The organism is Streptomyces sp. NPDC058632, assembly GCF_042717095.1.
Lineage (GTDB): Bacteria > Actinomycetota > Actinomycetes > Streptomycetales > Streptomycetaceae > Streptomyces.
Window position 1 is genome coordinate 1 of record NZ_JBHXQZ010000005.1, and the last position, 56694, is coordinate 56694.

The window sequence follows — 56694 nt, forward strand, 5'->3', positions numbered from 1 at the left end:
GGTCTGTCCCCGGGTCGGGGGGGGTAGGGGCTCAGGCCCTTCCCCGCCCGGACCGGCACCGGCACCGTCAGATGACGCCCTGCGCCAGAATCGCGTCCGCGACCCGCTCGAAGCCGGCGATGTTCGCACCCGTGACGTAGTCGCCGGGGGCGCCGTAGCGCTCGGCGGTCTCGGCGCAGGTGCGGTGGATGTCGGTCATGATGCGGGCCAGCTCGTTCTCGACCTGGTCGGCCTTCCACGTCGTACGCGACGCGTTCTGCGTCATCTCCAGCGCGCTGACCGCGACCCCGCCCGCGTTCGCCGCCTTGCCGGGCCCGAAGGCGACTCCGGCCCGCTGGAGGAGCTGGACCGCCTCCGGTGTCGTGGGCATGTTCGCGCCCTCCGAGACGGCCTTCACGCCGTTGCGGACGAGCACGGCGGCCGAGTCCTCGTTCAGCTCGTTCTGCGTGGCCGACGGCAGGGCGATGTCGGCCGGGACCTCCCAGACCCGCCCGCCGGGCACGAACCGCGCGGAGGAGCCGCGCCGCTCGGCGTACGTGCTCACCCGGCCGCGCTCGACCTCCTTGATCTGGCAGAGCAGCTCCAGGTCGATGCCCTTCTCGTCGACGACGTAGCCGCTGGAGTCGGAGCAGGTCACCGGGTTGGCGCCGAGGGCGATCAGCTTCTGGATGGTGTAGATCGCGACGTTTCCGGAGCCGGAGACGACCGCGGTCTGGCCCTCGAGGTCCTCGCCGCGCTCGCGCAGCATCGCCTCGGCGAACAGCACGTTGCCGTACCCGGTCGCCTCCGGCCGGATCAGCGAGCCGCCCCAGCCGGCGCGCTTGCCGGTCAGGACGCCGCCCTCCCAGCGGTTGGTGATCCGCCGGTACTGGCCGAACAGGTAGCCGATCTCGCGCGCGCCGACGCCGATGTCGCCCGCCGGTACGTCGGTGTACTCGCCGATGTGCCGGTACAGCTCCGTCATGAAGGACTGGCAGAAGCGCATGACCTCCGTGTCGCTGCGGCCCTGCGGGTCGAAGTCGCTGCCGCCCTTGCCGCCGCCGATACCGAGCCCGGTCAGCGCGTTCTTGAAGACCTGCTCGAAGCCGAGGAACTTGATGATTCCCAGGTTCACGGAGGGGTGGAAGCGCAGGCCGCCCTTGTACGGACCGAGGGCGCTGTTGTATTCGATCCGGAAGCCCCGGTTGACATGCACCCGGCCCTGGTCGTCCTGCCACGGCACCCGGAAGATGATCTGCCGCTCCGGCTCGATCAGCCGCTCGACGAGCCCCGGGTCCCGGTACTCGGAACGCGCCGCGAGCGCCGGCCCGAGGCTGTCCAGCACCTCGCGTGCGGCCTGGTGGAACTCGGGTTCGGCCGGATTCCGGCGCACGAGTTCGGCGCGGAGGTGGTCGAGCGAGGTGTTGGCGGGTCGCGTCGTCACGGGAGCCCTTTCTGGCACGGCTGCCACCGGAGACCCGGCAGCCGGTACGTCCGGTCTGATCCGGTTCGGTGAGGAGTGGCGCTCGGCGCCGTTGCCGCGCGCGGGACACTTCAGTGTGACGCTTACGTAAACACGGTGACCAGCGGCCCACGGTCCTTACGCCACCATGTGAGACCGGGACGCAAAGAATAACCCCAATGCCCCGATATGCGTCGGCGCTCCGTTCGGGCTCCCCCGGGGTTCACCTCCGGTCCCCGGCCGTAGACGACTCCCCGCCCGGAAGCGTGTCCTGCGTCACACGTTTCGGAGAACCCGTGTGACGACTGCGGCGTCTGGCAGACGTGAGATCACGCAGGAGAGCACTGCACGAGCTGGACGAGGAACGGCTCCTCCGGCTGGTGGCCAGAGGCGACCGCGGGGCGTTCGAGGAGTTGTACCGGCGCACGTCGCCGTGGCTGGCGGTGCGGCTGCGCCGGCGATGCGCGGACGAGCAGGTCGTCGCCGAGGTCCTGCAGGAGACGTATCTGGCGGTGTGGCGCGCGGCCGGCGCGTTCGCCGGCAGCGCGGCCGGAGGCACGGCCGTCGGATGGCTGTGGACGATCGCGGCGCGCCGCCTCATCGACGCCTTCCGGCGCCGGGCGCACCACGCCGAACCGCCGGTCGCCGCCGCCGGGCCGGCGGCGGTGCCCGCCGCGGAGGAGGAGGCGCTCGCCGCGAGCGTCGGCGGTGACGTCGGTGACGCGTTACGGCGTCTGGCACCGGAACTCCAAGAGGTGCTGCGGGCGATGGTTCTCGACGGACTGTCCGTCCGCGAGACCGCCGTCCTGCTCAACCTGCCCGAAGGCACGGTCAAGACCCGGGCCCGCCGGGCCCGGATCGCGATGCGGGAGGCACTGACATGAGTGTGGAACACGCCTCGGCGCGGCTCATCCGCCATTACGCACGCGGCGACGCCGGCATCGCCGCCGACGAGGTGTGGGCCCTGGAGGCACACCTGGAAGTGTGCGGACACTGCCGCGAGCGGCTGGGGGCCGCCGTCTCCACCGAGGCGCCCGCGATCACCTCCCTCCTCGAGACCGTACGGTCCGCTCTGGAACCCCGGCTGGACACCGTCGCCGCGATGCCACCGCGCCGGTGGCGCCGGGTGCGGTGGTCGTCCTGGATGACACCGGCCATGGCCCCGTGGCTGGCCATGACCGTCGGCCTCACGCTGATGGCGCTGTTGCTGGACGTCGCCGCCCCGGACTTCGGGGAAGTGTCGTTGCTGCTGCTGGCGCCCGTACTGCCACTGGCCGGCGTCGCCGCGTCCTGGTCGCGCGCTCTGGATCCGGCACACGAACTGACGGTCTCCACCCCGAGGGCAGGGCTGTACCTGCTGCTGCGCCGCACGGTGTCGGTACTCGTCGTGGTCCTGCCCGTGCTGCTGGCGGCGGGACGGCTGACGGGAGCGATGACAGCCGCGCAGTGGTTGCTGCCTTCCCTGGCCTTCACCTCCACGGCCCTCGCGCTCGGCAGTGTCATCGACGTGACCCGCGCCGCCGCCGCGCTGATGGCCGTCTGGGGCGTCGTCGTCGCACCCGCGTGGGCCACCGGCCGCGTTCCCGTCCTCCTGCAGCCGGACCGGCTGCCCACGTGGGGGCTGCTCCTGGTACTCGGCCTCGGCGTCGTGATCGCCCGCAGAAGCGCGTACTCCGTTTCGCGGAACCCTCGTTGACCACAGGAAAGGAGCATCACATGACGCCCGCAACGAGCGCGGCCGACATCACCCCGAAGACCTACGCCTGGGAGATCCGGGCCACCGGCCTGAAGGTCCGGGCCGGACGGAGGACGATGGCCGTCGACGGGCTCGATCTCTCGCTGGGCATCGGCACCCACGGCCTCCTCGGACCCAACGGGGCGGGAAAGACCACCCTGATCCGGGCCCTGGCCACCGTGCTGCGCCCCGCCTCGGGTGAACTGGAACTGCTCGGCACCCCCGTGAGCGGGGTGGGCGCCCACCGCGCCCTGCGCCGCCGGATCGGCTATCTGCCGCAGGAGTTCGGCTACTACAAGCGTTTCACGGTGCGCGAGTTCGTCGAGTACATGGCCTGGCTGAAAGAGGTACCGAAGACGGACATCCCCGCGGCCGTCCAGCGGGCCGTGGAACGGGTGGGCCTGGCCGACCGCGCCGACCAGCGGATGAAAGCCCTGTCCGGAGGCATGGTGCGGCGGGCCGGCATCGCCCAGGCCGTCGTCAACGACCCCACGGTGCTGCTGCTGGACGAGCCGACGGCCGGCCTGGACCCGACGCAGCGGATGCGCTTTCGCGAACTGCTGCAGGAACTGGGCCGCGACACCTGCGTGGTCGTCTCCACCCACCTCGTCGAGGACGTCGCGGCCGCCTGCTCCGACGTGGTGCTCTTCGCCCACGGCCGTCTCGTCTTCCAGGGCACCCCGGACGACCTGGCCGCGGCGGGCGGCCCCGAGCACCCCGGCGACAGCCCTCTGGAACGCGGCTACTCGGCGCTGCTGCGCACCCCCGAGCACGAAAGGCGGACCTGGTGAACAGGCGCGTGCTGCGCATCGAACTGAAGCGCTCCCTCGCCCCGTGGGCCGGCGTCGTCGTCCTGGGAGGCGCACTGGCGTTCGTCCACCTGATCGACGGTCTCTGGTGGCGGGGCACCGGGCGGTGGACGTCGCAGTGGACGTCGATGGCACTGCTGACCCGCATGCTGCTGGCCTATCTGTGGCCCCTCGCCGTGGGGCTCGGCGCGGTGCAGGGGCTGCGCGACTCCCGTTCGCGGATGACCGAACTGCTGACGACCGTGCCGCGGCCGGCCTGGCGCCGTGCGGCGCTGCCGGCGGGCGCGACAGCGATCGCGCTGGTGTCGGGCTTCGGCCTCCTCGTTCTGTGGGGCGCGGTCCAGGTGGCCCTCGGCCCCACCACCTACACCCACCTCGGATGGCTGCCGATCTCACTGGTTGCGGCGTTGGCCCTGGTCGCGGGAGCCCTGTTCGGCATGGGCGTCGCGCGGGCCCTGCCCTCCGTACTCACCCCGCCGGCACTGGTGGTGCTCTTCCTGCTGGCGACCGTCCTCCTGCAACAGCACGCGGACGGAGAACGGCCGACGGGACTCGCACCGAACCGGCTCTCCCTGCTGTCCCCCGCGGTCGCGGAGCCGCGGGAGATGCTGCTCACTCTCTCCGGCTCCGTCCACCTCGGCCAGACACTCTGGCTGCTCGGCCTGCTCGCCACCGGCTTCGCACTCCTGACGACCACCACCGCGCGGGCCCGCCTGCTCGCCCTGGCGCCCGTCCTGGCGGGCGCGGTCCTGGCCCTGCTCGTCCTCCCGGCCGATCCCCGCACCACCTATGTCGTCGACCGGACCGCCGCGGCCCTGGTCTGCGACGGCCCGGTGTGCGTCACGGAGGCACACCGGTCGCGCCTGCCCGCACTCGCCCCGCACGGCAAGGAGGCGCTGCGCCTGCTGCACGACGCCCTGGGCGACCGGGCGCCGGACTCGGTGCGGGAGGAGACCGCGCTGCGTGCGCTCATCGAGTACCGCGAACTCTCCGACGACGCGGTACTCGTCGACTTCGACGATCCGCTGATCGCCCGCGCGGAGGGCGAGGGACTCACCCGCTTCCTGCTCGCCCAGGGGCTGGCACCGAACTGCAACGCGCGCAGCGACCGGGAGAGCGGGGATCTGCACGGAGTGCTCACGCAGAGCATCGCCGCAAGCTGGGCCCTCGGTGACCGCGCCCTCAAGCCGCTGGAGAAACCGGCCCACGAAGAGTATTCGCGAAAGGGCTGGGAGGAAGCCGAAGTCACCTGGCAGAAGTTGATGTCGGCGCCGTCGGCCGAGCAGCGCTCGCGCATCGCCGAGGCGCACGCCGCTTCCCTCTCCTGCGCGTACGACCAGCTCGAGGTACTGGGAGGGCAGACGTCCCGATGAGATGGCTGCTGCTGTACGCGCGCTCGCGTCGGGTACCCGCGTCGGCCACCGCGATCGCGCTCACCGCGTCGGCGGCGTGGACCTTCATCGACGAGGGCGGGAAGGGGCCGGTGGACCCGCGGATCCCGGCCCTGCTCCTCTGCATGGGGGTGGCGGCCGCCTCGGTCGGGCTCGGTGGGCAGGATGCCGCGCTGGAGCGGACGGCCGCAATCCGGTGGGCGCCCCGCCGGGCCGTGCACGTACTGCTGATCGGCACCGTCGTCGGTGTGCTGCTGTCGGCGGTCCACACGTGGGGTCCGGAGCTCGCCCCCGTCGGCTTCCTCGTCCGGGACGGCGCGGGCCTGACCGGCCTGGCCGCGCTCGGGGCGACGGTGTGCGGGGCACAGTACGCGTGGACCCTGCCGACCGGCTGGCTCGCGTTCACCCTCTTCGCCCCTCCCCAGGCCGGCATCGCGGGGCAGGTGAGCGGGTGGCTGATCTTCCCCGCCGGTACGACGGCGGCCACCTGGACCGCTTCGGTCCTTCTCACGACGGGCACCCTGCTGTACGCCACGGTGGGCCCGAGGCGGTGACGGACGCCTTCCGGATCCGCCGGCCCGACGCGGTCATTCCTGCCGCACCGTGAACGCGGTGGCCGCCCGCGTCCGCAGGCCGTTGCCGCACGCTTCCAGCTCCCCCTGCACCACGGCCTCCAGGCACTCACCGGCGCCGCCCGCCCGCCGATCCCCGGTACCGGGTTCTCAGGGGACCGGCACATCGCCCTCGACCTCTCGGGGGTGAAGGGCATCTCCATGGCTTCCCGGACGAAGGCGTACAGGAACCCGGTGAAGGTCCCGCCGAAGTACGCGAGGCCCGAGCCGCGGCCTGGGCGTCCGGCGATGGTCCAGTGGTCGGGATCACCGTCGGACGTGACCCGGTGCAGCCCGTCACCGCCCGTGGCGAAACCCCGGCGCAGCCACCCACCCGGCTCGGGAAACAACGGCATGCGCGGTCTCGCCCCAGGGCGATCCGGGCCAGAAGACGCGCCCCGTGGTGCTCGTGGGCGAGGCGGGCCACCGACTCCGTGTTGCTGTTCTCGACGCCGGGCACGCACATGATGAGGTACTCGTCGAAATCACCGGAACCGGACCAGCGGACGTACTCCTCCGAAACCGGCCCCGGCTTCGCGGCGGGCAGCGACGGCGACGCCTTCGGGGCATGGCACCGCCCCACTGAGCCGGTTCAGTCCACCCCGCCCGCGAAGACCTCCGCCGCCGACGCGGCCGTGATCGCCCGGGTGAACCAGACATCCAGGGTGTCCAGGTCGCGGCAGCCGATGACACGCTCCCGGTCCTCCTGCGACACCTCGACGCCCCGGCCCTGAAGCAGCCGCAGGATGTCCTCCACCCGGCCCTCGATCCGGCCCTCGTCGCGGCCCTCCGCCCGGAGCTTCTGAGCAGTCTCCGACTGGAAGAAGGAGAGGTCGACAGCCATCAGGTGCCTCCAGAGATCCGCGGCCGGCGTCTTGCCGAGGCCTTGTTCGGTGAGTTCGATGAAGGTGCCCGCGGTGTCCTCGTCGTCGGCCGACAAGCCCTTCAGTGCCTTCGCCAGCGCGTTCAGTATGGCATCGGCATCCGGATCCCGGCGGTGCAGAGCCGCCGACAGGACCGTGAGCGGAATGTCGCGGGCGGCCTCGTCGGGGCTGGCGATCACCGGCAGGCTGTCCGGCCCCAGCACCAGGGGGCGCAGGGTGAGCGAGGGCCACTGCGGCGGGCCGATGTCGACCTGCCGGGCCGCCCAGGCCGCGGTGGACCGGTCCGCGCAGACGACGAGGAGGACCGGGGGAATGCCGTACTTGGCGTACAGGTGGGAGAGGTAGTACGCCCAGCTCGCGGGCTTGCCGGGGTCCCGTTTGCCCTGGGACTCGACCGCCAGGACGAACTCGCCGTCCTCGGTGTCCATCCTCAGCAGTGTGTCCACCCGCCGCTCCACCGGACGGTTCTCCGTGAGGTCGGTGGGAAGCGGGGAGGCGGAAACAGGCGGCGGAAAGGAAACGCCGAGCCCTCTGACGGCACGGGCGAAGAGACCCGGGTCTTCCTGGAAGATCCGGTGCAGGGCCTCATGGGACGAGCTGACCATGGTCCGAAACTAGGACCGCATCCCGCTCCATGGCGCGCATATGCCAACCTTTCCTGCGATCGAGTGACAGGCAGGACGTCGAGGTTGACACCACCGGCCACCGACAACACGAAAGGGCCCGCACGACCGAAGTCGTGCGGGCCCTCTCAGGTGCTCGCGGTGGAGCTACCAGGTCGGATCGGCAAGCAGCCGGAGCTTACTTGTTGATCTTGGTGACCTGGCCGGCGCCCACGGTCCGGCCACCCTCACGGATGGCGAACTTCAGGCCCTCTTCCATGGCGATGGGCTGGATGAGCTCCACCTTCATCTCGGTGTTGTCACCCGGCATGACCATCTCGGTACCCTCGGGGAGGGTCACGACGCCGGTCACGTCCGTCGTACGGAAGTAGAACTGCGGGCGGTAGTTGTTGAAGAAGGGGGTGTGACGGCCACCCTCGTCCTTCGACAGGATGTAGGCCTGGGCCTCGAACTCGGTGTGCGGGGTGACCGAACCGGGCTTGATGATGACCTGGCCGCGCTCGACGTCCTCGCGCTTGATGCCGCGGAGCAGCAGACCGACGTTCTCACCGGCCTGACCCTCGTCGAGCAGCTTGCGGAACATCTCGATGCCGGTGACCGTGGTGGTGGTCTTGTCCTGCTTGATGCCCACGATGTCAACGGTCTCGTTGACCTTGAGGATGCCGCGCTCGATACGACCGGTGACGACGGTGCCACGACCGGTGATCGTGAAGACGTCCTCGATCGGCATCAGGAACGGCTTGTCGACGTCGCGCTCGGGCTGCGGGATGTTCTCGTCGACGGCCTTCATCAGGTCGAGGACGGTCTGACCCCACTCCTTGTCGCCCTCAAGGGCCTTGAGCGCCGAGACCTTGACGACCGGCAGGTCGTCGCCCGGGAACTCGTACTCGGAGAGCAGCTCGCGGACCTCGAGCTCGACGAGCTCCAGGATCTCCTCGTCGTCCACCATGTCGGCCTTGTTCAGCGCGACGACGATGTACGGCACGCCGACCTGGCGGGCCAGGAGCACGTGCTCCTTGGTCTGCGGCATCGGGCCGTCGGTGGCGGCGACCACGAGGATGGCGCCGTCCATCTGCGCCGCACCCGTGATCATGTTCTTGATGTAGTCCGCGTGACCGGGGCAGTCGACGTGGGCGTAGTGCCGCGTCTCGGTCTGGTACTCGACGTGCGCGATGGAGATGGTGATACCGCGCTGGCGCTCCTCGGGAGCCTTGTCGATCTGGTCGAAGGCCGAGGCCTCGTTCAGGTCCGGGTACGCGTCATGCAGCACCTTGGTAATGGCGGCCGTGAGGGTCGTCTTACCGTGGTCGATGTGACCGATGGTGCCGATGTTGACGTGCGGCTTAGTCCGCTCGAACTTCGCCTTCGCCACTGGGGTCCTCCTGTGGAGTGGTTCTGTACGCCTTACTCATCGGCGCCAGGTGATCTTTGCTGGAAAGCCCGGGGCCGGGGGCATTCCGCCGGGTTCCGGCGGAATGCCCCAAGCAGGCTCCGGGGTCAAGCCTAAAGCGTGCGAACGGTGTCCGTTACTCGCCCTTGGCCTTCGCGATGATCTCCTCGGCGACGTTCCGGGGAACCTCGGCGTAGGAGTCGAACTGCATCGAGTAGCTCGCGCGACCCGACGTCTTGCTGCGGAGGTCCCCGACGTAGCCGAACATCTCCGAAAGGGGCACGAGGCCCTTCACGACGCGCGCACCGGCCCGCTCCTCCATGGCCTGGATCTGGCCACGGCGGGAGTTGATGTCGCCGATGACCTCACCCATGTAGTCCTCGGGCGTGGTGACCTCGACGGCCATCATCGGTTCGAGGAGCACGGGCGAAGCCTTGCGCGCGGCCTCCTTGAACGCCTGCGAACCGGCGATCTTGAAGGCGAGCTCGGAGGAGTCCACCTCGTGGTAGCCACCGTCGATGAGCGTGACGCGAACGCCCGTCATCTCGTAGCCGGCGAGGATACCGAACTGCATGGCCTCCTGCGCACCGGCGTCCACCGAAGGGATGTACTCCTTCGGGATGCGGCCACCGGTCACCTTGTTCACGAACTCGTACGAGGCGTCGCCGCCCTCGATGGGCTCGATCGCGATCTGCACCTTGGCGAACTGACCGGTACCACCGGTCTGCTTCTTGTGGGTGTAGTCCACGCGCTCGACGGCCTTGCGGATCGTCTCACGGTAGGCGACCTGCGGCTTACCGACGTTGGCCTCGACCTTGAACTCACGGCGCATACGGTCGACCAGCACCTCGAGGTGCAGCTCGCCCATACCACCGATGATGGTCTGGCCCGTCTCCTCGTCCGAGTGGACCTGGAAGGACGGGTCCTCCTCGGCCAGGCGCTGGATCGCGACGCCCAGCTTCTCCTGGTCGCCCTTCGACTTGGGCTCGATGGCGACCTGGATGACCGGCGCCGGGAAGTCCATGGACTCCAGGATCACCGGGCTCTTGTCGTCGGACAGCGTCTCACCGGTGGTGGTCTGCTTCAGGCCCATGACGGCGACGATGTCACCGGCGCCCACCGACGCGATCTCCTCACGCTTGTTCGCGTGCATGCGGTAGATCTTGCCGATGCGCTCCTTCTTGCCCTTGACGGAGTTCAGCACGGCGGTGCCGGACTCCAGGCGGCCCGAGTAGACCCGGACGAAGGTGAGCTTGCCGAGGTGCGGGTCGCTCATGATCTTGAACGCGAGGGCCGCGAGCGGCTCGTCCTCGGAGGGCTTGCGCCTGACCACGACCTCGGGGTCCTTGACGTCGTGGCCTTCGATGGCCTCGACGTCGAGCGGGGTCGGGAGGTAGCGCACGACCGCGTCGAGCAGGGGCTGAACGCCCTTGTTCTTGAACGCGGTGCCGCAGAACACCGGGGTGACCGTGGTGTCGTTGGACTTGCCGGACGCGATGGTGATGCGACGGATCGCGGCGTACAGCTGCTCCTCGGTGGGCTCCTGGCCCTCCAGGTACAGCTCCATGATCTCTTCGTCGTTCTCCGCGACGGCCTCGACCAGCTTGCCGCGCCACTCCTCGGCGGCCTCGGTGTGCGTGGCCGGGATGTCGAGGGTCTCGTACATCTCGCCCTTGGCCGCGTCGGCGGACCACACGAGCGCCTTCATGCGGACCAGGTCCACGACGCCCTTGAAGTCGGCCTCGGCACCGATCGGCAGCTGCATGACCAGCGGCTGCGCGCCCAGGCGGTCCTTGATCATGTCGACGCAGCGGTGGAACTCCGCGCCGGTACGGTCGAGCTTGTTGACGAAGCAGATACGCGGCACACCGTAACGGTCGGCCTGACGCCACACCGTCTCGGACTGCGGCTCGACACCGGCGACACCGTCGAACACGGTCACGGCACCGTCGAGCACACGCAGGGAACGCTCCACCTCGACGGTGAAGTCGACGTGCCCCGGGGTGTCGATGATGTTGATCGTGTAGTCGTCGTCCTCGAGCGGCCAGTGACAGGTGGTCGCAGCAGACGTGATCGTGATGCCACGCTCCTGCTCCTGCTCCATCCAGTCCATCGTGGCGGCGCCGTCGTGGACCTCACCGATCTTGTACGAGACGCCGGTGTAGAACAGGATCCGCTCGGTGGTGGTCGTCTTGCCCGCGTCGATGTGGGCCATGATCCCGATGTTGCGGACCCTGGCCAGGTCAAGTGAAGTGGTAGCCATAAGGCTTCAGTCTTCTCTCGGTCTCGATGTGGGTAGCGACTACCAGCGGTAGTGCGCGAAGGCCTTGTTGGACTCGGCCATCTTGTGCGTGTCCTCGCGCTTCTTCACCGCGGCACCGAGGCCGTTGCTGGCGTCGAGGAGCTCGTTGAGCAGACGCTCGGTCATGGTCTTCTCGCGACGGGCGCGGGAGTAACCCACCAGCCAGCGCAGCGCCAGGGTGTTGGCACGGCCGGGCTTGACCTCGATCGGCACCTGGTAGGTGGCGCCACCGACGCGGCGGGACTTGACCTCGAGGGTCGGCTTGATGTTCTCGAGAGCGCGCTTCAGCGTGATGACCGGGTCGTTGCCCGTCTTCTCGCGAAGGCCCTCCATGGCGCCGTAGACGATGCGCTCGGCGGTGGAGCGCTTGCCGTTCAGCAGCACCTTGTTGATGAGCGACGTGACAAGAGGAGAACCGTAGACCGGGTCGATGATGACCGGGCGCTTCGGGGCGGGGCCCTTACGAGGCATTCTTACTTCTCCTTCTTGGCGCCGTAGCGGCTGCGGGCCTGCTTGCGGTTCTTGACACCCTGGGTGTCGAGCGAACCACGGATGATCTTGTAGCGAACACCCGGCAGGTCCTTCACACGGCCGCCGCGCACGAGCACGATGGAGTGCTCCTGCAGGTTGTGTCCCTCACCCGGAATGTAAGCGGTGACTTCGATCCCACTGGTCAGACGCACACGCGCGACCTTACGCAGGGCCGAGTTCGGCTTCTTCGGGGTGGTCGTGAACACACGCGTGCAGACGCCGCGACGCTGGGGCGAACCCTCGAGCGCGGGCGTCTTGTTCTTCTCGACCTTGTCCTGCCGGCCCTTCCGGACCAGCTGCTGGATCGTAGGCACTACTTCTCCGGTTTCTGTGTGCCGAATGGTGAAGCTAACCTGGAACATCACCGACCCACGCGGTCGGGTGTGTCGAATCTCGCGGACTCCCGCCGCCTGGCAGGAGGAAACGCATGATCACGGTGGCCGTTCACAGCCTCCGAGGCGGGTGATGGCACGCACGAAGGCCAGGGCACACCCCAGGCACAAGGTCTGAGCGTACCTATAGCATTGGCTGCGGTCAAAACACATGGGCCCTCACCCCGCCGCCGCGCGGAGCGAGTGAAGCCGGGGCACCGTTAATGATCTTCGAATGGGCGCTCTCCGGTCCTTCCGGACACCGGCCGGCCGGACGTCGACCGGACGCAGCCTGACGTCAGCCGGACGCGCTGAACAGAACCATCAGCATGATCAGCAGGGCCCAGCCGGCCGTGGACAGCCAGCCGAGCACCAGCCCGGTCATCGCGTACCCGTCGCCGCTTTCCCCCGTCCGCCGGATCTCCGTACGGGCCACGTGCCCGAGGATCACGGCCGGGATGCCGGTCAGGCCACCCGTCGCCAGGCACAGCACCCCGCACACCATGGCCCCGACCGCCTTCTCGTTGGTCTTCGGCGGCCGGGCGAGGAACGTCGCCGGCGGCATGGCCGCAGCGGCGTGCTGCATCACGGCGGTCTGCGGTGCGGGGCCCTGCGGCAGGTCGGCCACCAGCAACGTCAGATCCGCCACCGTACGCGCCTGGTAGGCCCGCGCCACCCGCCGCTCGAGCTCCGGCTGGTCCAGCCGCCCCTCGGCGTACCCGGCCCGCAGCACGTCCACGGTGCGCTCCCGGTCGGCGTGCGAGGCCAGCATCGGCGGCCCGCCCTGCGGCGGTCCGACCGGCCCACCCGGCCCGCCCCACGGCTGCGGAACACCTCGCCCCTGCCAGGGCTGCCACGACGGATACGGCGACTGCGACACCAGGTACCTCCCCCAACTGCACGTGTCATCCATGATGCGCCCCCGCGATGCCATCCGGCACCACCGCGCGTCACGAAACCGGTACAGGTCACGAGAACGCCGCAGGGCGGTCACCCCGTACGAAACGGAGGTGACCGCCCTGCGGTACGTCGAGCGACCCGCTTACTGGTTGTACGGACCGTAGTCGTAGTCCTCCAGCGGCACGGCCTGCCCGGAGCCCGTGCCGAACGGCGAGTAGTCGATGTCGTCGTAGCCGACGGCCGAGTACATCGCGGCCTTGGCCTCCTCGGTCGGCTCGACCCGGATGTTGCGGTAGCGGGACAGGCCCGTACCGGCCGGGATGAGCTTACCGATGATGACGTTCTCCTTGAGGCCGATCAGGGAGTCGGACTTGGCGTTGATCGCCGCGTCCGTGAGGACCCTGGTCGTCTCCTGGAAGGACGCCGCCGACAGCCACGACTCGGTCGCCAGCGAGGCCTTGGTGATACCCATCAGCTGCGGACGGCCGGAAGCGGGGTGACCGCCCTCCTGCACCACACGACGGTTCTCGGTCTCGAACTTCGACCGCTCGACCAGCTCGCCGGGCAGCAGCTCGGCGTCGCCGGACTCGATGATCGTCACACGGCGGAGCATCTGCCGGATGATGATCTCGATGTGCTTGTCGTGGATCGACACACCCTGCGAGTTGTAGACCTTCTGGACCTCGCCGACCAGGTGGACCTGGACGGCCCGCTGACCCAGGATGCGCAGCACGTCGTGCGGGTTGGTGGCACCCACGGTGAGCTTCTGGCCCACCTCGACGTGATCGCCCTCGCCGACCATCAGACGGGCACGCTTCGAGATCGGGAACGCCGTCTCGTCGCTGCCGTCGTCCGGGGTGACGACGATCTTCTTCGTCTTCTCGGTCTCCTCGATCCGGATGCGGCCGGCGGCCTCGGAGATCGGGGCGACACCCTTCGGGGTACGGGCCTCGAAGAGCTCGACGACACGCGGCAGACCCTGCGTGATGTCGTCACCGGCCACACCACCGGTGTGGAAGGTACGCATCGTCAGCTGGGTGCCGGGCTCACCGATGGACTGGGCGGCGATGATGCCGACCGCCTCACCGATGTCGACCAGCTTGCCGGTGGCCAGCGAACGGCCGTAGCACATGGCGCAGGTGCCGACGGCGGACTCGCAGGTCAGGATCGAACGGGTCTTGACCTCCTCGACGCCGTGGTGCACCAGCTGGTCGATGAGCACGTCACCGAGGTCCACGTTGGCCGGCGCGATCACCTTGCCGTCGATGACGACGTCCTCGGCGAGCATGCGGGCGTAGACGCTGGTCTCGACGTCGTCCGTCTTCTGCAGGGTGCCGTCGGCCTCGCGCTTGGCGATCCGCAGCTTCAGACCGCGCTCGGTACCGCAGTCCTCCTCGCGGATGATGACGTCCTGGGAGACGTCGACCAGACGACGGGTGAGGTAACCCGAGTCGGCGGTCCGCAGAGCGGTGTCCGCCAGACCCTTACGGGCACCGTGCGTGGAGATGAAGTACTCCAGCACGGACAGACCCTCACGGAACGAGGCCTTGATGGGCCGCGGGATCGTCTCGTTCTTCGCGTTCGACACCAGACCACGCATACCGGCGATCTGACGCATCTGCATCATGTTGCCTCGTGCACCCGAGTTCACCATCATGAAGATCGGGTTGGTCTTCGGGAAGTTGTCGTTCATCGCCTCGGCGACCTCGTTGGTCGCCTTGGTCCAGATCGCGATGAGCTCCTGCGTGCGCTCGTCCTTGGTGATCAGACCGCGCTCGTACTGCTTCTGGACCTTCTCGTCCTGCGCCTCGTAGCCCTTGACGATCTCCTTCTTCGCCTCGGGAACGACGACGTCGGAGATGGCCACGGTCACACCGGAACGGGTCGCCCAGTGGAAGCCTGCCGCCTTCAGGTTGTCGAGCGTCGCCGCCACGATGACCTTCGGGTAGCGCTCGGCGAGGTCGTTGACGATCTCGGAGAGCTGCTTCTTGCCGACCTCGTAGTCGACGAACGGGTAGTCCTCGGGCAGCAGCTCGTTGAAGAGCGCACGGCCCAGCGTGGTGTTCAGCCGGAAGCTGTCACCCTGCTGCCACGCCCTCTCCCCGGCGTCGTCGTCGCCCTCCTCGCGCGCCGGCGGCATCCAGCCACGCGGCGGGATGGTGCCGACCGGGAAGCGGACGTCGATCCGCGACTGGAGCGACAGCTCACCCGCGTCGAAGGCCATGATCGCCTCGGCGACCGAGGCGAAGGAACGCTCCTCGCCCTTGAGCTCGCGCATCTCGCCGTCGGTGGTGAGGAAGAACAGACCGAGGACCATGTCCTGGGTCGGCATCGTCACCGGACGGCCGTCGGCGGGCTTGAGGATGTTGTTCGAGGACAGCATCAGGATGCGGGCCTCGGCCTGCGCCTCCGCGGACAGCGGCAGGTGGACGGCCATCTGGTCACCGTCGAAGTCCGCGTTGAACGCGGTGCACACGAGCGGGTGGATCTGGATGGCCTTGCCCTCGACCAGCTGCGGCTCGAAGGCCTGGATGCCGAGGCGGTGCAGCGTGGGCGCACGGTTCAGCAGAACCGGGTGCTCCGCGATGACCTCTTCCAGGACGTCGTACACGACCGTGCGGCCGCGCTCGACCATGCGCTTGGCGCTCTTGATGTTCTGCGCGTGGTTCAGGTCGACCAGGCGCTTCATCACGAACGGCTTGAACAGCTCCAGCGCCATCGCCTTCGGCAGACCGCACTGGTGCAGCTTCAGCTGCGGACCGACGACGATCACGGAACGCGCCGAGTAGTCCACGCGCTTGCCGAGGAGGTTCTGACGGAAGCGGCCCTGCTTGCCCTTGAGCATGTCGGACAGCGACTTCAGCGGACGGTTGCCGGGGCCCGTCACCGGGCGGCCGCGGCGGCCGTTGTCGAAGAGCGCGTCGACGGCCTCCTGGAGCATGCGCTTCTCGTTGTTCACGATGATCTCGGGCGCGCCGAGGTCGAGAAGCCGCTTCAGGCGGTTGTTGCGGTTGATGACACGGCGGTACAGGTCGTTCAGGTCGGAGGTCGCGAAGCGGCCACCGTCCAGCTGCACCATCGGACGCAGGTCCGGCGGGATGACCGGCACGCAGTCCAGCACCATGCCCTTGGGGCTGTTGCTGGTCTGCAGGAACGCGGAGACGACCTTGAGGCGCTTGAGCGCACGGGTCTTCTTCTGGCCCTTGCCGGTACGGATGATCTCGCGGAGACGCTCGGCCTCCTCCTCGAGGTCGAAGGACTCCAGGCGCTTCTGCAGCGCCGCGGCACCCATCGAACCGTCGAAGTACGTGCCGAAGCGGTCACGCAGCTCGCGGTAGAGCAGTTCGTCGCCCTCCAGGTCCTGGACCTTGAGGTTCTTGAACCGGTTCCACACCTCGTCGAGGCGGTCGATCTCGCGCTGCGCACGGTCGCGCAGCTGCTTCATCTCACGCTCGGCACCCTCGCGCACCTTGCGGCGCACATCGGCCTTGGCACCCTCGGCCTCGAGCTCGGCCAGGTCGGTCTCGAGCTTCTTGGCCCGGGCCTCCAGGTCGGCGTCGCGACGGTTCTCCACCTGCTGACGCTCGACGGAGACGTGCGCCTCCAGCGAGGGCAGGTCGCGGGTGCGGCGCTCCTCGTCGACGAACGTGATCATGTACGCCGCGAAGTAGATGACCTTCTCCAGGTCCTTCGGGGCGAGGTCGAGCAGGTATCCGAGGCGCGACGGAACGCCCTTGAAGTACCAGATGTGCGTGACGGGGGCGGCGAGTTCGATGTGGCCCATCCGCTCACGGCGCACCTTGGCGCGCGTGACCTCGACGCCACAGCGCTCACAGATGATGCCCTTGAAGCGGACACGCTTGTACTTGCCGCAGTAGCACTCCCAGTCCCGGGTCGGACCGAAGATCTTCTCGCAGAAGAGTCCGTCCTTCTCGGGCTTGAGGGTGCGGTAGTTGATGGTCTCGGGCTTCTTGACCTCACCGTGGCTCCACTGACGGATGTCGTCAGCGGTGGCCAGGCCGATCCGGAGCTCATCGAAGAAGTTGACGTCGAGCACTATGCGTCAATCCCTCTCAGGGTTGTAAGTCATGGGGTCTGATACGGGGGTCCTGGGGCCGGCCGGAGGCTCAGGGATCTTCATCACCGAACCTCCTGGCCAAAACTCCCGTCAGACCTCTTCGACGCTGCTCGGCTCGCGCCGGGACAGGTCGATGCCAAGCTCCTCCGCAGCGCGGAAGACGTCCTCGTCGGTGTCGCGCATCTCGATGGACATGCCGTCCGAGGACAGCACCTCCACGTTGAGGCACAGGGACTGCATCTCCTTGATGAGCACCTTGAAGGACTCGGGGATGCCGGGCTCGGGAATGTTCTCGCCCTTGACGATGGCCTCGTAGACCTTCACGCGGCCGGTGACGTCGTCGGACTTGATGGTCAGCAGTTCCTGGAGGGCGTATGCGGCGCCGTACGCCTCCAGCGCCCACACCTCCATCTCACCGAAGCGCTGGCCACCGAACTGGGCCTTACCACCCAGCGGCTGCTGGGTGATCATCGAGTACGGGCCGGTCGAGCGGGCGTGCAGCTTGTCGTCGACCAGGTGGTGCAGCTTGAGGATGTACATGTAGCCGACCGAGATCGGCTCCGGGAACGGCTCGCCGGAGCGGCCGTCGAACAGCCTCGCCTTGCCGGTCGGGAGCACCATGCGCTCGCCGTCCCGGTTCGGGATGGTGTGCTGCAGCAGGCCGGCCAGCTCGTCCTCGCGCGCACCGTCGAAGACGGGGGTGGCGACGTTGGTGCCGGGCTCGACCTTGTCGGCACCGATGACCTGCAGGCGCTGCGCCCATTCCTCGGCGAGGCCGGAGACGTCCCAGCCGCGGCTGGCGAGCCAGCCGAGGTGGATCTCCAGGACCTGTCCCGGGTTCATCCGGGACGGGACACCGAGGGGGTTGAGGATGATGTCGACCGGGGTGCCGTCCTCCAGGAACGGCATGTCCTCGATCGGCAGGATCTTCGAGATGACGCCCTTGTTGCCGTGCCGGCCGGCGAGCTTGTCACCGTCGGTGATCTTGCGCTTCTGCGCGACGTAGACGCGCACCAGCTGGTTCACACCGGGGGGAAGCTCGTCGCCCTCCTCGCGGTCGAAGACGCGCACGCCGATGATCTTGCCGATCTCGCCGTGCGGCACCTTCAGCGAGGTGTCACGGACCTCACGGGCCTTCTCACCGAAGATCGCGCGCAGCAGGCGCTCCTCCGGGGTCAGCTCGGTCTCGCCCTTGGGCGTGACCTTGCCGACGAGGATGTCACCGGCGACGACCTCGGCACCGATGCGGATGATGCCGCGCTCGTCGAGGTCGGCGAGGACCTCCTCGGAGACGTTCGGGATGTCCCGGGTGATCTCCTCGGGGCCGAGCTTGGTGTCACGGGCGTCGACCTCGTGCTCCTCGATGTGGATCGAGGAGAGGACGTCGTCCTGGACGAGGCGCTGCGACAGGATGATCGCGTCCTCGTAGTTGTGACCCTCCCACGGCATGAACGCGACCAGCAGGTTCTTGCCGAGCGCCATCTCGCCGTTCTCGGTGGCCGGACCGTCGGCGAGGATCTGGCCCTCGATGACACGGTCGCCCTCGTTGACGATGACCTTCTGGTTGACCGAGGTGCCCTGGTTGGAGCGGGCGAACTTGGCCAGGCGGTACGTGATGTACGTGCCGTCGTCGTTGGTCGTGGTGATGTAGTCCGCGGAGACCTCCTGGACCACACCCGCCTTCTCGGCCTTGACCACGTCACCGGCGTCGGCGGCGGAGCGGTACTCCATGCCGGTGCCGACGAGCGGGGACTCGGAGCGGATCAGCGGCACGGCCTGACGCATCATGTTCGCGCCCATGAGGGCACGGTTGGCGTCGTCGTGCTCGAGGAAGGGGATCATGGCGGTCGCGACCGACACCATCTGGCGCGGCGAGACGTCCATGTAGTCGACCTCGTCGGGGCTGACGTAGTCGACCTCGCCGCCCTTGCGGCGGACCAGCACGCGGGCCTCGGCGAACCGCAGGTCGTCGTTCAGCGGCGCGTTGGCCTGGGCGATGACGAAGCGGTCCTCCTCGTCGGCGGTCAGGTAGTCGACGTCGTCGGTGACCTGGCCGTCGATCACCTTGCGGTACGGGGTCTCGACGAAGCCGAACGCGTTGACCCGGCCGTAGGAGGCGAGCGAGCCGATCAGACCGATGTTCGGGCCTTCAGGGGTCTCGATCGGGCACATGCGGCCGTAGTGCGAGGGGTGCACGTCACGGACCTCGAAGCCGGCCCGCTCACGGGAGAGACCACCCGGGCCGAGCGCGGACAGACGACGCTTGTGCGTCAGCCCGGACAGCGGGTTGTTCTGGTCCATGAACTGGGACAGCTGGCTGGTGCCGAAGAACTCCTTGATGGAGGCGACGACCGGCCGGATGTTGATCAGGGTCTGCGGCGTGATCGCCTCGACGTCCTGCGTCGTCATGCGCTCGCGCACGACGCGCTCCATCCGGGCCAGACCCGTACGGACCTGGTTCTGGATGAGCTCGCCGACGCTGCGCAGGCGGCGGTTGCCGAAGTGGTCGATGTCGTCCGTCTCGACGACGATGTTCTGACCGCTGTCACCGACGGTCTCCACCTCGCCGGCGTGCAGCTTCACCAGGTACTTGATCGTCGAGATGACGTCCTCGACGGTCAGCACGCCGGCGTCGAGCGGCGCGTCGGCACCCAGCTTCTTGTTGACCTTGTAACGGCCGACCTTGGCGAGGTCGTAGCGCTTCGGGTTGAAGTAGAGGTTCTCGAGCAGCGTCTGCGCGGCCTCACGGGTGGGGGGCTCGCCCGGACGCAGCTTGCGGTAGATGTCGAGCAGCGCGTCGTCCTGGCCCTGGGTGTGGTCCTTCTCCAGGGTGGCGCGCATGGACTCGTACTCGCCGAACTCCTCGAGGATCTGCTCGGTGGTCCAGCCGAGCGCCTTGAGCAGGACGGTGACGGACTGCTTGCGCTTGCGGTCGACGCGGACGCCGACCATGTCGCGCTTGTCGATCTCCATCTCCAGCCAGGCACCCCGGGAGGGGATGATCTTGGCGGAGAAGATGTCCTTGTCGGACGTCTTGTCGATGCTGGAGTCGAAGTAGACACCCGGCGAACGGACCAGCTGCGACACCACGACACGCTCGGTGCCGTTGATGACGAAGGTGCCCTTGTTCGTCATGAGCGGGAAGTCGCCCATGAAGACCGTCTGGGACTTGATCTCGCCGGTCTCGTTATTGGTGAACTCGGCGGTGACGAAGAGCGGCGCCGCGTACGTGAAGTCGCGGTCCTTGCACTCGTCGATGCTGTTCTTCGGGGGCTCGAAGCGGTGGTCGCGGAAGGTCAGCGACATCGACCCGGAGAAGTCCTCGATCGGGGAGATCTCCTCGAAGATCTCCTCCAGGCCGGACTTGGTGGGGACGTCCTGACCGTTCTCCAGAGCGGCCTCGACGCGAGCCTTCCAGGCCTCGTTGCCGAGCAGCCAGTCGAAGCTCTCGGTTTGCAGCGCGAGAAGGTTCGGAACCTCGAGGGGCTCCCTGATCTTTGCAAAGGAGATGCGCAGCGGGGCGGTGCTGGCAGCGTTGTTCGTATTCGAGGTCGAGGCATTGCGCGAGGCGGCCAAGAGGGGGTCCTTCCGAGGGCTCGGACTCACTACGCGCGTACCGGCCCCTCACGGGACACAACGGCAGATACTTCACTTCCCGGCGGAAAAGGCCAGGTCGGAGAGATCTGATCGTCAATGCTCAAGTGAGGGCACGCCCCTGGTGACGGGCAGGGGACAGCTAACAGGCAGCGCAAAGGGACAGTGTAGCCACTTGGCACACTGATGTCCAGTGCGGGTTCTCGAGACCCTCGAAGGCCCTCGTTGCTCTCAACTCCTGCGACCGACTGTTGTGACTGTGCGACACGGTCCTGCCCTCAACGCACCGTGATACTGCCCTCTTCGGCGCCGATCCATGCCTCGGATTCGGATCCTTGTGACGACGCGTCCTGAGAATTGCGCGCCACGTGCGGTTCGTCAAGGCCCCCTTGCCCGAACCGCCTTCCGACGGGCGACCCCTCGCGGCCCGCGCGGGGCCGCAACGAAGATCACCCTACCCCCCGCCGTCCCGGGTTCGAGGAAGCCGCCGCCGGGCCCGGAGACACCGAAGAGCGACCACCCGGATGGATGATCGCTCCTCGGCGCTTACGCGTTACACGCCCTGCTGGACGCGGTGCGGATCCGGCGCTGCCGGACCGCGGAGGTCCTGTCGGACCCGGAAGGTCCTACTTGACCTCGACGGAGGCACCGGCGCCCTCGAGGGCCTCCTTGGCCTTCTCCGCGGCTTCCTTGGCGACCTTCTCGACGACGGCCTTCGGCGCGCCGTCGACCAGGTCCTTGGCCTCCTTCAGGCCGAGGGAGGTCAGCTCGCGCACGACCTTGATGACCTGGATCTTCTTGTCGCCGGCGCCGGTGAGGATGACGTCGAACTCGTCCTGCTCGGCCTCGGCCTCGACGGCGGCGGCCGGGCCGGCCGGACCGGCCACGGCGACCGCGGCGGCGGCGGTGACGTCGAACTTCTCCTCGAAGGCCTTCACGAACTCGGAGAGCTCGATGAGCGTCATGCCCTCGAACTGGGCCAGCAGCTCGTCCTGGGTGAGCTTCGCCATGATGGCGGTCCTTCCACTAAATCGGCAGGTGCCGGGTGTACTGGGTGAGGCGGGCGTACGTCGGGCCCGCTATGACCCTTGCCTCATGTCGGCGAGGGCCGGAAAGCGAGCCGAATTACTCGGCACCGCCCTGCTCGTCCTGCTTGGCGCGAAGCGCGTCCACGGTGCGGACGAGCTTCGACGGAAGCGCCTGGAAGAGCTGAGCAGTCTGGGACTGCTTGCCCTTGAAGGCACCCGCCAGCTTGGAGAGCAGAACCTCGCGGGACTCGAGGTCCGCGAGCTTCTTGATCTCGTCGGCGGACAGCGCCTTACCGTCAAGGACACCGCCCTTGATGACGAGATTCGGGTTGTCCTTGGCGAAGTCACGAAGACCCTTCGCCGACTCCACCGGGTCACCGGTGACGAAGGCGACTGCCGTCGGACCGTTGAACAGGTCGTCCAGCGTCGTGATCCCGGCCTCGTTGGCCGCAATCTTGGTCAGCGTGTTCTTCACCACGGCGTACTGGGCGTTCTCACCGAGCGAACGGCGCAGCTGCTTGAGCTGCGCCACGGTGAGACCGCGGTACTCGGTCAGCACGGCGGCGCTCGAGTTGCGGAACTGGTCCGTCAGCTCGGCAACCGCGGCAGCCTTGTCGGGCCTCGCCATAGAGCCTCGGCCTCCTTCCGGGTGATTCGGACCGCGCGGACCCGAAGGAGGACTGGGGAAAACGAAACGCCCCGGGCGCAGGCGCACGGGGCTGGGTTCAACCGGTTGTTTCGCATCCTCGCGGCCGCGAATTCCGGGAACTCTTCCACTGTCACCTGCGCGGGTCGTCCGCAGTTCAGCGGATCCTTCGGCCACCGCACCCTCTTGCAAGTGCACGGCAACGACCAGCGGTCTTTGGCTTCTTCTGGAGAGTACGGGAACGGATCGCCGCGAGGCAAATCCGCTCCGCCGGGACGTCCGGGACGGACCGTCAGGACGGTCGGGCCGTCAGGACGGTCGCGGCGCTCAGGCGTCGGCCCCGGCGTCCGCGAGCCCTTCCCCGAGGCTCTCCAGCATCTCGAAGAGATCGACCGTGTCCTTGGCCGGCGGCGCCTCGACCTCGGCCTGGGCCCCGTAGTCGGAGTAGTGCGTCGTGATCTCGACCGTGCCCTCGTCCGACTCCATGCCGAGGACCATCTTGACCGGGTAGTCGTCCTCGTTGACCCAGACCTCGGTGTCGTAGCCCTTCACGCCCGACTTCTCAGCGTTGGCGATGAGCTCCTTGCGTTCCTCCCCGGAGAGGAAGTCGAAGGACTCGTTGCCCTCGATGATCTCCTCGAAGGTCAGGGTGCCCTTGTAGTGCTGCGCCTGGACGCCGTCGGCCTTCTGCGGGCCGACGTGCTTCAGGTTGGGCGACTCGAGCAGCAGGGCCAGCTGCTGGGCCGGGTCCTGGTTCATGCTCTCCAGGCTGCCGGTCATCTGCTTCTGCAGTTCCTCGCTTCCGGCCTTCTCGGCAATGGCCCGGAAGTCCAGCTTCATCCAGCGCTTGCCGTCCATCTCGGCGGCCTGCTCCGCGCCCATGTCCGCGTACATGACGTTGTCCAGCATGATCATGCGGATCTCGGAGGGCGCGTCGGGATCGGTCCCCTCGAGGTCGGATCCCTTGATGGTCATATCCATGACCGCCGGGTCCCAGCCCTGGACCCCGGTCATCTCCATGGTGCCGTTGCCCGCCACGCCCACCATGTCCCCCATGCCCTGCATGCCGGCGGGCATCGACATGGTCATCCGGACCTTGGCGGACTTCGCCTCGGCCGTCTTCTTGAAGGCGGCCTGGAGGACCTCGGCCGCCTCGCCCCGGGACTGGACCTCGGGCTCCGCCGCCTTCCCCTTCGCGCCCCCGTCTCCGGGCTGACAGCCCGAGACACCCGCGACGACCGTCACGGCCGCCACGCAGACCCCCGCGCGCTTCCATGCGGACATGCCCATGAATCCCCACCCCTGGTTTGTTTTGTCTTGCCTGTGAAGTCTGTTGAACCGTAACCCACCCGACTGACACGGGTGTACGAGAAAACCCGCCCCCGCGCCTCGGAAGGCGCGGGGGCGGGTTCACGGTGTGCTCGGTGAGCGCGGGCCGGCCGGGCCGGCCCGACGGGCTCAGACCGCCGCCGGGTCCTCTTCGACGAGGAGGTTGCGGGTGCGGTTCGGGTCGAGCGGAACGCCGGGGCCGATCGTGGTGCTGATCGCGGCCTTCTTGATGTACCGGCCCTTCGCGGCGGACGGCTTCAGACGGAGGATCTCCTCCAGCGCGGCGCCGTAGTTCTCCACCAGCTTGGTGTCGTCGAAGGACGCCTTGCCGATGATGAAGTGCAGGTTCGAGTGCTTGTCGACGCGGAACTCGATCTTGCCACCCTTGATGTCGTTGACAGCCTTGGTGACGTCCGGGGTGACGGTGCCGGTCTTGGGGTTCGGCATGAGACCACGGGGACCGAGCACGCGGCCGAGGCGGCCGACCTTGCCCATGAGGTCCGGGGTGGCGACGACGGCGTCGAAGTCCAGACGGCCCTTCGACACCTCGTCGATCAGTTCGTCGGCGCCGACGATGTCGGCGCCCGCGGCACGCGCGGCCTCGGCACGGTCGCCGGTCGCGAAGACCAGGACCCGGGCGGTCTTGCCGGTGCCGTGCGGGAGGTTCACGGTGCCACGGACCATCTGGTCGGCCTTGCGCGGGTCAACGCCCAGGCGGAAGGCGACCTCGACGGTGCCGTCGAACTTCGAGGTGGAGGTCTCCTTGGCGAGACGGACGGCCTCGAGCGGGGCGTACAGCTTCTCCCGGTCGATCTTGGCGTCCGCAGCGCGGAGAGACTTGCTGCGCTTGCTCACGTATAGCTCCTGTGGGTTCTTAGGAGTCGTGGTCCGGGCCGAGCGGGCCCTTCCACACTTCTGCTTGGCTTACGGGGGTGGAGGTCAGCCCTCGACCGTGATGCCCATGGAACGGGCGGTGCCGGCGATGATCTTCGACGCGGCGTCCAGGTCGTTGGCGTTGAGGTCGGGCATCTTGGTCGTGGCGATCTCACGGACCTGGTCGGCGGTGATTTTCGCGACCTTGGTCTTGTGCGGCTCACCGGAGCCCTTCTCCACGCCCGCGGCCTTGAGGATCATCTTCGCGGCCGGCGGGGTCTTGGTGATGAAGGTGAAGGAACGGTCCTCGTAGACCGTGATCTCCACCGGGATGACCCAGCCGCGCTGCGACTCGGTCGCGGCGTTGTAGGCCTTGCAGAACTCCATGATGTTGACGCCGTGCTGACCCAGCGCGGGGCCGACCGGCGGAGCCGGGTTGGCGGCACCGGCCTGGATCTGGAGCTTGATGAGCCCCGTGACCTTCTTCTTCTTGGGAGGCATGGCTCTCCGGGTCCTTTCGATTCGGGTCCTGCCCGCGTACCGGGAATCAACCCGGACACAGGCATACCGCACAACGATAGCGGGTATGGATGTGCGGCCAAAAACCGAGCAGGTCAGGCGGACGCCTGAGCGTTCGCCTGACCTGCTCGGAAGCTGCTGTCCAGAATGTTCGGACTGCCCGGAACCGGGTCAGTTCTTCTGGATCTGGTCGAAGGAGAGCTCGACCGGCGTCTCACGGCCGAAGATCTCCACCAGGCCCTTGACCTTCTTGGAGTCGGGGTTGATCTCGTTGATGGTCGCCTGGAGGGTGGCGAACGGGCCGTCGGTGACGGTGACCGAGTCGCCGACCTCGAAGTCCAGCACCTGGACCTCGACCCTGCGCTGCGGAGCCGGCTTGCCCTCGGCCTCGGCGGCCTCGCGGGCGGCCTTCTCCTCGGCCTCCGGGGCGAGCATCTTGACGATCTCGTCCAGGGTCAGCGGGTAGGGGTCGTAGGCGTTGCCCACGAAGCCGGTGACACCGGGAGTGTTGCGGACGACGCCCCAGGACTCGTTCGTCAGGTCCATGCGGACCAGGACGTAACCCGGGAGCTTGTTCTGCTTGATCGTCTTGCGGTCGCCGTTCTTGATCTGGACGACCTCTTCCTGCGGCACCTCGGCCTGGAAGATGAAGTCCTCGACGTTCAGCGAGACGGCACGCTGCTCCAGGTTGGTCTTCACCCGGTTCTCGTACCCCGCGTACGTGTGGATGACGTACCACTCGCCGGGCAGCCTCCGCAGTTCCTCACGGAGCTTCTCGACCGGGTCGCGGTCGTCCTTGGCCTCTTCGGCCTCGACCTCGGCCTCTTCGGCCTCGACGGTTTCGGTCTCGTCCGCGGTGTCCTCGTCGGAGTCCACGTCGTCGGCCTCTGCGGCCTCGGGGGTCGGATCGGCCGCCGTACCGGACTCGTCCGCGGCGGCATCGACAGCCTCGACCTCGGTGGAGGCCTCGTTGTCCGCGCCCCCGACGATGTCGAGCTCGTCCTCGACGGACTCGACCGGCTCGATGGCGTCGTTCACGTTCGGGTCAGACACGGTGGCTGCTTCTTCCTGGATACATAGGGGTGGAACACGCGAAAGGAGCGCCGGGTACCTCGGCGCTCTTCGCAGGCGGCTCAGCCGAAGACGTACTTGGCGACGTGGCCGAGCCCGTAGTCGATCAGAGTGATCAGGCCGATCATGACGACCACAAAGATGATCACTGCGGTTGTGTACGACGTCAGCTGATTCCGGGTCGGCCAGACAACCTTGCGAAGCTCCGCCACGATCTGGCGGTAGAAGAGCGCGAGGCGCTTCAGGGGGCCCTTCTTGGCCCGCTTCCCGCCCTTGCGGCTCTTCTTGGAGTCCGGCGCCTCGTCCTCGGCATCAGGCATGTCGATGGAGCCCACGGCGTCCGTCACTCGTCCTCACCTGATTCCGGGTCGTGGCCGTGCCGCGCCCGGTATGAGCCGCACGGCGGTGCATTGCTGTACGTACATGCGTACACATCCTGGCTAAGGTTGTGTGTAGCAGGGCCGGAGGGACTTGAACCCCCAACCGCTGGTTTTGGAGACCAGTGCTCTACCAATTGAGCTACGACCCTTTGTGTGTACCCCAACGTACCGCATCCGCCCGGATGCTTGGTGTGCACCCGGTGAGCGCGGCCGCAGAAGGCCAACGAGGTGTGAGTGTACGTGTTTCGGGGCCGGGCGTCGAACAGAAAGCGCCCGTGACCGGTCTCCCTGCCGAAGATCGTCCTGGCCGAGGAGGTCCGGCGGGACGGATCCGGACTGGTGTTCAGAGGGGGGCCAGAACCTGTTCAGTCCGTGAAACCCCCGTGCCGGGCAGGTTTCCGGTCTGGAACGATGGACCCATGAGCGCTGCAACCCCTCCCACCGAGCGCCGGGTCTCCGCCCGGGTCGGTGCGATCTCCGAGTCCGCCACCCTCGCCGTGGACGCCAAGGCCAAGGCCCTCAAGGCCGCCGGGCGACCGGTGATCGGCTTCGGCGCCGGTGAACCCGACTTCCCGACTCCGGACTACATCGTCGACGCCGCGATCGAGGCGTGCCGGAACCCGAAGTACCACCGCTACACGCCGGCCGGCGGGCTGCCCGAACTGAAGGCCGCGATCGCCGCGAAGACGCTGCGCGACTCCGGCTACGAGGTGGACCCCGCCCAGGTCCTCGTCACCAACGGCGGGAAGCAGGCCATCTACGAGGCCTTCGCCGCGATCCTCGACCCGGGCGACGAGGTCATCGTCCCGGCCCCCTACTGGACGACGTACCCGGAGTCGATCCGGCTGGCCGGCGGTGTCCCGGTCGACGTCGTCGCCGACGAGACGACCGGCTACCGCGTCAGCGTGGAGCAGCTGGAGGCCGCGCGGACGGAGAAGACCAAGGTCGTCCTGTTCGTCTCCCCCTCGAACCCGACCGGCGCGGTCTACAGCGCCGAGGACGCCGAGGCGATCGGCCGCTGGGCGGTCGAGCACGGTCTGTGGGTGCTGACCGACGAGATCTACGAGCACCTGGTCTACGGCGACGCCACCTTCACCTCGCTGCCCGCCGTCCTGCCGGAACTGCGGGACAAGTGCATCGTGGTCAACGGTGTCGCGAAGACGTACGCGATGACCGGCTGGCGGGTCGGGTGGATCATCGGCCCGAAGGACGTCGTGAAGGCCGCCACCAACCTGCAGTCGCACGCCACGTCGAACGTGTCGAACGTCGCCCAGGTGGCGGCGCTGGCCGCGGTCTCCGGCTCCCTGGACGCGGTCGCCACGATGCGTGAGGCCTTCGACCGCCGGCGCAGGACCATCGTGCGGATGCTCAACGAGATCGACGGCGTGGTCTGCCCCGAGCCCGAGGGAGCGTTCTACGCCTACCCGTCGGTGCGAGCCCTGATCGGCAAGGAGATCCGGGGCAAGCGGCCGCAGAACTCCGTGGAGCTGGCCGCGCTCATCCTCGAGGAGGTCGAGGTCGCGGTCGTACCGGGCGAGGCCTTCGGTACTCCGGGGTACCTGCGGCTGTCCTACGCGCTGGGCGACGAGGACCTGGTGGAGGGCGTGAGCCGGATCCAGAAGCTGCTGGCGGAGGCACAGGACTGAGTCCGACCACTCGTGCGAGTGAACAGGATCGACTGGAACCCACTCGCTCGAGTGGTGTGCGGGCCGTCTCCCTTTCGAGGGAGGCGGCCCGCTTCCGTTCCCTCGTATTCCCTCGTATTCCCTCGCACCGGTCCCCTCGTACCGACGTGCGAGCAAGGCCACGTTCAGGGAAAACGCTACCGGGGCCGCCGGGAGGTGCGGCAGGATCCTGGAATGGAACGTGTACGTGACCTCTCCCTGCTGCCGAAGGCCCATCTGCACCTGCACTTCACCGGGTCGATGCGCCCCGCCACCGTGCTGGAACTGGCCGACAAGTACGGCGTGCACCTCCCCGAGGCGCTGACCGACGCGCTGACCAGCGGGGAGCCACCGAGTCTGCGGGCCACGGACGAGCGGGGCTGGTTCCGGTTCCAGCGGCTGTACGACGCGGCGCGCTCGTGCCTGAGGGAACCGGAGGACATCCAGCGGCTGGTACGGGAAGCCGCGGAGGAGGACCTGAAGGACGGCTCGGGCTGGCTGGAGATCCAGGTCGATCCGACGTCGTACGCGCCGCGGCTGGGCGGGCTGATCCCGGCGCTGGAGGTCATCCTGGACGCGGTGGACGCGGCGCGGCGGGACACCGGGCTCGGGATCCGGGTACTGGTCGCCGCGAACCGGATGAAGCACCACCTGGACGCGCGCACACTGGCCCGGCTGGCGGTGCGGTACACGGACCGGGGCGTCATCGGGTTCGGACTGTCCAACGACGAGCGGCGTGGCATGGCCCGGGACTTCGACCGGGCGTTCGCCATCGCGCGCGAGGGCGGGCTGCTGTCCGTGCCGCACGGCGGCGAGCTGGCCGGGTCCGCGTCCGTGCGGGACTGTCTGGACGACCTGGAGGCCGACCGGATCGGGCACGGGGTGCGGGCGGCGGAGGACCCGCGGCTGGTGCAGCGGCTCGCGGACCGGCAGGTGACGTGCGAGGTGTGTCCGGCGTCGAACGTGGCGCTGGGCGTCTACGAGAAGCCGGGGGACGTGCCCTTGCGGAAGCTGTTCGAGGCGGGTGTGCCGTTGGCGCTGGGGGCGGACGATCCGCTGCTGTTCGGCTCGCGGCTGGCGGCCCAGTACGAGATCGCGCGTGAGCACCACGGGTTCACGGACGCCGAGCTGGCGGAGCTGGCGCGGCAGTCGGTGCGCGGGTCGGCGGCGCCGGAGGCGGTCAAGGCGGAGCTGCTGGCGGGGGTCGACACGTGGCTCACTGCGCCGATGGGATGACGGGCGGACCGCGGCCCGGTGGGGCCGGGCGCGGCCTGACGGGGTGAAGCGCGGCGGGGTGAAGCGCGGCCCGGTGAAGGGCCGGAGCCGGTCAGAGGCCGACCCCGACCGTCACCGGCTCGTTGACCAGCGTGATGCCGAAGGCTTCGCGCACGCCGGCGACCACCTCACGGGCGAGTGCCAGCAGGTCCTCGGTGGTCGCCTCGCCGCGGTTGGTGAGAGCGAGAGTGTGCTTGGTGGAGATGCGGGCGGGGCCGGCGCCGTAGCCCTTGGTGAAGCCTGCCTTGTCGATCAGCCAGGCGGCGGAGGTCTTGGTGCGTCCCTCGCCGGCGGGGTAGGCGGGAGGCTCGGTGCCGGGGCCGAGGTGCTGCCGTGCCCGGGTCCGGAAGGCCACGAACTCCTCGTCCGTGAGAACCGGGTTGGTGAAGAAGGAGCCGGCCGACCAGGTGTCGTGGTCCTCGGGATCCAGGACCATGCCCTTCCCGGCACGGAGCTTGAGGACCGTCTCGCGGGCCGTGGGCAGGGGAACGCGCTCGCCCGGTGCGACGCCGAGGACGCGGGCCGTCTCGGCGTACCGGACGGGTCCGGAGAGGCCGCCGGCGTCCTCCAGCGCGAAGCGGACGCGCAGGACGACGTACCGCTCGGGGTCGGCCTTGAAGCGGCTGTGGCGGTAGGAGAAGGCGCACTCCTCGTCGGTGAGGGTGACCGTCTCGCGTGCCCGGCGGTCGTAGGCGACGACCTCGGTGATGGTGGAGGAGACCTCCTGACCGTACGCACCGACGTTCTGGATGGGGGTGGCGCCCGCCGAGCCGGGGATGCCGGCCAGGCACTCGACGCCGGCCAGGCCCGCTTCCACGGTGCGGGCGACGGCGTCGGTCCACACCTCTCCGGCCGCGAGCTCCAGGCGCGTGCCGTCCAGGGTGAAACCCTTGGTCGCGACGACGACTGCCGTGCCGTCGAAGCCCTTGTCGCCGATGACCAGGTTGGAGCCGCCGCCGATGATCAGCAGGGGCGTACCGGCGGAGTCGGCCTCGCGGACGACGGCGATCACTTCGTCGTCGGTCGTCGCGGTGACCAGCCGGGTCGCGGGTCCGCCCAGGCGGAACGTGGTCAGCGGGGCGAGGGGGGCGTCGTGGAGTTCCTGCACGGGCTCAAGACTAAGGCCCCCGCCGGACGGGCCGGCGGGGCCGTGCATGCGGTCGGGCGCACGCGGGGGTGTTCATCAGGTGAGGTGGCGCTGCACTTCGGTCCAGTCGACGGGGAGGTCCTCGCTCTTCGCGGTCCAGCCGGCGAACTTGGCGTCGCGCATCTGCGAGGCGAGCCCGCGGGCGGCCGGCCCGTGCGGGCCGGTACGGGCGAAGGCGCCGAGGGCCTTCGGGGACTCCCAGGCGGACACGGTCCAGAACGTACGTCGCAGCGGCTGCGCCTTCAGGGAGGCTCCGTACGCGCCGGGAGCCCTGCTCACCTGTCGCCACACGCCGGGGGTCCTGAGGAAGAACAGCAGGGCTCCCCGGAGGGTGCGGGTCTCGAAGCGGGAGGCGAAGACGTGCACTTCGGTGTGGGGCGGCGGGGTGTTCGGGACGGTCCAGGGAAGTGTGGGCACGACCGGGTCCTTCCGTGACGGGTGGGTGCGGGCCGGAGCCCTGCGAGGGCTGCGGGAGCTGCGAAAGCTGCGGGGCACGAGGGCTCAGGAGGTCGTTTCCAGTACCGGTTCGGGCGTCGGACCGGCCGGAGGGGCAGTGGGGTCGGTGGGAGCGGCGGGCCGCCTGCGGGCCGGTATGAACAGGGTCGCGACGCCCGCGAGGGCGACCGCCGCGGCGCCGGTCACCAGCGCCGGACGCATACCGTCGACGAAGGCCTGACCGGATTCGTAGCCGCCCCGGGACGCGAAGATCGACGCCATGACCGCGATGCCGAGGGCGCCGCCCACCTCGCGCAGGGCGTTGTTGGCCCCGGAGGCGATGCCCTGTTCCTTCGGGCGGACGCTGGACATCACCAGGTTGGAGGCGGGGGCGAAGTACAGCGCCATGCCGATGCCGCTGATGATCAGGGCGGGCAGCTGGGCCGCGTAGGAGGCGTCGGCGGTCGCCACCACGGCCAGGTGGCCGAGGCCGAGGGCCTGCAGGAAGAGGCCGGTGGCGACGACCGGACGGCCGCCGATGCGGTCGGAGAGGATGCCGGCGATCGGGGCGACGAGCATCGGCATGCCGGTCCAGGGCAGCATCCGCAGGCCCGCTTCGGTGGGCGAGTAGCCGAGCACGCCCTGCATGTACTGGCTGAGCAGGAAGATCGAACCGAACATGCCGAGGAACATCAGCAGGCTCGCCGCGTTGATACCGGCGAAGGCGCGGGAGCGGAAGAGCCGCATCGGCAGCATGGGGTTCTTGGCGCGGATGCTGTAGAGCACGAAGCCCCCGAGCAGTGCCGTCCCTGCGGACAGGCCGGTCAGGACGACGGTGCCGGTCCAGCCGTCGACGGGCCCGCGGACCATGCCGTAGACGATGCCGAAGAGTCCGCCGCTGGCGAGCAGGGTGCCGGGCAGGTCGAGCGGGGCTCCGGTGCCGTGGGACTCGGCGAGGCGCAGGCGGGCGAGCGGGATGAGGACCAGGCCGAGCGGGACGTTCAGCCAGAAGATCCACTGCCAGGAGATGTGTTCGGTGAGGCTGCCGCCGACCAGCGGCCCGGAGGCGACGGCCAGACCGTTCACGGCGCCCCAGATGCCGTACGCCATGCCGCGCCGGGCCTCGGGCACGGCCGCGGTGAGCAGGGTCAGGGTGAGGGGCATCATGACCGCGGCGCCGGCGCCCTGCACCGCGCGGGCGACGATCAGGGAGTCGATGCCGGGGGCCATGGCCGCGGCGGCGGAGGCCGCGGTGAAGACGGTGATGCCGACGATGAAGAGACGGCGGCGGCCGAAGCGGTCGCCGAGGGCCGCGCCGAACATCAGCAGGACGGCGAAGGTGAGCGTGTAGGCGCTCACGGTCCATTCCAGGTCGTGCAGGGCGCCGCCCAGGTCCTCGCGGATGGAGGGCAGTGCGGTGGTGACGACGAGGTTGTCGAGGGCCGCCATGAAGCCGGCGACGCTGGTGATGACGAGTGCCCAGGCGGCCGAGCCGCCGCGTTCGGTCTGTTGTGTCATCGCTCCCCCAGGAGGTGATGTTGTTAGTTATTGATGACTAACTTTTACGCGCAAAAAAGGGGCAGGGCCCGACTCCTGGCCCGCCGCCTAACCGCTGAGCCGCGCCGACGGGTCCAGCCCTTCCCAGATCCGGTGCCCGGACGGGAACCCCATGGCGGACAGGCAGTTGATGAGCATGCCGTAGGCCATGAAGGTCGTCGTCTCCCCGACGTCGGCCCCCAGGGCGAGGTGGACGGTGTCCCACAGCCGCAGCCAGCCGGCGCGCACGGTCGCACCGAACTCCTGATCGCCCTCCTGCTCGGCGGCCGCCACCGCGAGGTACATCTGCATCTGCATCATGAGCAGCTCGGGCCGCTCCGCGATGGTCCGTGTATAGGCGTTCGCCATGGCGTGCAGGGCCTCCTCCCCCTCCAGCCCTTCGGACGCCTCCGTGAACATGCGGATGGTGTCCTCCACGCAGCGTTCCGCCGCCGCCAGGAAGATGGCCCTCTTGCCCGGGAAGAGCCGGAAGAGATACGGCTGCGAGACGCCGACCCGCTTGGCGATCGCCTCGGTCGACGTGCCGTGATAGCCGCCGCGGGCGAACTCGGCACTCGCCGCGCGGACGATGCTCTCGCGCCTCTCCTCGGCGCTCATCCTGACCATGCCTACAAGTTAGTACTCAATCACTAACCAGGTCAAGAGGGGGAGTGCCCGGTGGGCCCGGCACGACGCAAGGGGCGCTCTCACCGGAGAACGCCCCTTGCGTCGCATGTCATGCCACGCGATCCGGTCCCCGGTCAGGCGAGTCGTACGACCGCCCGCGACATCCCCAGCACCTTCTGCCCGGCGCTGGTCGCCGTGAGGTCGACGCGGACCGTGTGGTCGTCGAGTTTGGCCGCGACCTTGCCGCTGACCTCGATGGTGGCGCCCCGATCGTCGTTGGGGACGACGACCGGCCTGGTGAAGCGGACGCCGTACTCGACGACCGCGCCCGGGTCGCCCACCCAGTCGGTGACCACGCGGATCGCCTCGGCCATGGTGAACATGCCGTGCGCGATGACGTCCGGCAGGCCGACCTCCTTGGCGAACTTCTCGTTCCAGTGAATGGGGTTGAAGTCTCCGGAGGCACCCGCGTACCGGACGAGGGTGGCCCGGGTCACGGGGAACGTCTGCGCGGGCAGTTCCGTGCCGACCTCGACGTCCGCGTAGGAGATCTTCGCCGTCATGATGCCGCTCACGCCCCCTCGTTCTCGCCCGCGCGGGCGACCAGCTTGATCCAGGACGTCACGACGTGCTCGCCGGCCTCGTCGTGCACCTCACCGCGGATGTCCAGGATGTCGTTGCCCGCCATCGACTTGATCGCCTCGATGGTCGAGGTGACGGTGAGCCGGTCACCTGCACGCACCGGACGGCGGTAGGCGAACTTCTGGTCGCCGTGCACCACCCGGCTGTAGTCCAGGCCCAGCCGGGGGTCGGCGATGACGTCCCCGGCGGCCTTGAAGGTGACCGCGAACACAAAGGTCGGCGGGGCGATCACATCGGGATGACCGAGCGCCTCGGCGGCCTCCGCGTCCGTGTACGCCGGGTTGGTGTCCCCCACCGCTTCGGCGAACTCGCGGATCTTCTCCCGGCCCACTTCATAGGGAACGGTGGGCGGGTAGCTCCGCCCCACGAAGGACTGGTCGAGCGCCATGCGCGCGGCACCTCCTGTGTCTCGTGCGGCCCTGGTCGGCCGGCGGGAAGAACGACGCGAGGCCGCCCCCGGCTACGGGGACGGCCTCGCGTACGAGCCTGATTTATCGCGTTTCGCGGTGCGCGGTGTGCGCATTGCAACGCGGGCAGTGCTTCTTCATCTCCATACGATCCGGGTTGTTACGCCGGTTCTTCTTGGTGATGTAGTTCCGCTCCTTGCACTCCACGCAGGCCAGCGTGATCTTCGGGCGGACGTCGGTGGCAGCCACGTGAGTGCTCCTTGGACGAACGGGATAATGAGACTGAATGAACGCAGAAAGAGTAGCCGATCGAAGGACCGACCCCGCAATCGGCTACTGTGTGTAGCGGTGACCGGACTTGAACCGGTGACACAGCGATTATGAGCCGCTTGCTCTACCGACTGAGCTACACCGCTGTGATGCGTTCGGATCCCGCCTCGCGACGGGAACCTCACACACCAGAGCCCCAAAACGGAATCGAACCGTTGACCTTCTCCTTACCATGGAGACGCTCTGCCGACTGAGCTATTGGGGCGAGCGAGGAAGACATTACACGCTCCGCCGCCGTTCACCCAAATCCGTTTCGCGCCCCCTGTCCCACCCTGTCGGCCACTCCCTCCCGAGGGTCCCGGACGGCGCACCCGACCCTCCGCGACAACCCCACCGCATCACAGCCGCACTCCATCCGGCCCGCAGGAGGACCGCCGGGAGACCGCCGGGGAGCCGCCGCCGCACCCAGCCGGCCCTACCGGACCACACCGGTACGACTATTGCTGACTCTTGCGCCCCTTCAAGCGAGGCGCGAGCCGCCGCCCTAGGCTCGACTCACTCTGCGTGATCTTCCCTCTGTGTGATCCTGCGACGACCGTGCGCAGTCCGAGCCTCAGGAGCGCGATGCCCGACAGCCGGCCGCAGCCGCCGCCCCCCTCGTCGCCCTCGTCGTCCCCGGGTCCGGCCGACCCGGCGCCGCTCCTGCTGTGCGGCGCGCGGCTCACCGACGGCCGAACCGTGGACGTACGGCTGGGCGGCGGGCGCATCGAGGCGGTCGGCACGGCCGGCAGCCTGACCGTGGACGGCACCCCCACGGACGGCACCCGGGTCGACCTGGCCGGCCATCTGCTCCTCCCGGCCCCCGCCGAACCGCACGCGCACGCCGACACCGCCCTCTCCGCCGCATCCGACGGCCCCGTCTCGTACGACCCCCACGACGTCCGGCGCCGGGCGACGGAGGCCGCGCTGCTCCAGCTCGGGCACGGGGCGACGGCGGTGCGGGCGCACGTGCGGGTGGACGACATGACCGGACTCGGCGCGCTCACCGCCGTACTGCAGGCGGGGCGCTCGCTGCGCGGGCTGACCGAGCTGGCCACGGTGGCGATGCCGCGCGTGCTGACCGGAGCGGCCGGGGCCGACGGGATCGCGATGCTGCGGGACGCGATGAAGATGGGCGCGTCGGTGGTGGGCGGCTGCCCGGACGTCGACCCCGATCCCACGGGGTACGTGGAAGCGGTCCTGGAGGTCGCCGCCGAGTACGGCTGCCCCGTCGACCTGCACACGGACACCGCCGACCCCGCCCGCGTGGCCCGGCTCGCCGCGATGGCGGGCGGGCTGCGGCCGGGAGTGACGCTCAGCCCGTGCGGCGGCCTCGGCCGGTTGCCCACCGAGGCCGCCGCACGGACCGCGGACCATCTGGCGGCGGCCGGCGTGACCGTGGTGTGCCTGCCCCAGGGCGGCTGTGGGGGCGTCGACCGCCGGGGCACGGGCACGGCTCCGGTACGGCTGCTGCGCACGGCGGGCGTGCGGGTCTCGGCCGGGAGCGGCGCCCTGCGGGACGTGTCGAACCCGGTCGGCCGCGGCGACCCGCTGGAGGCGGCATACCTGCTGGCCTCCCGCCACGGACTGTCACCCGAGGACGCCTACGAGGCGGTGAGCACGTCGGCTCGGGCCGCTCTCGGGCTGCCCGAGGTACGGGTGGAGGCGGGCTTCCCCGCCGAACTGCTCGCGGTCCGCGGCGACCGGCTGCCGGCGGCACTGTCCCTGGCGTACAGCCGGATCGTGGTGCACCGGGGGCGCGTGGTCGCGCGGACGAGCGCGGTACGGGAGTACTGCGGTTCCTCGACGACGACCACGGAACCGGCATCGGCCCTGCCCCGGCAGGGCCGGAAAGGAACCCCGTAACCCCTCTGCTGTCCCCCTCCTCCCCCTCCGGCCTCTCCCCTTCCGGGCCGTGCCGTGCGGCGGATGCGATCGTCGCGGCGTACGGTCGAAGGCATGCGCATTGTCATCGCTGGTGGTCATGGTCAGATCGCGCTGCGGCTGGAGCGGTTGCTCGCCGCGCGCGGGTACGAAGTGGCGGGCATCATCCGCAAACCCGAACAGGCCGACGAGCTGAGTCAATTGGGCGCCGAGCCGGTCGTGCTCGACCTGGAGTCCGCATCCGTGGAGGAGGTCGCGGAGCAACTCCGGGGCGCGGACGCCGCGGTGTTCGCCGCGGGCGCCGGGCCGGGGAGCGGCACGGCGCGCAAGGAGACGGTGGACAAGGCCGCGGCGGTCCTCTTCGCCGACGCGGCGGTCCGTGCGGGTGTGCGGCGGTTCGTGGTCGTCTCCTCGATGGGCGCGGACCCGGCCCACGAGGGGGACGAGATCTTCGACGTGTACCAGCGCGCCAAGGGCGAGGCCGACGCCCACGTCCGCGGCCTGGACGCCCTCGACTGGACGATCCTGCGCCCCGGCATGCTCACCGACGACGCCGGCACCGGTCTGGTCCGTCTGGAGGCCCACACCGGCCGCGGCCCGATCCCCCGCGACGACGTGGCCGCCGTCCTGGCCGAGCTGGTGGAGGACTCCTCGACGGCCGGCCTGACCCTGGAACTGATCAGCGGCCCCTCGCCGGTCCCGGTGGCGGTGAAATCAGTGGCGGGCGGGTGAGCCGGGGAGAGGTTCCGGAGGATCCGGAAAGCTGCGCGAGGACGGCTAGAACAGCGGCATCTGCCCCGGGAACTCCGGTACGACGTACCCGTCCAGCGACGGCTGTTCGACGCCGGCCAGGGCATACCGGCGGGATCCCGGGCACGAGGTCAGCTCCCCGTGTTCCCGAGCACCGGGCGGATCATGACGCGCGTACCGCCCGGCCACGACGGCGATCTCACGACGACACTCGGGACAACGCCTACGACGCGACGACATCCCGCCAGTGTCCCTGAGCGGCCTGCCCCGCACATACCTCACCGCAAACACAGGAGACCCCCTCCGGGCTGCGTCTCGCAGTCCGGAGGGGGTCTCCCCCTTGTGGCGGCGCCAGGATTCGAACCTGGGAAGGCTGAGCCGGCAGATTTACAGTCTGCTCCCTTTGGCCGCTCGGGCACACCGCCAAGGTCGCTGCCCTCGAACCGCCTTGCGGCGGCGCTCCGTGGCAACGACGTAAACGATACCTGATGGGGAGGGGTGGTTCGCCACCGGATTGATCGCCACCCCGGGGTCCCGGGGTGGCTAGGCTTGTGCGGATGCGGCCCGGGACCGATGCCGGGCTCGACGGCCGCCCCCCGTACGCCGGTAGCCGGTACGCATCCGGCTCTCAGCCCGATGCACACCCCGATGCAAGGAGCCACAGGACATGGCCGACTCCAGTTTCGACATCGTCTCGAAGGTCGAGCGGCAGGAGGTCGACAACGCCCTCAACCAGACCGCCAAGGAGATCTCGCAGCGCTACGACTTCAAGGGCGTGGGTGCCTCGATCTCGTGGTCCGGGGAGAAGATTCTTCTGGAGGCGAACTCCGAGGACCGGGTGAAGGCTGTCCTCGACGTCTTCCAGTCCAAGCTGATCAAGCGGGGCATCTCGCTGAAGTCCCTGGACGCCGGTGAGCCGCAGCTCTCCGGCAAGGAGTACAAGATTTTCGCGTCGATCCAGGAGGGCATCTCCCAGGAGAACGCGAAGAAGGTGGCGAAGCTCATCCGGGACGAGGGCCCCAAGGGTGTGAAGGCCCAGGTGCAGGGCGAGGAACTCCGGGTCTCCTCCAAGAGCCGTGACGACCTTCAGACCGTCATCTCCCTGCTCAAGGGCCAGGACTTCGACTTCGCCCTGCAGTTCGTGAACTACCGCTAGGCCGGGTCGGAGAGCGAAGCCGCGTGCGCCTTGGGCGTCGCGTGCACATCTGTATACGTGCGTGTGGGGGAGGGTGGGTGCCGCTGGGCGCCCGCCCTTCCCGGCTGTCGACGGCGCCCGGGGCGGCCCCGGGGCCGGAACTCAGCTGCGCGAGTGGCCGAAGAGGAGGCGGTAGGCGATCAGGAGGACCAGGGAGCCGCCTATCGCGGCGGCCCAGGTGGCGCCGTCGTAGAAGTCCTTGGTGATCGGGTGGTCGAGCCAGCGGGCCGATACCCAGCCGCCGATGAACGCTCCGGCGACGCCGATCAGGGTCGTGCCGATGAAGCCGCCCGGGTCGCGGCCCGGCAGCAGGAACTTCGCGATCGCTCCGGCCAACAGTCCCAGAATGATCCAGCTGATGATCGTCATGCCCTGGCCCCTGCCCTTTCGTGCCGCGCCCTCACCCGCCGCGGCCTGTGATTCCGGTCCGGACCCGGTGTTCATCCGGTCCTGGGGTGGAGGACGACGTGGGTATGCGTGACGGTTGCCGCGATCAGTAGGGTGCGGCCTCATGGCATCCCCTTCCGGTTCCGGACTGCGCCGCACGCTCGGTGTGAAAGACGCCGTCGTCATCGGTCTCGGCTCCATGGTGGGGGCCGGGATCTTCGCCGCCCTGGCGCCCGCCGCGCACGCGGCCGGCTCCGGGCTGCTCCTCGGACTCGCGGTCGCCGCCGTGGTCGCCTACTGCAACGCCACGTCGTCGGCGCGCCTCGCCGCGCTGTATCCCGCCTCGGGCGGCACCTATGTCTACGGGCGGGCCCGGCTCGGAGAGTTCTGGGGATACCTCGCGGGCTGGGCGTTCGTGGTCGGCAAGACGGCCTCCTGCGCGGCGATGGCCCTCACCGTCGGCGCCTACCTCTGGCCGGGGCAGGCCCACGCCGTGGCGGTCGCCGCTGTCGTGGCGCTGACTGCGGTGAGCTACGGCGGTGTGCAGAAGTCCGCGTGGCTGACGCGGGTGATCGTGGCCGTGGTCCTCGCCGTTCTCGCTTCCGTGGTGGTCGTGTGTCTGACCTCGGGGCAGGCCGGTGCCGGGCGCCTCTCCTTCGCGGCGCCGGACGGCGCGGGCGGTGTGCTTCAGGCCGCCGGTCTGCTGTTCTTCGCCTTCGCCGGGTACGCGAGGATCGCGACCCTCGGCGAGGAGGTGCGGGATCCGGCGCGCACCATCCCGCGCGCGATCCCGCTGGCGCTGGGCATCGCGCTGGTCGTGTACGTGGCTGTCGCGATCGCCGTCCTTTCGGTGCTGGGGGCGCAGGAACTGGGTGACTCGGGCGCGCCGCTCTCCGACGCGGTGCGGGCGGCCGGGGTTCCGGAACTGACGCCACTGGTACGGGCGGGGGCGGCCGCGGCCGCGCTGGGATCGCTGCTCGCCCTGATCCTGGGTGTCTCGCGGACGACGCTCGCCATGGCCCGGGACCGGCATCTGCCGGGCTCCCTGGCCGCCGTCCACCCCCGGTTCCAGGTGCCGCACCGGGCGGAGCTGGCCGTGGGAGCGGTGGTCGCCGTCCTGGCCGCCACGGTGGACGTACGGGGCGCGATCGGGTTCTCCTCCTTCGGAGTGCTGGCGTACTACGCGGTGGCCAACGCGTCGGCCTGGACGCTTCGTCCGGGACCCGCGGCGCGGGTACTGCCGGCGATCGGGCTCGCCGGGTGTCTGGTCCTGGCGTTCTCGCTGCCGGGGATGTCCGTGGCCGTCGGCGCGGGGGTGCTGGCGGTGGGTGCGGCCGTTTACGGGGTACGGCGGTGGAGGGCCGCCGACCGGTAGATCATCCGGGGTCCGGACGGGCGGGGGCGGCAGGGCAGGCGCATGGGGGCAGGAACGGGTGGCATTCCGGGTGATGCTCGGGCTCGGCCTTGCGGGTCTCCTGGAACTCGACCACCACCCGGGGTAGGCGATTCGCCACGTTCGGTCATGTGTCCATGATGCGTGACGTCACTGACGGTCGGGGCGGCCTGTGGACGACCCTCGCCGGCGCGCGCTTGCGGGCTGTGGAGAACCGGGCCGGGCTAGCGGGACGCGAACGGCTGGTCGGTGCGTACGATCTCGCGGCCCATCGGAAGCAACGAGACCGGGATCAGCTTGAAGTTGGCGATGCCGAGCGGAATTCCGATGATCGTCACGCACAGGGCGAGGCCGGTGACGATGTGGCCGATGGCCAGCCACCAGCCCGCGAGGACCAGCCACAGCACGTTGCCGACGAAGGAGGCGGCGCCCGCGTCCCCGCGCTCGACCGCCGTGTACCCGAACGGCCACAGGGCGTAGATCCCGATCCTGAAGGCGGCGATACCGAAAGGAATACCGATGATCGTGACGCACAACAGGACGCCGGCGAGCAGGTAGCCGAGGAACAGCCAGAAGCCGCTCAGAACGAGCCATATGACGTTCAGGATGGTCTTCACTGCGTTCGACCTGCCATCTTCTCGAGTCGGGCGATGCGTTCCGCCATGGGCGGATGGGTCGAGAACATCTTCGCGAACCCCTGGCCCGGACGGAACGGGTTCGCGATCATCATGTGGCTGGCGGTCTCGATGCGGGGCTCGGGGGGCAGGGGAAGCTGTTTGGTGCCCGTTTCCAGCTTGCGCAGAGCGCTCGCCAGGGCGAGCGGGTCACCGGTCAGCTGGGCGCCGGAGACATCGGCCTCGTACTCGCGGGAGCGGCTGATGGCCAGCTTGATGAGGGAGGCGGCGAGCGGGCCCAGGATCATGATCAGCAGCATGCCGAGAATGCCGGGGCCGTCGTCGTCGCTGGAACGGCCGACCGGGATCAGCCAGGCGAAGTTGACCAGGAACATGATCACGGACGCGAGGGCGCCGGCGACCGAGGAGATCAGGATGTCCCGGTTGTAGACGTGGCTGAGCTCGTGGCCGATGACGCCGCGCAGTTCACGCTCGTCGAGCAGGCGCAGGATGCCGTCGGTGCAGCACACGGCGGCGTTGCGCGGGTTGCGGCCGGTGGCGAAGGCGTTGGGCGCCTCGGTCGGGGAGATGTACAGGCGGGGCATGGGCTGGCGGGCCTGGGTGGAGAGCTCGCGGACCATGCGGTACAGGCCAGGGGCCTCGAACTCGCTCACGGGGCGGGCCCGCATCGCGCGCAGGGCGAGCTTGTCGCTGTTCCAGTACGCGTACGCGTTGGTGCCCAGCGCGATCACGACAGCGACGACGAGGCCCATGCGGCCGAAGAAGCTGCCGATGACGATGATGAGCGCGGACAGTCCCCCGAGGAGGACCGCGGTCCTGAGCCCGTTGTGCCGGCGGTGCACGGTACGCCCTCCAAATCGTGCGACGGGGGGACCCTTGTCTGCCGATCTTCCTTCTGACCTGCGATGGCCCCGGGTGCTGCGGCCTCACGTCCAGTGGACCCTCCCGTATTCGTCAACGCCAGGCGGGCGGCACAGGTTCCCTGGGGGGCGTGGTGGCGCGTGTAAACCGTCCGGGTGACGGCCGCTCTCGGCGCCGTGCCGCCGCGCCCGTCCGGTGGCCGAAAAGCGCGGCCGGTGAATGAGGGCAGGGGTGACGGAGGAGGCCCGGTAGGCCCGGTAGGCCCGGAAGGCCTTGGGTCGCCGGGTGCCGGCGCGGTCCCGGGAGATCGGGTCAGAAGAGCCCGGTGTCGGTGAAGCGCAGGATCAGTTGGGGGGCACCGGACAGGACGATGCCGAGGACACCGCTCAGAGTGATCGCGGCGGTGAGCGGGACCGGGACGCGGTGCACGGCCGGTGCGCCGTCGGGGACGCGGAACAGCAGGGCCGTCCAGCGGAGGTAGTAGACCAGCGCGATGACGACGTTGACGGCCATGACGACGGCGAGCCAGCCGAGTCCGGCGTCGACTGCCGCGGAGAAGACGGTGACCTTGGCGAAGAGGCCGATGATGCCGGGCGGGAGTCCGGCGAGGCACAGCAGGAAGAAGGCCATGAGCAGGGCGGTGAGCGGGCTGGAGGCGTACAGGCCGCGGTAGTCGGAGACCCGGTTGAGGGGGTTCGTCCGGCCCACCAGGGCGGCGACGGCGAAGGCGCCGAGGTTCACCGCGCCGTACATGAGGGCGTAGGCGAGGGTGGAGCCGATCGACTTCTCGGCGTCGCCGGAGTACGCGGCGGCGGCGATCGGCACCAGGAGGTAGCCGGCCTGGCCGACGGAGGACCAGGCCAGGAGCCGTACCGCGCTGTACGCGCGCGTGGCCTGCTGTGCCAGGGCGCCGACGTTGCCGACGGTCATGGTGAGGGCGGCGAGCGCGGCGAGGGCCGGGCCCCAGACCTCGGCGTACGACGGGAGTGCGACGACGGTGACGAGGATCAGGCCGGTGAAACCGACCGCCTTTCCGATGACCGACAGGTAGGCGGCGATCGGCAGGGGGGCGCCGACATAGGTGTCGGGCACCCAGAAGTGGAAGGGGACGGCGGCCGTCTTGAAGGCGAAGCCGACGAGGGTGAGGACGACACCGGCCTGGGCGAGGGTGTGGAACTGTCCGTCGACGGTCTGGACGCGTTCGGCCACCAGGGTGAGGTGGAGGGTGCCGGTGGCCGCGTAGACGAAGCTGATGCCGAGGAGGCTGACCGCGGTGGCGGTGACCGAGGACAGGAAGAACTTCAGCGCCGCTTCGGACGACTTCCGGTCGCCGTGCCGGAGGCCGACCAGGGCGAAGGCGGGCAGGGAGGCGACTTCCAGGGCGACGACGAGGGTCGCGAAATCGCGGGAGGCGGGCAGGAGGGCGGCGCCCGCGACGGAGGACAGGAACAGGAACCAGTACTCGCCCTCGGGGAGCCGTTTGTCGGCGTCCTTGAGGGCGGTGACCGACAGAAGGGCGGTCAGGAGCGCGCCGCCGAGCACCAGGAACTGGATGACGAGGGTGAACCGGTCGACGGTGTAGCTGCACACTCCGGGGTCGCCGACCAGGCAGAACGTGCTGCGGTCGGCGTCGAGGAGGGGAAGCAGCAGGAGTGTGGCGGCGGCGAGTCCGGTCACCGCGAGCCGGCCGAGGAGCGGTTTCCTGGACTCGTCGAGGAACAGGTCGGCGACGAGGACGGCGAGTCCGACGACGGCCACGACGGCGGGCGGTGCGATGGCCGACCAGTCGACGGACTGGACGAGGGAGCTCATCGGGTGCCTCCTGCGAGGAGCTGCTGCACGGCCGGGTCGGTCAGTCCGATCAGGGCGCCGGGCCACAGTCCGGCGACGACGGTGAGGACGACGAGCGGGGTCCAGGCCGCGAACTCGTAGCCGCGCACATCGGTGAGCGCGGGGGCCTGTTCCTGGGGGGCGCCCATGCAGACCCTGCGGACGACGACGAGCAGGTATGCCGCGGTCAGCAGGGTGCCGAAGGCGCCGATCGACATGAAGACGAGGAAGGCGGGGCGGCTGAGTCCTTCGGCGGGGTCGAACGCGCCGAAGAGGGCCAGCATCTCGCCCCAGAACCCGGCGAGGCCGGGCAGGCCGAGGGAGGCGACGGCGGCGAAGGCGAGCAGTCCGCCGAGGCGCGGTGCCCTGCCGTAGAGGGCGGCGCCGGTCTGCTGGGCCAGGGTGTCGAGGTCGACGGTGCCGGTGCGGTCCTTGAGGGCGCCGACGAGGAAGAAGAGGAGGCCGGTGATGAGGCCGTGGGCGATGTTGGCGAAGAGGGCACCGTTGACGCCGGTCGGGGTCATGGTGGCGATGCCGAGGAGGACGAAACCCATGTGGCCGACGGAGGAGTAGGCGATGAGGCGCTTGAGATCGCCCTTGGCGCCCTGCCTCGCGAGGGCGAGGCAGGCGAGGGATCCGTAGATGATGCCGACGACGGCAAAGGCGGCGAGGTAGGGCGCGAAGGTGCGGAAGCCGTCCGGGGCGGTGGGGAGCAGGATCCGTACGAACCCGTACGTGCCCATCTTCAGCAGGACGCCGGCCAGCAGGACGGAGCCGACGGTCGGTGCGGCGGTGTGGGCGTCGGGCAGCCAGCTGTGCAGCGGCCACATCGGGGTCTTGACCGCGAGCCCGATCCCGATCGCCAGTACGGCGACGACCTGCACGGACACGCTCAGTGACCGGCCGTTGTCAGTGGCGAGTGCCACCATGTCGAATGTGCCCGCCTTGATGCCGATCAGGAGGAGGCCGAGCAGCATGACCACGGAGCCGAGCAGCGTGTAGAGGATGAACTTCCAGGCGGCCTCGGCCCGGCCCCCGCCGCCCCAGCGGGCGATGAGGAAGTACATCGGGATCAGGACCATCTCGAAGGCGAGGAAGAACAGGATCAGGTCGAGGACGGCGAAGGCCGCGAGGGTGCCGGACTCGAGGACGAGCAGCAGGACGACGAAGGCCTTCGGGGACGGGCCCGCGGGCGGTTTGACGTACGTGTAGAGCGTGCTGAGGAAGGTCAGCAGTGCGGTCAGGACCAGAAGGGGGAGGGAGATGCCGTCGGTGCCGAGGTGGATCCGCACGTCGAGTGCGGGGATCCAGCTGATGTCGGTCGTGGCCTGCATCGTCGACGGCCGGTCGTGGTCGAAGCCGAGCGCGAGGACGATCGCCGCGATGAGGACGGCGCCGGTGACGGTCACACCGTGTCGGAGCACGGCCTGGTCGGGTGATGTCCCCTTGAGTCCGGGCGGGGCCGGGAGGAGCGCGGCGGCGGCGCCCAGGAGCGGGCCGACGACGAGGAACGCCAGAAGGAACTGCATCACGGACTCACTGATATCGATCACGTCTGGTCACGCTCCCGTGGCGGCGAGGACGACGGCGACCGCGAGAACGACGGTGCCGGCGAGCAGCGCGCTCACATAGGTCTGCAGATTGCCGGTCTGGGCTCGTCGTACGACGGTGCCGAGCCACCGGGGCAGCGTTCCCGCGCCGCGTACGTAGGTGTCGACGACCTCGCGGTCGAGGAACCGGACGAGACCGGCCGCGGCCTGGACGGGCCGGACGAAGAGGGTTGTGTACACGGCGTCGAGGCGGAAGCCGGCGGCCGCGTGGCGGTGCAGCGGGCCGAGCAGCAGGCGGCCCGGGTCGGCCGGGTCGGGTGCGTACGCGATGTCTCCGTAGGCGGGTTCGTGGGCGGCGATGGCCTCGGCCTCGACCTGTCCGGCTCCGGCCTCCGGGTGGGCGGCGACGGCCCCGAGTGGAGGGTGGGCGGCGTGGGCGGTGGTGTGCCGCCAGGTGGCGTAGGTGATGATGCCGCCGGCCAGGGCCACGCCGGTGCCGAGCACCGAGGTGGTGAGGGTCGGGGCGAGGTCGTGGCCGTCGAACCAGTCGGGCAGCACGCGGAAGGCGAGGCCGCCCAGGGCGAGGGAGGGGATCGCGAGCACCCACAGCACGGCGGTCATGGTGAGGGGCTGCCTGCCGTGATCGGGGGCCTCGGTGCCGTGTCCGCGGAAGGCCAGCAGCCACAGGCGTACCGCGTACGCGGCGGTGAGCAGGGCGGCGGCCAGGCCGGAGAGGAGGACGATCCAGCCCGCGGCGGCGGGGGCCTGCCCGGTGTGGCCGGTGACGACGTGTTCGGCGGCTCCGAGGACGGCCTCCTTGGAGAAGAAGCCGCTGAACGGCGGGATCGCGGCGAGCGCGAGGAGCGCCACGGTCATCGTCCAGTAGGCGTCGGGGACGCGGTCGCGCAGGTGGCTCATGCGGGACATGGCGGCCAGCGAGTTGGTGCCGGCGGCGTGGATGATCACGCCGGCCGCGAGGAACAGCAGCGCCTTGAAGGCGCCGTGGGACAGGAGGTGGAAGACGGCGGCTCCGCGCTCACCGACGGCGAGGCCGCCGCTCATGTAGCCGAGCTGGCCGATGGTCGAGTAGGCGAGGACGCGTTTGATGTCGTCCTGGGCGAGAGCGGCGAGCGCCGAGCCGGCCATGGTGACGGCGGCCATGACGGCGAGGACGGTCATCGCGGCCTGTGAGGCGGCGAAGAGCGGGAGGAGACGGGCGACGAAGTAGACGCCGGCGGCGACCATCGTCGCGGCGTGGATCAGCGCGGAGACGGGGGTCGGGCCCGCCATCGCGTCGGGGAGCCAGGTGTGCAGCGGGAACTGCGCCGACTTGCCCGCCACGCCCGCCAGGAGGAGCAGGGCGATCAGGGTGGGGTGCTCGATGCCGCCGTTCGCGACGGCGTCGAGGACGTGTGTGATCCGGAAGGAGCCTGCTTCGCCGGCGAGGGCGAACAGGCCGATGAGGAAGGGGACGTCGCCGAGCTTGGTGACCAGGAAGGCCTTGAGGGAGGCTGCGCGGGCCTCGGGGGTCTCCCAGTAGTGGCCGACGAGGAAGTAGGAGCAGATGCCCATGACTTCCCAGCCGACCAGCAGCACCATCAGGTCGCCGGAGTAGACGACGAGGAGCATCGCGGAGGTGAACAGGGAGACGAGGGCCGCGTAGGAGGGGTAGCGCGGGTCGTCGCGGAGGTAGCCCGTCGAGTAGATCTGCACGCAGGTGGCGATGCCGCCGACGACCACGGCGGTGAGGGCGGCGAAGCCGTCGATGTGCAGGGCGAGTTCGATGGGGACTGAGCCGGTGGGGGTGAGTTCGGTTGCGGCGTCGACGGCCCGGTCGCCGCCCTGGCGCGCGGCGACCACGGCGGCCAGTGCGAGGGCGGTGAGCGTGGGCAGGACGGCGAGCGGACGGACGAAACCGGGGGCCGTGCGGCCCAGGAGCAGTCCGGCGATCGCGCCGAGGAACGGAAGGAGGGGGACGAGGACGGCGAGGGTGGTCGTGGTCACGCGGTGGCCTCGGCCTTCGTGACGGCCGCCCGGTTCGTGGGGGCGTCGGTGTCGGAGTCGGGGCCGACCGGCCCGCCGGTGCTGCCCGTGCCGTCGGGGTCGTGTCCCTCGGCGGTGTCGCGGAGCTTGTCGATGTCCGCGGTGCCGCGGTTGCGGTGGACGGCGAGGACGATCGCCAGACCGATGCCGATCTCGGCGGCGGCGATGGCGATGGTGAACAGGGCGAGGGCCTGACCGGAGTGCAGGGTTTCCTCGGCGGTCCTGCTGAGCCAGACGTCGAAGGCGACCAGGTTCAGATTGACGGCGTTGAGCATCAGCTCGACCGACATCAGCACCAGGATCGCGTTGCGGCGGGCGAGGACTCCGTACAGGCCGGTGCAGAAGAGGAGCGCGGACAGCACCACGGGATAGGCGAGGTGCATCAGCGGTTCCCTTCCGCGTCGCGGCGGGGGCGGGGGCTGACGGTCGGTCCGTTGGTGGCTCCGGCGGTCGTGTCCCGTGCCTCGGTTTCCCGTGTTCCGGCTCCCCGTGTTCCGGCTCCCCGTGCCGCGGCGGCCGTCTTCGCTCTGCGGGAGAGGACGATCGCGCCGACGAGAGCGGCCAGGAGGAGGACGGAGAGGGCCTCGAAGGGAAGGACCCAGTGCTGGAAGAGGCTGGCGCCGGTCACGTCGGTGGAGCCGGCGGGTGCGCCGTCCAGGTCGATCCAGGTCGTTCGGAAGGCGTCGACGACGACCCAGACCAGGGCGACGGCCGCGGCGACGGCCACGCCGAGGGCGACCCAGCAGTTGCCGGAGTCGGCGTCCGGGGAGCGGCCGATGGGCGCTCTGGTGAGCATCAGACCGAACAGAAGGAGGACGACGACCGAACCCACGTAGATGAGGACCTGCACCCAGGCGATGAACTCGGCGGTGAGCAGGAGGTACTCGACGGCGAGTCCGCCGAGGGCCACCACCAGCCACAGGGCGGCGTGCACCAGCTGCCTGGTGGTGACGGTGACGACGGCGGCGCCGAAGGTGACCAGGCCGACGAGGAGGAAGGCGATCTCCACTCCGGTCGGGGAGAGGAAGCCCTGTGTCTCGGCGGCGGTGGTGACGGTGGTGGTCGTGGCGTGCGGGACCGTGCCGGCGGCTGCGGCGAGGGTCACGACTCCTCCCCCTTCGGGTCTGTCTGCGGGTCTGGCTCCGCGCCCGGCTGCGCGTCCGGCTGCGCGCCCGGCTGCGCGTCCGGCTGCGGGTCCGGCCGGGCGGTGGCCTGGGTGGCAGCCAGTTTGTCGGCTGTCTTGCGGGCGGCGGCGATTTCCTTCGGTTCCTCGGCGGCGGGGTCGAGGGCCGGCGGGGCCGGTACCGTCCACATCCACTCGCGGAGCTTGTCGCGTTCGTGGGTGAGTTCGCGGATGTCGGTCTCGGCGTACTCGAACTCGGGTGACCAGAACAGGGCGTCGAAAGGACAGACCTCGATACAGATACCGCAGTACATGCACAGGGAGAAGTCGATGGCGAACCGGTCGAGGACGTTGCGGCTGCGGTCACGGCCGCCGGGCGTCGCCGCCGGAACGGTCTCCTTGTGGGAGTCGATGTAGATGCACCAGTCCGGGCACTCGCGGGCGCACAGCATGCAGACCGTGCAGTTCTCCTCGAACAGGCCGATCACCCCTCGGGTGCGGGGCGCGAGGTCGGGCTGGGTGTCCGGGTACTGGGCGGTGACGGATTTCTTCGTCATCGTCCGCAGGGTGACGGCCAGGCCCTTGGCCAGGCCGGAGCCGGGGAAGCCGGGAAGAGGAGCCATGGCTAGGAGATCACCACCTTGACGACGCCGGTGAGGGCGATCTGGGCGAGGGCGAGGGGAACGAGGAGGGTCCAGGACAGTTTCTGCAACTGGTCCTCGCGCAGGCGGGGATAGGTGACGCGGAGCCAGATGACGACGAAGGCGAGGACAGCGGTCTTCAGCAGGGTCCAGACCCAGCCGAGGCCGTCGGCGCCCCACGGACCGTGCCAGCCGCCCAGGAAGAGAACGGTGGTCAGGCCGCACAGGACGACGATCCCGGCGTACTCGGCGAGGAGGAAGAGCGCGAACCGCAGGCCGGTGTACTCGGTGTACGCACCGAAGATGATCTCCGAGTCGGCGACGGGCATGTCGAAGGGCGGCCGCTGGAGTTCGGCGAGCCCGGCGACGAAGAAGACGATCGCGCCGACGATCTGCCAGGGCAGCCACCACCACTCGAAGGCGTCGAGGATGCCGACGAGCGAGACGGTGCCGGCCGCCATCGCCACCGAGGCGGCGGTGAGCAGCATCGGCAGTTCATAGGCGAGGAGCTGGGCGGCGGTGCGCAGGCCGCCGAGGAGGGAGAACTTGTTGGCGGAGGCCCACCCGGCCATCAGCGAGCCGAGGACGCCCACGCCCATCACCGCGAGCACGAAGAACACGCCCGCGTCCAGCACCTGCCCGACAGCGCCCTCGCCCGGCCCGACCGGGATCGCGAGCAGGACGAGGAGGTAGGGAAGGAGGGCGACGGCAGGGGCGAGTTGGAAGACACGGCGGTCGGCACCGGCCGGAACCACGTCCTCCTTCTGCGCGAACTTGACTCCGTCGGCGACGAGTTGGGCCCAGCCGTGGAAGCCGCCCGCGTACATCGGGCCCAGGCGGCCCTGCATGTGCGCCATCACCTTGTGCTCGGTCTGACCGACGATCAGAGGGAAGGTGAGGAAGACGACGAAGACGATCAGGAGTCGCAGGGCGACATCGAGTACGTCGTTCACCGCGGGCCTCCTGAGGGAGTGTCGGGGGCCGAGGGGCCCGACTCCGGGCCGGGGTCGGGGTCCGGAACGGACTCGGGGTCCGGAGCGGGGGCGGCCTTGGGGGCGGGCCCACGCTCAGTATGTGTTTCGGCCGCGGGTTCAGCCTGTGGTTCCGGTCCCGGTTCGGGTTCGGGTTCGGGTTCGGGTTCGGTATGGGCCGGGCGGGCGTGGTGCCAGGGGGCGTCCGGGCTGCGCGGTGGGGCGGAAGGCTTGGTGCCCGATGCCCCTGTCCGGTCCGGTGCCTCCTCCGTCTCTTCCGACGCCCCGGTGGTGCCCGGCGTCCCTGTCCCGTCCGGCGCGCTGCGTGCCCGGCCGGGCCCCGTTTCGGCGGGCTTCGACGGTGACGCCTGGGGACGTTGGCTCGCGGAGCCTTCAGAGGCGCTTCGGGTGCGGCGTCCCACTGCCGGCGCTTCGGTTTCCGGCGCCTCGGGCGCGTCGGTGCCTGGGCCGGCAGCAGGGCCGACGGTGCCCTCCTCGGCTTCCGCGGCTTTCCCGGACGCGGCTGCCGTCGACTGCCCGCGCTGGGAGGCCGAACCCTCGCTCGCGCTCCGGGCACGGCGCGTCCGGGGGGCGGCCGACGGAGGCGTCCCGGGCTGGGCCGCGGGGTCGGCAGCAGGTGACCCGACCGGCGGCTCGGCAGTCGGTGACTCGGGGGCGGGCGCGACCTGTTGGCTCGCGGAACCCTCGGCCGCCGTGCGGTTCCGGCGTGGCGGCCGTGCGGGACGGCCCTCGCCCTCGGCTCCCGCAGGGGCGGCCTGGCTCGCGGAGCCCTCCGCCGCCGTACGGGTTCGGCGTACCGGGCGGTCGCCGGGTGCTCGTCCTGCGGCGGGTCCGCCCCCGGTACCGGTGGCCGCCCTGCCCGCGCCACGGGCCGGGCGGGACGGGGCTGGGGGAAGCTGCCCCTTCAGGGGGCCCCACTCGTTGGGGTCGGGGACCCCTGGGGGAAGCATCTGGCGACGCTTGGGCCCGCCGTGCTCGGACTCTCCGGGTTCCTTGGCGCCGGGCCAGGCCTTGGCGACGCGGGCGGCGAGGACGAAGTCCTTGCGCAGGGGGTGGCCCTCGAAGGTGTCCGGCAGGAGCAGGTGGTCGAGCGCCGGGTGGCCGGTGAAGTCGACGCCGAACATCTCGTACGTCTCGCGCTCGTGCCAGGCGGCCCCCGCGTAGACGCCCACGGCGGAAGGCAGCACCGGCGCCCCGTGCGGGACGGTCGTACGCAGCAGCAGGCGCCGTACCGGGGAGAGGGCCACGACGTGGGCGGTGACGCGGAAGCCCGTGCCGGGTTCGTCGACCGCGCTCAGCCAGTCGAAATACGTGCAGCCGAGCCGGTCGCGCGCGGTCTCCAGCGCCGGGAGCCAGGAGGCGGGCGGGACGTCGACGGTGAGGACGTCGTACGACTCCTCGGCTGTGGCCTCCGTACCGAACAGCTCTTCGGCGTCGGCGGGGAGCCAGCCGGCCGCGGTCATCGGTCCTCCCCCTGACCGGACCGGACCGCACCGGACTCCCCCGGCACCGGCGGCTTCACCAACCCGCTCTGCAGGGCGGCCGCGGAGGCACCCCGCCCACCGGCCCCGTACCGCTCCCCCAGCGACTCCCGCGCGATCTTCTCCTGGAGTTTCAGGATCCCCTGGAGCAGCGCCTCGGGCCGCGGCGGGCAACCGGGGACGTAGACGTCGACCGGGATGATCTGGTCGACGCCCTTGGTGACGGAGTAGGAGTCCCAGTACGGGCCGCCGCAGTTGCTGCACGCGCCGAACGAGATGACGTACTTCGGCTCGGGCATCTGCTCGTACAGGCGTTTCACCGCGGGCGCCATCTTGTCCGTGACCGTGCCGGAGACGACCATCAGGTCGGCCTGGCGCGGCCCCGGCGCGAAGGGAATGACACCGAGGCGGATGAAGTCGTGGCGGGCCATCGACGCGGCGATGAACTCGATCGCGCAGCAGGCGAGGCCGAAGTTGAAGACCCACAGCGAGTAGCGGCGGCCCCAGTTGAGGATCACCTTCATCGGCTCGGGGGCGAGCCGGGCGAGCGCGCCGAGCCTTCCGCCGCCTTCGGCGGGGAGCACGGCGGGCTCGGGAAGCAGCACCGGTCCGGAAGCCGGGCCCGGGACCGGCCCGGAAGCCGCGCCGGAGCCCGGGCGCGCGCCCGACGGGGTGGCGGCGCCCGGTGAGTCGGTGGGGGTCACGTCCATGTCAGGACGCCCTTCTTGTATGCGTACAGCAGGCCGACGGCGAGGAAGCCGAGGAAGATGAACATCTCCACGAGCGTGGTCGCGCCGTAGCCGTCGGCGGCGAAGACGGTCGCCCAGGGGAAGAGGAAGATCGAGTCGACAGCGAAGATCACGTAGAGGAAGGCGTAGACGTAGTAGCGGACCTGCGTGTGGGCCCAGCCCTCCCCGACGGGGTCGACTCCGCACTCGTACGTCATGAGCTTCTCGGGCGTGGGCACCACCGGCCGCAGCAGGCGTCCCGCGCCGAAGGCGAAGGCGACGAACAGCACGCCGACGACGGCGAGCAGTCCGACGACCGAGTACCCCTGGAAGTAGTCGGCCGCCACGACCTGGCTCGAAGCGATCACGGTGGCCGGATCACTGCCGGTCGTACCGAAGCCGGTCGCGCCGAAGTCGGCCATGCCGATGGCGGCCGGGTCGAAGCCGGTCGGATCGACGCCGGTCGGTTGCCGCACGTCCGCCCCTCGCTGTTCGACGATCTGCACGCACGGGAGTCTAGGCCCTGATAAGTGCCCTGTAAGCAGCTCGTCGTCCCTGGTGCCAGGGGTGGGGATTTCCCCCGTGGATATCAGGGGCCCACCTCATGGCGCGGACCCCCGTGGCCGGGCACGCTATGACACATGACCGAGCCCTCCCCTTCCTCCGACGACCGCCCGCCACCGGCGCGTCTCGCCTACGACCGGCACACCTGGAAGGAGATCGCCCACCTCCTGGCGAACCTTCCGGTGTCGCTGGTGGGTTTCACCTACGTCGTGACCGTGCTGCTCCTGGGCCTCGGGCTGACCGTCACCGTGGTCGGGTTCCCGCTGCTCGCGGCAGGTCTGATGGGGACGCGACTGCTGGGCAGGGGCGAGCGGGCGCGGGCCAGGGCGCTGCTCGGGGTGCGGGTGGAGGAGCCGAGCCGGCTGCCGCTGCACGGTGCCGGAGGGTTCCTGCCACGGCTGTGGATGGCGCTGAAGGACCCGGTGGGCTGGCGCACGGCGCTGTACGAGGTGATACGCCTGCCGTGGGGCGTCGTCACCTTCACCGTGACGCTGGCCTCGCTGTTCGTGCTGTGGCCGGTGCTGCCGTTCATCGCGCGCGGGCTGGCCAACGCCGACCGGGCGATGGTGCGCGGTCTGCTGTCGCCGTCCGACGAGCTGGAGCGGCGTATAGCCGAGTTGGAGTCCGACCGGGGCGTCGTGGTCGACACGGCCGCGGCGGATCTGCGGCGCATCGAGCGCGACCTGCACGACGGGGCACAGGCCCGGCTGGTGAACCTGGCCATGGGGCTGGGCCTGGCCAAGGAGAAGCTGCCGGAGGATCCCGACGCGGCGGCGTCGATGGTCGAGGAGGCGCACGGCGAGGTGAAACTGGCGTTGCAGGAGCTGCGGGACCTGGCCCGCGGCATCCATCCCGCGGTCCTGACCGACCGCGGTCTCGACGCGGCCCTGTCGTCGGTCGCCTCGCGCTGCACGGTGCCGGTGAGGGTGACGGTCGATCTCACCGAGCGGCCGGCCGCGGCCATCGAGGGCATCGCCTACTTCACCGTCTCGGAGCTGCTGCAGAACGTCAGCAAGCACAGCGCCGCGCGTACGGCCTCGGTCGAGGTGTGGCGTTCGGCCGGCCGCCTGCTCATCCAGGTGGAGGACGACGGCCGCGGCGGCGCGAGCCTGGACGGCGGCACGGGGATGCGGGGGCTCGCCGACCGGCTGGGGGCGGTCGACGGTCTGTTCGTCGTGAAGTCGCCGGAGGGCGGCCCGACGACGGTGACGGCGGAGCTGCCGTGGCGGGACCGCTCCGGCACCCTCGCCGAGGACACACGGACGCCCACGCCCACACGGAACTCCGTACGGCCGGCCACGTAACCGCGCGCCCCACGTGTCCGCGCGCGACTCAACCCGCGCCCGCACGGCCGTCCGCCCCGGTCGGAGGTAGGGAAAACCCCCCGTCCAAGACTGCGACGTGCTCCATGGCCCGCCGGCCTGCTGCGAAGGAGTCTGGGGATACGACAGCACAGCCGCCGGACGAGGAGAAGGACGACGCCGATGGCCACCGAGTACGGACAGGGCTACGGGCTCTGCAGCACGCCCGCCGGGCACCCCGGGCACCCCGGGGACGCCGGGAGGGCCGGTGAGCGGCGGCACCGGGTGCCGGCGGTACTGCGGGCGCCGGTCGAGGGACGGACCTGGCGCGAGCTGGTGTACGTCCTGCTGAGTCTGCCGATCAGCGTGCTGCTCTTCACCTACGCGGTCACGATGGTGTCGCTGGGTGCCGGTCTGCTGGTGACGTTCCTCGGCGTACCGGTGCTGGCCGCCGGGCTCGCCGGATGCCGCGGGTTCGGGGCGCTGGAGCGGATGCGGGCGCGGGGGCTGCTGGGCCTGGACGTGGCCGAGCCGGAGCCGCTGCGGGTGAAGCGCCGGGGGTTCATGGCCTGGATGGGGGCGGTGCTGAAGAGCGGCGCCTCGTGGCGGTCGCTGCTGTACGCGGTGCTGCACCTGCCGTGGGCGGTGTTCGCCTTCGCCGTCTCGGTGACCGTCTGGTCGATCGGCTGGTCGCTGCTGACGTATCCCCTGTGGTTCTGGGTCTTCCCGATGTACGCCGGTCAGGACGGAATACAGCTGTACGGTGACGGGCAGCACCAGATCTATCTGGACAACCCGTTCGAGATCACGGTGACCGCGCTGATCGGACTGCTGTTCACCATCGCCACGCCGTGGATCGTGCGGGCGCTGACCATGGTGGACCGGCTGCTGGTGCACGGGCTGCTCGGGCCGTCCCGGCTGGCGACGCGAGTGGTGGAGCTGGAGTCGGACCGGGGCGCCGTGGTGGACACGGCGGCGGCGGACCTGCGGCGCATCGAGCGCGATCTGCACGACGGGGCACAGGCCCGGCTGGTGGCGCTGGCCATGGACCTGGGGCTGGCGAAGGAGAAGCTGCGGGAGGACCCGCAGGCCGCGGCGCACATGGTGGACGAGGCGCACGGCGAGGTGAAGACGGCGCTGCAGGAGCTGCGGGACCTCGCACGCGGCATCCACCCGGCCGTGCTGACCGACCGGGGCCTTGACGCGGCTCTGTCGTCGGTGGCCTCCCGGTGCACGGTCCCGGTACAGGTCGACGTGGATCTGACGGAGCGTCCGGCGCCGGCGATCGAGGGCATCGCCTACTTCACCGTCTCGGAGCTGCTGCAGAACATCAGCAAGCACGCGCGGGCGACCCGGGCGACCGTGGAGGTGTGGCGGACGGAGAACCGGCTGATGGTGCAGGTCGAGGACAACGGCGTGGGGGGCGCCGACGTGTCCGGGGGTTCCGGACTGGCCGGTCTTGCGGAGCGGCTGGACGCGGTGGACGGAATCCTGGTGGTCGACTCCCCGGCCGGGGGCCCGACCCGGGTGACGGCGGAGCTGCCCTGGCGGGCGGATCGGACGCGGTGGGCAGGTGAGCGCGCCGGCGGGTGAGCAGGCCGGCGTCACCCGGGTCGGCAGGCCGGCGCATGAGCGCGTGAGTGACGGCTGAAGGTACAGAAGGCCGGCAGATGTGCGGGTGCGGGCGGTGGGCCCGTACCCGCACACACTCCCGCACCAGGAAATTGCACCTGCCCCGTACCAGGACATGCCCCTGCGACCGGTGCGGGCCCTGCCCGTGAAGACTTCTCTCGCGTCACCCCTCCGCATTGCCCACCGGATGCTGGGATGCTGGTCCCGTCAACCGGACCCGCCGTACGGGCGGGCCCGGATGAGGGGCGTGGGGGCCGAGGGTTCATGGAGGACAGAGTGCGTGTGGTCATCGCCGAGGATTCAGTGCTGCTGCGGGAGGGCCTGACCCGGCTGCTGACCGACCGGGGGCACGATGTCGTGGCCGGGGTCGGCGACGGCGACGCGCTGATCAAGACGATCACCGAGCTGAACGATCGGGGGGAGCTGCCGGACGTCGTGGTGGCCGACGTACGGATGCCGCCGACGCACACCGACGAGGGCGTGCGGGCCGCCGTCCAGCTGCGCAAGACGCATCCGGATGTCGGGGTGCTGGTGCTGTCGCAGTACGTGGAGGAGCGCTACGCCACGGAGCTGCTCGCCAACTCCAGCCGGGGCATCGGCTACCTGCTCAAGGACCGGGTGGCCGAGGTACGGGAGTTCGTGGACGCGGTGGTGCGCGTGGCCGGGGGCGGTACGGCCCTGGACCCCGAGGTCGTCGCGCAGCTGCTCGGCCGCAGCCGCAAGCAGGACGTTCTCGCGGGACTCACCCCGCGGGAGCGGGAGGTCCTGGGGCTGATGGCGGAGGGGCGAACGAACTCGGCGATCGCCCGGCAGCTGGTGGTGAGCGACGGGGCCGTGGAGAAGCACGTCAGCAACATCTTCCTGAAGCTGGGGCTGTCCCCGAGCGTCGGCGATCACCGCCGGGTGCTCGCGGTCCTGACCTACCTCAAGCCCTGAACCGGAACCTCCCGACCCACTTACGGGTGCCGTCGGCGGGCGAGGGCTGACGCCGGTGGCCGACGGCTGAACCGCCGGCGGGCGGGCGGCGTCCTGGATGGCAAGGGCCGGCGGGTCGGCGACCAGGGGGAATCCGGGCAGGAGGCGTGAGGCGTCGGCACTCTTCACGTCGCACCGACGCCTCGCGGGAAGACCGCGGGGGTGGCCGCGGGACATCTCG

At 69.8% G+C, this 56694-nt stretch carries 51 protein-coding genes and 4 tRNA genes; 14 read left to right on the forward strand and 41 right to left on the reverse strand.

Annotated features, from left to right (window positions below):
* Positions 1 to 67: 67 nt before the first annotated feature.
* Positions 68 to 1423, reverse strand: a complete 1356-nt coding sequence (gdhA, locus tag ACFWVE_RS03460; RefSeq protein WP_384007790.1) for an NADP-specific glutamate dehydrogenase — start codon at positions 1421 to 1423, stop codon at positions 68 to 70.
* A gap of 341 nt (positions 1424 to 1764) precedes the next feature.
* On the opposite strand from gdhA, the gene ACFWVE_RS03465 reads away from it, so the two are divergent.
* From ACFWVE_RS03465 to ACFWVE_RS03485, 5 genes are read left to right on the forward strand one after another with little or no spacing between them, the layout of a single operon-like run.
* Positions 1765 to 2325 (forward strand): RNA polymerase sigma factor, encoded by a 561-nt coding sequence (locus ACFWVE_RS03465; protein ID WP_384007792.1) that lies wholly within the window; start codon positions 1765 to 1767, stop codon positions 2323 to 2325.
* On the forward strand, positions 2322 to 3137 hold the full coding sequence (locus tag ACFWVE_RS03470) for a zf-HC2 domain-containing protein (RefSeq protein ID WP_384007794.1): 816 nt from the start codon (positions 2322 to 2324) through the stop codon (positions 3135 to 3137). Before ACFWVE_RS03465 ends, ACFWVE_RS03470 begins: the two co-directional genes overlap by 4 nt.
* Before the next feature lie 20 nt (positions 3138 to 3157).
* Positions 3158 to 3967 (forward strand): ABC transporter ATP-binding protein, encoded by an 810-nt coding sequence (locus ACFWVE_RS03475; protein ID WP_384007796.1) that lies wholly within the window; start codon positions 3158 to 3160, stop codon positions 3965 to 3967.
* Complete coding sequence (locus ACFWVE_RS03480) at positions 3964 to 5358, forward strand: hypothetical protein (protein ID WP_384007797.1); 1395 nt, start codon at positions 3964 to 3966, stop codon at positions 5356 to 5358. Before ACFWVE_RS03475 ends, ACFWVE_RS03480 begins: the two co-directional genes overlap by 4 nt.
* Entirely contained in the window at positions 5355 to 5930 is a 576-nt protein-coding gene (locus ACFWVE_RS03485; RefSeq protein ID WP_384007799.1) for a hypothetical protein, read from the forward strand. The genes ACFWVE_RS03480 and ACFWVE_RS03485 overlap by 4 nt, the downstream gene beginning before the upstream one ends.
* 649 nt (positions 5931 to 6579) lie before the next feature.
* Here ACFWVE_RS03485 and ACFWVE_RS03490 read toward each other — a convergent pair.
* From ACFWVE_RS03490 to ACFWVE_RS03565, 16 genes are all read right to left on the reverse strand, one after another.
* Complete coding sequence (locus ACFWVE_RS03490; protein WP_384007801.1) at positions 6580 to 7476, reverse strand: hypothetical protein; 897 nt, start codon at positions 7474 to 7476, stop codon at positions 6580 to 6582.
* A gap of 196 nt (positions 7477 to 7672) precedes the next feature.
* Positions 7673 to 8866 carry an elongation factor Tu gene (gene tuf / locus ACFWVE_RS03495; protein ID WP_384007803.1) on the reverse strand — a complete coding sequence of 398 codons (1194 nt, stop codon included), beginning with the start codon at positions 8864 to 8866 and terminating at the stop codon, positions 7673 to 7675.
* Between the two features lie 154 nt (positions 8867 to 9020).
* Positions 9021 to 11147: an elongation factor G gene (gene fusA / locus ACFWVE_RS03500; RefSeq protein WP_384007805.1), complete on the reverse strand. Its 2127-nt coding sequence runs from the start codon at positions 11145 to 11147 to the stop codon at positions 9021 to 9023.
* Between the two features lie 39 nt (positions 11148 to 11186).
* On the reverse strand, positions 11187 to 11657 hold the full coding sequence (gene rpsG / locus ACFWVE_RS03505; RefSeq protein WP_003974303.1) for a 30S ribosomal protein S7: 471 nt from the start codon (positions 11655 to 11657) through the stop codon (positions 11187 to 11189).
* Positions 11658 to 11659: 2 nt separating this feature from the next.
* Entirely contained in the window at positions 11660 to 12031 is a 372-nt protein-coding gene (gene rpsL / locus ACFWVE_RS03510) for a 30S ribosomal protein S12 (protein ID WP_003948652.1), read from the reverse strand.
* A gap of 355 nt (positions 12032 to 12386) precedes the next feature.
* Positions 12387 to 12968, reverse strand: a complete 582-nt coding sequence (locus ACFWVE_RS03515; RefSeq protein ID WP_384007807.1) for a DUF1707 and DUF4190 domain-containing protein — start codon at positions 12966 to 12968, stop codon at positions 12387 to 12389.
* Positions 12969 to 13130: 162 nt separating this feature from the next.
* Positions 13131 to 17045, reverse strand: coding sequence for a DNA-directed RNA polymerase subunit beta' (locus ACFWVE_RS03520; protein ID WP_384007809.1), 3915 nt, complete (start codon positions 17043 to 17045; stop codon positions 13131 to 13133).
* A 111-nt stretch (positions 17046 to 17156) separates the two neighbouring features.
* On the reverse strand, positions 17157 to 20642 hold the full coding sequence (rpoB, locus tag ACFWVE_RS03525) for a DNA-directed RNA polymerase subunit beta (RefSeq protein WP_384007811.1): 3486 nt from the start codon (positions 20640 to 20642) through the stop codon (positions 17157 to 17159).
* Positions 20643 to 21286: 644 nt separating this feature from the next.
* Complete coding sequence (gene rplL, locus ACFWVE_RS03530) at positions 21287 to 21670, reverse strand: 50S ribosomal protein L7/L12 (protein ID WP_384007813.1); 384 nt, start codon at positions 21668 to 21670, stop codon at positions 21287 to 21289.
* Between the two features lie 115 nt (positions 21671 to 21785).
* A complete protein-coding gene (gene rplJ / locus ACFWVE_RS03535; RefSeq protein ID WP_384007815.1) occupies positions 21786 to 22316 on the reverse strand; it encodes a 50S ribosomal protein L10 in 531 nt (176 codons plus the stop codon).
* Between the two features lie 345 nt (positions 22317 to 22661).
* Positions 22662 to 23624 carry a hypothetical protein gene (locus ACFWVE_RS03540; protein ID WP_384007817.1) on the reverse strand — a complete coding sequence of 321 codons (963 nt, stop codon included), beginning with the start codon at positions 23622 to 23624 and terminating at the stop codon, positions 22662 to 22664.
* 168 nt (positions 23625 to 23792) lie between these two features.
* The gene (rplA, locus tag ACFWVE_RS03545; RefSeq protein WP_384007819.1) at positions 23793 to 24518 is read right to left on the reverse strand and encodes a 50S ribosomal protein L1; all 726 of its coding nucleotides are present in this window, start codon (positions 24516 to 24518) and stop codon (positions 23793 to 23795) included.
* An 84-nt stretch (positions 24519 to 24602) separates the two neighbouring features.
* Positions 24603 to 25037 (reverse strand): 50S ribosomal protein L11, encoded by a 435-nt coding sequence (rplK, locus tag ACFWVE_RS03550; protein WP_024883170.1) that lies wholly within the window; start codon positions 25035 to 25037, stop codon positions 24603 to 24605.
* A 189-nt stretch (positions 25038 to 25226) separates the two neighbouring features.
* Positions 25227 to 26108, reverse strand: a complete 882-nt coding sequence (gene nusG / locus ACFWVE_RS03555) for a transcription termination/antitermination protein NusG (RefSeq protein ID WP_384007821.1) — start codon at positions 26106 to 26108, stop codon at positions 25227 to 25229.
* A gap of 80 nt (positions 26109 to 26188) precedes the next feature.
* Complete coding sequence (gene secE, locus ACFWVE_RS03560; protein ID WP_384007823.1) at positions 26189 to 26473, reverse strand: preprotein translocase subunit SecE; 285 nt, start codon at positions 26471 to 26473, stop codon at positions 26189 to 26191.
* 109 nt (positions 26474 to 26582) lie between these two features.
* Positions 26583 to 26655, reverse strand: a tRNA-Trp gene (locus tag ACFWVE_RS03565).
* Between the two features lie 270 nt (positions 26656 to 26925).
* Here ACFWVE_RS03565 and ACFWVE_RS03570 point away from each other — a divergent pair.
* Both ACFWVE_RS03570 and ACFWVE_RS03575 read left to right on the forward strand, forming a co-directional pair.
* On the forward strand, positions 26926 to 28152 hold the full coding sequence (locus ACFWVE_RS03570) for a pyridoxal phosphate-dependent aminotransferase (protein WP_384007825.1): 1227 nt from the start codon (positions 26926 to 26928) through the stop codon (positions 28150 to 28152).
* A gap of 213 nt (positions 28153 to 28365) precedes the next feature.
* Positions 28366 to 29406: an adenosine deaminase gene (locus ACFWVE_RS03575; protein ID WP_384007827.1), complete on the forward strand. Its 1041-nt coding sequence runs from the start codon at positions 28366 to 28368 to the stop codon at positions 29404 to 29406.
* Between the two features lie 91 nt (positions 29407 to 29497).
* On the opposite strand, the gene ACFWVE_RS03580 is transcribed toward ACFWVE_RS03575, so the two are convergent.
* The 9 genes from ACFWVE_RS03580 to ACFWVE_RS03620 all read right to left on the reverse strand — a co-directional run bounded on the left by ACFWVE_RS03580 (position 29498) and on the right by ACFWVE_RS03620 (position 34774).
* On the reverse strand, positions 29498 to 30553 hold the full coding sequence (locus ACFWVE_RS03580) for a UDP-N-acetylmuramate dehydrogenase (protein WP_384007829.1): 1056 nt from the start codon (positions 30551 to 30553) through the stop codon (positions 29498 to 29500).
* A gap of 75 nt (positions 30554 to 30628) precedes the next feature.
* The gene (locus tag ACFWVE_RS03585; protein WP_384007831.1) at positions 30629 to 31009 is read right to left on the reverse strand and encodes a DUF3291 domain-containing protein; all 381 of its coding nucleotides are present in this window, start codon (positions 31007 to 31009) and stop codon (positions 30629 to 30631) included.
* A gap of 84 nt (positions 31010 to 31093) precedes the next feature.
* Positions 31094 to 32545, reverse strand: coding sequence for an MFS transporter (locus ACFWVE_RS03590; RefSeq protein WP_384007832.1), 1452 nt, complete (start codon positions 32543 to 32545; stop codon positions 31094 to 31096).
* Between the two features lie 87 nt (positions 32546 to 32632).
* Positions 32633 to 33190 (reverse strand): TetR/AcrR family transcriptional regulator, encoded by a 558-nt coding sequence (locus ACFWVE_RS03595; protein ID WP_384007834.1) that lies wholly within the window; start codon positions 33188 to 33190, stop codon positions 32633 to 32635.
* Positions 33191 to 33324: 134 nt separating this feature from the next.
* A complete protein-coding gene (locus tag ACFWVE_RS03600; RefSeq protein WP_384007974.1) occupies positions 33325 to 33753 on the reverse strand; it encodes a MaoC family dehydratase in 429 nt (142 codons plus the stop codon).
* Positions 33754 to 33761: 8 nt separating this feature from the next.
* Complete coding sequence (locus tag ACFWVE_RS03605; RefSeq protein ID WP_384007836.1) at positions 33762 to 34220, reverse strand: MaoC family dehydratase N-terminal domain-containing protein; 459 nt, start codon at positions 34218 to 34220, stop codon at positions 33762 to 33764.
* A gap of 103 nt (positions 34221 to 34323) precedes the next feature.
* Positions 34324 to 34488 carry a 50S ribosomal protein L33 gene (gene rpmG, locus ACFWVE_RS03610; RefSeq protein WP_018834916.1) on the reverse strand — a complete coding sequence of 55 codons (165 nt, stop codon included), beginning with the start codon at positions 34486 to 34488 and terminating at the stop codon, positions 34324 to 34326.
* 94 nt (positions 34489 to 34582) lie between these two features.
* Positions 34583 to 34655: transfer RNA gene (locus tag ACFWVE_RS03615), tRNA-Met, on the reverse strand.
* Between the two features lie 46 nt (positions 34656 to 34701).
* Positions 34702 to 34774 (reverse strand) — tRNA-Thr (locus ACFWVE_RS03620).
* A 359-nt stretch (positions 34775 to 35133) separates the two neighbouring features.
* Between ACFWVE_RS03620 and ACFWVE_RS03625 the strand changes: the two genes are divergently transcribed.
* Positions 35134 to 36414: an amidohydrolase family protein gene (locus tag ACFWVE_RS03625; RefSeq protein WP_384007838.1), complete on the forward strand. Its 1281-nt coding sequence runs from the start codon at positions 35134 to 35136 to the stop codon at positions 36412 to 36414.
* A 93-nt stretch (positions 36415 to 36507) separates the two neighbouring features.
* Positions 36508 to 37164 (forward strand): SDR family oxidoreductase, encoded by a 657-nt coding sequence (locus ACFWVE_RS03630; protein WP_384007839.1) that lies wholly within the window; start codon positions 36508 to 36510, stop codon positions 37162 to 37164.
* A gap of 45 nt (positions 37165 to 37209) precedes the next feature.
* On the opposite strand, the gene ACFWVE_RS03635 is transcribed toward ACFWVE_RS03630, so the two are convergent.
* Positions 37210 to 37422: a hypothetical protein gene (locus ACFWVE_RS03635; RefSeq protein ID WP_384007841.1), complete on the reverse strand. Its 213-nt coding sequence runs from the start codon at positions 37420 to 37422 to the stop codon at positions 37210 to 37212.
* Positions 37423 to 37525: 103 nt separating this feature from the next.
* Positions 37526 to 37607 (reverse strand) — tRNA-Tyr (locus ACFWVE_RS03640).
* 242 nt (positions 37608 to 37849) lie between these two features.
* Here ACFWVE_RS03640 and ACFWVE_RS03645 point away from each other — a divergent pair.
* Complete coding sequence (locus tag ACFWVE_RS03645) at positions 37850 to 38338, forward strand: YajQ family cyclic di-GMP-binding protein (protein ID WP_042165009.1); 489 nt, start codon at positions 37850 to 37852, stop codon at positions 38336 to 38338.
* Positions 38339 to 38479: 141 nt separating this feature from the next.
* Here ACFWVE_RS03645 and ACFWVE_RS03650 read toward each other — a convergent pair whose 3' ends face one another.
* Positions 38480 to 38746 (reverse strand): GlsB/YeaQ/YmgE family stress response membrane protein, encoded by a 267-nt coding sequence (locus ACFWVE_RS03650; RefSeq protein ID WP_384007843.1) that lies wholly within the window; start codon positions 38744 to 38746, stop codon positions 38480 to 38482.
* Between the two features lie 142 nt (positions 38747 to 38888).
* Between ACFWVE_RS03650 and ACFWVE_RS03655 the strand changes: the two genes are divergently transcribed.
* A complete protein-coding gene (locus tag ACFWVE_RS03655) occupies positions 38889 to 40139 on the forward strand; it encodes an APC family permease (RefSeq protein WP_384007845.1) in 1251 nt (416 codons plus the stop codon).
* Between the two features lie 242 nt (positions 40140 to 40381).
* On the opposite strand, the gene ACFWVE_RS03660 is transcribed toward ACFWVE_RS03655, so the two are convergent.
* The 12 genes from ACFWVE_RS03660 to ACFWVE_RS03715 all read right to left on the reverse strand — a co-directional run bounded on the left by ACFWVE_RS03660 (position 40382) and on the right by ACFWVE_RS03715 (position 52463).
* Positions 40382 to 40774, reverse strand: a complete 393-nt coding sequence (locus tag ACFWVE_RS03660) for a YccF domain-containing protein (protein ID WP_384007847.1) — start codon at positions 40772 to 40774, stop codon at positions 40382 to 40384.
* Positions 40771 to 41634 carry a zinc metalloprotease HtpX gene (htpX, locus tag ACFWVE_RS03665; RefSeq protein ID WP_384007849.1) on the reverse strand — a complete coding sequence of 288 codons (864 nt, stop codon included), beginning with the start codon at positions 41632 to 41634 and terminating at the stop codon, positions 40771 to 40773. Before htpX ends, ACFWVE_RS03660 begins: the two co-directional genes overlap by 4 nt.
* Before the next feature lie 331 nt (positions 41635 to 41965).
* Positions 41966 to 43465 (reverse strand): NADH-quinone oxidoreductase subunit N, encoded by a 1500-nt coding sequence (locus tag ACFWVE_RS03670; protein ID WP_384007851.1) that lies wholly within the window; start codon positions 43463 to 43465, stop codon positions 41966 to 41968.
* A complete protein-coding gene (locus ACFWVE_RS03675; RefSeq protein ID WP_384007853.1) occupies positions 43462 to 45036 on the reverse strand; it encodes a NuoM family protein in 1575 nt (524 codons plus the stop codon). The genes ACFWVE_RS03670 and ACFWVE_RS03675 overlap by 4 nt, the downstream gene beginning before the upstream one ends.
* A gap of 6 nt (positions 45037 to 45042) precedes the next feature.
* Positions 45043 to 47037: an NADH-quinone oxidoreductase subunit L gene (locus ACFWVE_RS03680; RefSeq protein WP_384007854.1), complete on the reverse strand. Its 1995-nt coding sequence runs from the start codon at positions 47035 to 47037 to the stop codon at positions 45043 to 45045.
* Positions 47034 to 47459, reverse strand: coding sequence for an NADH-quinone oxidoreductase subunit NuoK (nuoK, locus tag ACFWVE_RS03685; RefSeq protein WP_384007856.1), 426 nt, complete (start codon positions 47457 to 47459; stop codon positions 47034 to 47036). The genes ACFWVE_RS03680 and nuoK overlap by 4 nt, the downstream gene beginning before the upstream one ends.
* Complete coding sequence (locus tag ACFWVE_RS03690) at positions 47459 to 48181, reverse strand: NADH-quinone oxidoreductase subunit J (RefSeq protein ID WP_384007858.1); 723 nt, start codon at positions 48179 to 48181, stop codon at positions 47459 to 47461. The genes nuoK and ACFWVE_RS03690 overlap by 1 nt, the downstream gene beginning before the upstream one ends.
* A complete protein-coding gene (locus ACFWVE_RS03695; RefSeq protein ID WP_384007860.1) occupies positions 48178 to 48822 on the reverse strand; it encodes a 4Fe-4S binding protein in 645 nt (214 codons plus the stop codon). The genes ACFWVE_RS03690 and ACFWVE_RS03695 overlap by 4 nt, the downstream gene beginning before the upstream one ends.
* A 2-nt stretch (positions 48823 to 48824) precedes the next feature.
* Positions 48825 to 49793: an NADH-quinone oxidoreductase subunit H gene (locus ACFWVE_RS03700; protein ID WP_384007861.1), complete on the reverse strand. Its 969-nt coding sequence runs from the start codon at positions 49791 to 49793 to the stop codon at positions 48825 to 48827.
* A complete protein-coding gene (locus ACFWVE_RS03705; protein ID WP_384007863.1) occupies positions 49790 to 51295 on the reverse strand; it encodes an NADH-quinone oxidoreductase subunit C in 1506 nt (501 codons plus the stop codon). Before ACFWVE_RS03705 ends, ACFWVE_RS03700 begins: the two co-directional genes overlap by 4 nt.
* Positions 51292 to 52023, reverse strand: coding sequence for an NADH-quinone oxidoreductase subunit B (locus tag ACFWVE_RS03710; RefSeq protein ID WP_384007865.1), 732 nt, complete (start codon positions 52021 to 52023; stop codon positions 51292 to 51294). Before ACFWVE_RS03710 ends, ACFWVE_RS03705 begins: the two co-directional genes overlap by 4 nt.
* The gene (locus ACFWVE_RS03715; protein WP_384007975.1) at positions 52014 to 52463 is read right to left on the reverse strand and encodes an NADH-quinone oxidoreductase subunit A; all 450 of its coding nucleotides are present in this window, start codon (positions 52461 to 52463) and stop codon (positions 52014 to 52016) included. Before ACFWVE_RS03715 ends, ACFWVE_RS03710 begins: the two co-directional genes overlap by 10 nt.
* 219 nt (positions 52464 to 52682) lie before the next feature.
* Here ACFWVE_RS03715 and ACFWVE_RS03720 point away from each other — a divergent pair, with 219 nt between their 5' ends.
* The 3 genes from ACFWVE_RS03720 (at position 52683) to ACFWVE_RS03730 (ending at position 56474) form a co-directional block, all read left to right on the forward strand.
* Positions 52683 to 53909 carry a sensor histidine kinase gene (locus ACFWVE_RS03720; protein WP_384007867.1) on the forward strand — a complete coding sequence of 409 codons (1227 nt, stop codon included), beginning with the start codon at positions 52683 to 52685 and terminating at the stop codon, positions 53907 to 53909.
* Between the two features lie 180 nt (positions 53910 to 54089).
* Entirely contained in the window at positions 54090 to 55499 is a 1410-nt protein-coding gene (locus ACFWVE_RS03725) for a sensor histidine kinase (protein WP_384007869.1), read from the forward strand.
* A gap of 303 nt (positions 55500 to 55802) precedes the next feature.
* The gene (locus ACFWVE_RS03730) at positions 55803 to 56474 is read left to right on the forward strand and encodes a LuxR C-terminal-related transcriptional regulator (protein ID WP_384007871.1); all 672 of its coding nucleotides are present in this window, start codon (positions 55803 to 55805) and stop codon (positions 56472 to 56474) included.
* Positions 56475 to 56694: the final 220 nt, after the last annotated feature.

What these genes read in the sequence shown, in the direction of transcription:
- ACFWVE_RS03470 (WP_384007794.1), top strand. Translation starts at nt 2,322, where the DNA reads ATGAGTGTGGAACACGCCTCGGCGCGGCTCATCCGCCATTACGCACGC.
- ACFWVE_RS03475 (WP_384007796.1), top strand. Translation starts at nt 3,158, where the DNA reads ATGACGCCCGCAACGAGCGCGGCCGACATCACCCCGAAGACCTACGCC.
- ACFWVE_RS03485 (WP_384007799.1), top strand. Translation starts at nt 5,355, where the DNA reads ATGAGATGGCTGCTGCTGTACGCGCGCTCGCGTCGGGTACCCGCGTCG.
- ACFWVE_RS03490 (WP_384007801.1), bottom strand. Translation starts at nt 7,476, where the DNA reads ATGGTCAGCTCGTCCCATGAGGCCCTGCACCGGATCTTCCAGGAAGAC.
- fusA (WP_384007805.1), bottom strand. Translation starts at nt 11,147, where the DNA reads ATGGCTACCACTTCACTTGACCTGGCCAGGGTCCGCAACATCGGGATC.
- rpsG (WP_003974303.1), bottom strand. Translation starts at nt 11,657, where the DNA reads ATGCCTCGTAAGGGCCCCGCCCCGAAGCGCCCGGTCATCATCGACCCG.
- rplL (WP_384007813.1), bottom strand. Translation starts at nt 21,670, where the DNA reads ATGGCGAAGCTCACCCAGGACGAGCTGCTGGCCCAGTTCGAGGGCATG.
- rplJ (WP_384007815.1), bottom strand. Translation starts at nt 22,316, where the DNA reads ATGGCGAGGCCCGACAAGGCTGCCGCGGTTGCCGAGCTGACGGACCAG.
- ACFWVE_RS03540 (WP_384007817.1), bottom strand. Translation starts at nt 23,624, where the DNA reads ATGGGCATGTCCGCATGGAAGCGCGCGGGGGTCTGCGTGGCGGCCGTG.
- rplK (WP_024883170.1), bottom strand. Translation starts at nt 25,037, where the DNA reads ATGCCTCCCAAGAAGAAGAAGGTCACGGGGCTCATCAAGCTCCAGATC.
- ACFWVE_RS03570 (WP_384007825.1), top strand. Translation starts at nt 26,926, where the DNA reads ATGAGCGCTGCAACCCCTCCCACCGAGCGCCGGGTCTCCGCCCGGGTC.
- ACFWVE_RS03575 (WP_384007827.1), top strand. Translation starts at nt 28,366, where the DNA reads ATGGAACGTGTACGTGACCTCTCCCTGCTGCCGAAGGCCCATCTGCAC.
- ACFWVE_RS03590 (WP_384007832.1), bottom strand. Translation starts at nt 32,545, where the DNA reads ATGACACAACAGACCGAACGCGGCGGCTCGGCCGCCTGGGCACTCGTC.
- ACFWVE_RS03595 (WP_384007834.1), bottom strand. Translation starts at nt 33,190, where the DNA reads ATGGTCAGGATGAGCGCCGAGGAGAGGCGCGAGAGCATCGTCCGCGCG.
- ACFWVE_RS03600 (WP_384007974.1), bottom strand. Translation starts at nt 33,753, where the DNA reads ATGACGGCGAAGATCTCCTACGCGGACGTCGAGGTCGGCACGGAACTG.
- ACFWVE_RS03605 (WP_384007836.1), bottom strand. Translation starts at nt 34,220, where the DNA reads ATGGCGCTCGACCAGTCCTTCGTGGGGCGGAGCTACCCGCCCACCGTT.
- ACFWVE_RS03625 (WP_384007838.1), top strand. Translation starts at nt 35,134, where the DNA reads ATGCCCGACAGCCGGCCGCAGCCGCCGCCCCCCTCGTCGCCCTCGTCG.
- ACFWVE_RS03630 (WP_384007839.1), top strand. Translation starts at nt 36,508, where the DNA reads ATGCGCATTGTCATCGCTGGTGGTCATGGTCAGATCGCGCTGCGGCTG.
- ACFWVE_RS03635 (WP_384007841.1), bottom strand. Translation starts at nt 37,422, where the DNA reads ATGTCGTCGCGTCGTAGGCGTTGTCCCGAGTGTCGTCGTGAGATCGCC.
- ACFWVE_RS03645 (WP_042165009.1), top strand. Translation starts at nt 37,850, where the DNA reads ATGGCCGACTCCAGTTTCGACATCGTCTCGAAGGTCGAGCGGCAGGAG.
- ACFWVE_RS03650 (WP_384007843.1), bottom strand. Translation starts at nt 38,746, where the DNA reads ATGACGATCATCAGCTGGATCATTCTGGGACTGTTGGCCGGAGCGATC.
- ACFWVE_RS03655 (WP_384007845.1), top strand. Translation starts at nt 38,889, where the DNA reads ATGGCATCCCCTTCCGGTTCCGGACTGCGCCGCACGCTCGGTGTGAAA.
- ACFWVE_RS03670 (WP_384007851.1), bottom strand. Translation starts at nt 43,465, where the DNA reads ATGAGCTCCCTCGTCCAGTCCGTCGACTGGTCGGCCATCGCACCGCCC.
- nuoK (WP_384007856.1), bottom strand. Translation starts at nt 47,459, where the DNA reads ATGCACCTCGCCTATCCCGTGGTGCTGTCCGCGCTCCTCTTCTGCACC.
- ACFWVE_RS03695 (WP_384007860.1), bottom strand. Translation starts at nt 48,822, where the DNA reads ATGGCTCCTCTTCCCGGCTTCCCCGGCTCCGGCCTGGCCAAGGGCCTG.
- ACFWVE_RS03705 (WP_384007863.1), bottom strand. Translation starts at nt 51,295, where the DNA reads ATGACCGCGGCCGGCTGGCTCCCCGCCGACGCCGAAGAGCTGTTCGGT.
- ACFWVE_RS03710 (WP_384007865.1), bottom strand. Translation starts at nt 52,023, where the DNA reads ATGGACGTGACCCCCACCGACTCACCGGGCGCCGCCACCCCGTCGGGC.
- ACFWVE_RS03715 (WP_384007975.1), bottom strand. Translation starts at nt 52,463, where the DNA reads ATGGCCGACTTCGGCGCGACCGGCTTCGGTACGACCGGCAGTGATCCG.
- ACFWVE_RS03720 (WP_384007867.1), top strand. Translation starts at nt 52,683, where the DNA reads ATGACCGAGCCCTCCCCTTCCTCCGACGACCGCCCGCCACCGGCGCGT.
- ACFWVE_RS03725 (WP_384007869.1), top strand. Translation starts at nt 54,090, where the DNA reads ATGGCCACCGAGTACGGACAGGGCTACGGGCTCTGCAGCACGCCCGCC.
- ACFWVE_RS03730 (WP_384007871.1), top strand. Translation starts at nt 55,803, where the DNA reads ATGGAGGACAGAGTGCGTGTGGTCATCGCCGAGGATTCAGTGCTGCTG.